Genomic DNA, 57,671 nt, shown 5'->3' on the forward strand with positions numbered 1-57,671 from the left:
GCTCGCCGTCGACCCCGGCGAAGCCCTCGACGCCCGCCACGTCTTCGAGCTCTTCGACACCGCCGCCACCACCGCCAGTCGCGCCGCAGTCGGTGACCGAGACGTCGCAGGCCGGCTCGATCCGGGTCACCTTCACCCCGGTCGGAGCGGGCGTCACGAACTACACGCTGACCGGGCTGCCGACCGGGGTGTCGGTGCCCCCGGTGCCCGCCGGCGGACCCGCGTACTTCACCGTCAGCGGCCTGACCTGCACCGCCACGCCCTACCGGTTCGGGGTCTCGGCCAACTACCCGAACGGGGGCGCCGCCACCCAGGCCACCGCCGGCGCCCTGCCCTGCCTGGCCCCGGGCGCGCCGCAGAACCTGCGGCTGGACACTGGGACCGAGCACCAGATCGGCGTGAGCTGGAGCGCCCCGTCCAGCGACGGCGGGGCACCGGTGACCTACGAGGTCTCCTGGGGTTCGGCCTCCCACACCGGGCTGACCGGCACCTCGGACACCGTCGGCGGCCTGGCGAACTTCCAGAGCTACCTGGTCACCGTGGCCGCGCGGAACCCGGCGGGGCTGAGCCAGCCGCCGGCCAGCGGATCGGTCCGGCTGTCGGCCGGCCCCTGGCCGGGCCACCTCACGAACAACTCGCAGCTTCCGGTCAACGAGCGCAAGACGCCCCACCTCTCGGGCGCCGTGATCACCCAGTACCCGGCGGGCAGCAGCGCCTCCGTCTCCGTGGCCTGCATCGGTCCGGGCGACACCTGGCAGGACCCGGTCGACAAGACCCTGACCGGATCGACCTGGTACCAGCTGGCCGGCTCGAACGGCTGGGTGGCCAGCGGTTACATCAGCACAGCGACAGGAGTGTGGTCATGTACGTGACAGCGGGACCGGACGAGTCCGGGCCGGCGTGGCCCGCAGAGCACCCGGGCTCCTCGGCGGTGTCCCCGATGAGCGGAACCGACTTCGCCCTGCGGTTCACCTCGATGGCCGACAGCGTGGAGCGCGTCATCCGCGGCAAGCGCGAGGTGGTCGAGCGGGCGCTGACCTGCCTGCTGGCCGGCGGCCATCTGCTGGTGGAGGACGTGCCGGGGGTCGGCAAGACGACGCTGGCCCGGTGTCTGGCGGCGGTGATCGGCGGACGGCTCCAGCGCGTCCAGTTCACCCCGGACCTGCTGCCCTCCGATGTGGTCGGGGTGTCCATCTTCCATCCCGGCGAGCGGGTCTTCCAGTTCCATCCGGGGCCGGTGTTCGCGAACATCGTGCTGGGCGACGAGATCAACCGGGCCTCGCCGAAGACCCAGTCGGCGCTGCTGGAGGTGATGGAGGAGCACACGGTGACGGTCGACGGCGTCAGCCGGCCGGTGCCGCGGCCGTTCATGGTGATCGCGACGCAGAACCCGATCGAACTGGCCGGGACGTATCCGCTGCCGGAGGCCCAGCTCGACAGGTTCCTGATGCGCGTCGCCGTCGGCTACCCGGACCACGCGGCCGAGGTGGCGGTGGTGCGGGGCGCGAGCAGCGAGTCGTTGCTGGAGACGCTGAGCTGGCCGGAGACGTCCGCGGCCGATGTCGCCGCGATGACCGCGTACGCCGCGGGGATCCATGTGGCGGATGCTCTCTACGACTACGCCGTCCACCTCGTCTCGGCCACCCGTTCCCGGCCCGAGCTGCGCCTGGGCGCCTCGGCGCGCGCCAGTCTGGCGCTGGTGCGGACCGCGCGGATCCGCGCGGCGGTACGCGGGCGCCAATACGTGGTGCCGGACGATTTCAAGGCGTTGGCCGAGCCGGTGCTGGCACACCGTCTGGTGCTGACTCCCGAGGCCGAGCAGAGCGAGCGGACCGTCGGCGACATCGTGGAATCGGTGTTGAGCAGCGTGCCGGTGCCCCGCACCGCGGCGCCGGTCGGGGTCTGACCATGCCGACCGCACGCGGCTGGGGCGTGGCGGCGGCAGCCGTCCTGAGCAGCGGCGCCGGATGGTGGTTCGGGTATCCGGAACTCGCGGTTCCCGGCGTCGCGGGAATACTCGCGCTGGCCGTCGCGGTGTTCTGGGTCGTCCGCTCGCCGGGCGTCGAGGTGATCCGGGATCTGGCGCCGGAGCGGGTGTCCCGGGGCGAGGCCGCTATCGCGGTGCTGACCTGCTCACAGCGCGGGCGGCGGGGATGGGCCGGTGTGCACGCGGTGGACCGCTTCGGCCGGGCCGAGATCTCGGTGCCGCTGCCGGCGCCACGGCGCGGCGAGTCCGCCACGACCAGCTACCCGGTGCCCACCGCACAGCGCGGAGACGTGGTCGTGGGGCCGCTGCGGCTGGTCACGACGGATCCCTTCGGGCTGCTGAGCCGGTCCCGCACGCATGGCGGGACCCGGACCCTGCGGGTTCTGCCCAGGACGGTGTCCCTGGCGGCCGCGCCGTCGGGGCGTCTGCGCAGCCCGGACGGACCGGGAGCGGATCGTGCCGCCGGATCGGTGGCCTTCCACACGCTGCGCCAGTATGAGTTCGGTGACGATCTGCGCCAGATCCACTGGCGCACCTCGGCGCGCACGGGGACGCTGATGGTGCGCGCCCTGGCCGACACCAGCCTGCCCCGCACGGTGGTCGTGCTGGACGCGCGAGCGAGCGCCTACTGCTGTGCCGACGACTTCGAGCTAGCGGTGGACGTCGCGGCCTCGGTGACGCTGGCCGCCGCGCGGCCCGGATTCCCGCTGGTGCTGGCCTGCGGCGGACAGGTGTCCGGGCGGCTGTTCCTCGATGGGCACGCGGCTCCGGCGGTGGTGCTGGACCGGCTGGCAGCTGTGCGGCTGAGCGCCGACGACGACGAGTCGCCGATGGCCGCGGTCCGGTCGGCGCGCGGACGTGGAGCACTGTCATTCGTGACCGGAGACGTCCACCCGACTGCCCTGGACGGCTTGGAGTTCGACGCAGTGACCGTGGTGAGAGTTGGAGCTGCGGCGCACGAGGCGCCCCATGCGGGACGCGGAACGCAGGTGCTGCACGTGACGGATCTGGACGGGTTCAGATCGGCCTGGCACCGCAGGACAGCACGATGAACCAGGTCCACGAAGCCAGCCGGCAGGCGCACGACGGCCCCGCGATGTCCGCCTCAGCGCAGGGTCGGAACGGCACGGAACCCCGGACGGGACGGCCGGCCCTCGGCCAACCGCTGCCACGGCTTGTGCTCGGCGGCCTGCTGCTCACCGCTGCGGCCGCCGCGTGGGAGCGTGTCTTCCCTGCGGGTCCGCTGTTCCGAACCATCGCAGCCGCGGTCCTGGTGCCGACCGTTCTGGTCGCACTGCGCCGGACAACTCGCGTCCCACTCTGGCCGACCCTGCCGGTCGGTGTCATCGCCTGGCTCCTGCTCATCCCGCTCGCGCTGCCGCGCCTGCCCGGGTCCGCCGGCCCGTCGGCGAATCCTGTCTGGGCCCTGACTTCGTTGCGGAGCTGCTGGTACGGACTGCTCACCACCCCGCCGCCGGTGCCCGCCGATCCCGCGCTGATGATCGGTCTCTACAGCCTCCTGTGGTGCGCGGCATGGGCCGGCGGAGAGGCTCTGACGGGAAGCCGCCGGGTGCTGCCGGTCCTGGCTGCCGGCTTCATCGTCCTGGCTGCCGGTGTGACGCTGGGCACCGGCAGCCGGGGCATCAGCCTGCTCGCCGCCGGTCTGACCACCGGCTGCTCATTGCTCCTGCTCACTGAGGACTCCTCATGGTCCCGCCTCGCCGTCCTCGGTGCCCCGGCGGCGGCGTCGATCGCCGCGAGCGCCGTGCTCCTGGCCCCGGCCACGCTCGGCGGCAGGCAGGCCTTCGACCCCCGCCATCTCGTCCGTCCGCAGGCGCAGCCCGCCGAGGTGGCGGATCCGCTCGACGAGGTGGCGGGGTGGCTGGCGCATCCGGCGACGCCGCTGTTCCAGGTGGCGGCGCCCACGGGGCAGGACTGGCGGCTGGCCGCCCTCGATCGGTTCGACGGCCAAAACTGGTCGAGCACCGGCTTGTACTGGCCGGTCGCCGCGCAGGTGCCGGAATCGGGCACCGCGGCGGGACCGCCGCTCTCCCAGCGTTTCACCATCGACGCCCTGTCCGGACGCTGGCTGCCGGCCGCGTCCACCCCGAGGTCGGTGAGCGCGGTCGGCGGGCCGGGAATCCTCGCCGACGCCGCGACCGGAAGCCTGCTGAGCCGCGAGGCGTTGCAGCCCGGCCGCTCCTACGACGTGGTGTCGCAGACCCCTGACCCGTCCGCCGCGGAGCTCCTGGCCGCCGTCCCGGATCCCGGTGCCCGCGCGGACACGGTCCTGCCTCCCGGTCTGCCGCAGACCGTCCGCGACACCGCCGTGCGGGCGGTGGCCGGGGCGACGTCACCGTTCCTGCAGGCGAACCAGCTCGAACACTTTCTGCGGACGACAGAGCACGACGACCCCGGCGCGCCGCCGGGCCACACCTACGGCCACCTCGCCTACTTCCTCGGGGTCAGCCACCGCGGACAGTCGGAGCAGTTCGCGACGGCCTTCGCGGTGATGGCGCGCAGCGTCGGCCTGCCGTCCCGGGTCGTCGTCGGCTTCCAGCAGGGCAGCCAGACGGCTCCGGGCGTGTGGCAGGTCGGCGGCGCCGACGCCTTCGTGTGGCCGGAGGTCGACTTCGCGGGCATCGGATGGGTTCCGTTCTATCCGACGCCCGGAGCCTCGTCCTCCACCGACACCGTCATGCCCGCCGAGGGGCAGACGCCGGAGCGCGCGAAGCTCGACCAGGCACTGGACGCCGTACCGCCGCCGGCCGCCGACCGGACCGCGTCGGGCGGCAGGCCGCTCCAGGCGGCACGCACGATGCCGCCACCCGCGCGTCACGCCACCTGGCTGGTCTGGTCGGTGGCCGCAGCGTCGATCCCCGTCGGCTATCTGGCCGCCGTACTCGTCGTACCGCGACTCCGTCGTCGCCGGCGCCGACGGCTCGCCTCGACCGCCGCCAGCGTCGGCGCCGCGTGGCAGGAGACCGTCAACCGGCTGCGCTGGGTCGAGGTGACCGGAGTCGAGGCGCTGACCACGGCCGAAGTGGCGGACCGGGCCGGGCGGCTGCTCGGCGCTCCCGCGCTGGCCCACCTGGCGCCACTGGCCGGACTCGCCGACGCGGCGGCCTTCGCGGCCCCGGGCATCGCGGTCGCGAACAGCGAGACCGGCCCGGACGTCCGCGCGTCGGCCTGGACCCACCACGACCACGTGGCCGCCCTGATCCGACGCCGGACGGGGGTGCGCGCGGCCCTGTGGCACACGCTGCGGCCGCGTGCCCTCCGGGATTGAGGAACCTTGATGACGACCTCGGGCTTCGGCCGTCCGGCCGACTCCTGGAAGCCCGCCAACGCCGTCGAGGAGTCGATGGCGCGAGCGGCGGCGGCCGGGGACAGCGCGGCCTACTTCCGGCTGGTGGAGTCGGCGACTCTGTATCTGCCCGGCTCGATCGCCGACCGGCAGGCGGGAATGCAGCGGTTCGCCACCCGGGTGATCTTCGGCCACACCTACGTCCTCGCGTTCACCTCCGTCGACGGCCTCATGGCGCACGTCGCAGAGTTCGCCGACGCCTCCGTCGCCACGAGCTATGAGGAGTTGCGCCGCCACTGGCCGGACCCGGGCTGGCGCCTGGCGGTGAACCCGGGAACGCCGGTGGACGCCTACGTGCGCCTGGAATCCGTGGCGGAGGCAGCGCGCGGCGCGGTGCACGTCACGACGGTGAAGGCGCTGGCCGCACAGGCGGACGCCGACCTCTCCGGCTCCGGCGAGGCTCCGCATGAGCTCGAAGCGGCGCTCGCCGAGGCGATCCGCACGGCCGACGTCGACGCCTACGTGCACCGGCTGCTCGGCGCGCTGGTCCTGGTGCCCACGACGGCTCCGGTCGACGGCCCGGCACGGATCCTGGAGGCGGAGTTCCCGTGGCGGATCACCGGAGGCCCCGAATCGCCGGGCATCGAGGTGTTCACCTCGCGCGCCGCCTTCACCCGGGCCTTCCCGCAGCCGGTCCCGTACGTCGTGGCGGCGTTCCGGTTCGTCCTGACGGCGTGGCCCGAGGGCTGCGGGTTGGCGGTCGACCCGGACAGTCCGTCAGGGATCTCGCTGTCCCCCGAGATCCTGCAAATGCTGCAGCTGTGGCCGACGTCGGGGTGGGCGGCGCAATGAACCGCGCCGTCGCGACCATCGTGGGCGCGGCCGTGGCCACGTTGGGCGTGACCGCGCCGCCGACGGCGCGCGCCGACACGCAGTGCGCGCAACCCGGAACACCGTGGCACGGCACGCCCTGGCAGCAGCAGGTCCTCTCCCCCGAGCGGGTGCGGCCGTTCGCCGACGGATCAGGGGTCGTGGTCGCGGTGCTGAGCACCGGGGTGGATGCCGCGCAGCCGCTGCTGGCCGGTTCCGTGGAACCCGGGTACGACGCGTTGACGGGTCGTGGCCCTGCCGACGACGACTGCGTCGGCACCGGAACGGCCATCGCCGGGACGCTCGCAGCACACGACGACGCGGCCGACCAGAGCACTTCAGACGCCGATCCCGCCGGATCCGCCGGCCCCGCGACCGGTGTCGTCGGGCTCGCTCCGAAGGCCCGCATCCTGCCGGTCCGGATCTCCGACGGCAGCGGACAACCGGACCAGGGCACGGATCCGAAGGTGCTGGCTGCCGGGATCACCTTCGCGATCGGCCACGGCGCCCAGATCGTCGATGTCGCAGAGCCCGCATACTCCTCCAGCCCGGAGCTGTCGGCGGCCCTTGCGCAGGCCGCCGACCGGAACGTCGTCCTCATCGTCGCCGCGGGCGTCCTGTCGGCGCACAGCAGTCCTTCGGCCACGCCGGTGCCGACGGCGACCGCCGGAACCGGCTCCGTCCTGAACGTGGGCGCGCTGGACGCGAACGACAGGCGCTGGACCGGCTCGCCGATCGGCGGCTTCATCGGACTCGTCGCGCCCGGGGTCGCGACGGTCTGCCTGCAGCGCGGTGGCGGAGCGGCGACGGTCGACGGCACCGATGTGGCGTCCGGTTTCGTCGCGGGCACCGCGGCGCTGGTCCGCCAGCAGCTGCCGCTGGCGCCGGCGGCATCGGTGGTGAGCCGGCTGACGGAAACCGCGACTCCGGTCGGCGGCCCGGGCAGTCCCGAATTCGGACACGGCATGGTGAATCCGTACTCTGCGGTCACGGCGACGGCGGTTCCGGCGCGCGCCGGAACCGCCGCGGCGGCCGAGCACCTCGCGCCGCCGCCTCCGACGCCTGCCGATCATCAGGACCCCACGCTGATCGCGGCCGCGATCGCGCTCATCGCCGCGGCGGCAGTCGCCCTGGGGCGCCCGGTGGTGGTGCGCGGACGCCGTGGCGGCTGGCGGCCGTCCACTGCGGCCGTGACTTCGGTGTGGCCTGAGCCCGCTGAGCCCGGTCCACCTCTGGAGCTGTTCGGCGGACGTGATGCAAAGGTCCGACAAAGGCCCTGACGACGGCCGGCTTATGACCCGCCCGCCTGGGCCACCTGCACCGGCTGCACCGCGGCAGTCGGATCGAGGGCGGGCCCGGCGGGAATGAGCGTGAGCAGCTGGGCCGGGACGTCGACAGCGCTCGTCGCGTCGTATCCCAGCGTTTTGAGTACGGCGTCGGACGGTGCGAGGTACCTGACGCCGATGTCGGTGACGATGTAGTACGCGCCGGCGGTGGCGTCGGGCGACGGCAGAGCCCGCACCACGGCCACGTGCCCGGATGGCACCAGGATCCGGTCGGCGACGCCGGTCCCCATTGCGGACGGGCCGGTCGGCACAGCGGCCTCGGCGCCCGCCGGCAGGCTCGCGATCGTGAGGCTCGGCGCGGAGTGCGCGTCCCGCCACAGCGCACAGACGGGGTCTGTGGCCGCGGGCGTCACGAGCGCCGGCGGGTTCTGCGGCGGATCGGTGGGTTCGGCACCGGGACCGGCCGCTACCGACCGGGGCAGGTCGGCGATGTCGGCCAGGCCCACGGCGCTCGGCTGCCCTGGGAGCTGCGCGAGCAGGATGTCCTTCTGCAGCGCGGTGATCGGCTCCAGACCGTCGGAGCGCACCAGGTAGTACTGCGGCCCGGCGGCGGTCGCCGCGACCAGCAGATCACCGATCCGCCGCCCCGGGACCGCCGGTGAATCCGCGCCCTGACCCAAAACCCCGATCGGCGCGATGTCGGTCCCGGCGGGCACCGTGTTGAGCCACGCCGCGCTGACCGGCGTCGCGGTCACGAGCGCGCCGAACAACGCAGGAACGACGACCTGCGGCTTCTGGACGGTGTAGCGATGTCCGTGCCAGAGGAGGAACTCCTGGGCACCGGCCGGATCGGTCACCAGCAGCGCCTGGCCGGCACCGAGGACGGCGCCGGCGGCCGGAGCGGCGCCCACGAACACCGTCAGGATCCGCTGCCCCGCGACCGGATTCGGCGCGCTTGCGGAACCGGAGGTCGGGCCGGCGGCGGTGGTCGACGAGCCGGCGGGAGCCGAGCACGCGGTCCACGGCATCCCGACCGCGCGACCGGCAGCGGGCAGCGACGCCGGCGCGCCGGCGATGCCGATGGTCGAGCCGAGGGGCACCCCGGCCAACGTGGTGCCGCTGACCACCGACACCGAGGGCGTCTCCTTCCCCGCCGCCCCCGCCGCGAGGAGCGCCGAGGCGTAGTTCAGGACCGGGTGCAGGAGCCCGCCCAGGAACACGTAGTCGGCGCCGGTCTCCTTCTCGACGACCACCGTGCCCTCGGTACGGGTGTCGGCGGGGCCGGACTTGGTCAGCAACCCGTAGACCCCGAACCCCGCCGCCGCGAGGACCGCGGCCATCGCCCCGGCGAACATCGCGCCCACGCCCCGGCGCAGCGGGGAGGCGACGGGATCGGTCTGGCGCATGACGAAGGCTGAGATAGTCCGGTGCACCAGGAACTGGTAGGACTGGAGCTGGTCCCGGCGGGATGTCATCGCGGATCCCCCATGAGCTGGTCGGACACGGCCACCGTCAGCCGCCGATGCCGGCGAACACGTCCCGCACGGCCTGGTAGACGCCCAGCACCGCGCACGCCAGCGGCACCAGCGCGATGATCGCCGCAAGGTCGACGAAGTCCGCGACGCGGCCCGCGCGCGGCGAGGGCCGGCGCCGGCTGTACACCAGGCCGGACGCGAAGACCAGCGCCGCCGCCACGGCCACAGCGGCGAACTGCCACATCCGCCCGGTCTGGTCATGGGTCGACCCCGCCATCGCCAGCAGCACCACGGCCAACCCGGCGCCCCCGGCCGCCACCAGCGGGATCCGCTGGACCGGGCTCGGGAAGAACCGGCCACGCAACAGCAGGGCGACACATCCGGCGGCGCACAGCACGCGAGCCGCCGGGCCGGCGTCGACCAGCACGATCATGGCGGCGAGGCTGACGGCCGCCGCCGCGAGCAGCAGGCCCGACAGCAGATCGGTGGACCGCACGACAGCGGCGAAGACGTCCGAGCGAGCCGGCAGCGGCCGGTCCGCGAGAATCGCCTCCGGCCGGTCGGGAAGCTCGGGCATCGGCAGCCGGCCCAACCAGGCGGCGGCCGGCGGGTACCCCGGCAGCAGTCCGATCGCCAGGGCGAGGACGGTCGCGGCGGCGCCGGCCGGAGACACCCCGGCCGCCGCCGACGCGGCACCCCCGGCGGCGAACAGGCCGCCGGCCGCGCCGGCGGTGAACATCCGTGTCCCGGCGGCGACACCGACGAACCCGACGACGCTGAACAACACCATGACGCTCGATCCCAGCAGCAGATCGTGGGCAGTCAGCGGCGGGAACGTGATGAAGCCCTTCCCGGTTCTCTCGGACGCGGGAGCGCCCAGCGCCAACCCGCCGCCGAACGCGTACGGCAGTCCGCAGGCCGCCAGCACCGCCCCCGCGCCGGCGTCCCCGGACGAGCGCGACACCAGGACCCCGGTCAGTTCCGTGGCCAGCGCCACGGCCAACGCCACCGCGCCGGGGGTGCGCCACGCCGGCCCGGACCGGGCGAGCAGGACCGCGCCCAGCATCAGCAGCACCACGGTCACGGCCAACGCGCACAGCCGGGTGGCGGCGCCGTCCCAGGACCTCGCGACCCGGCGGGCGTCGGCGGCGATGAGGTCCACCACGTCGTCGTAGGCGGGCTCGGGCCAGTCCACGCGGCGCGGCACGAGATACAGGACCTCGCCGTCCCGGACCTCCTGCATGGTCAGGGTCCTGTTGTCGTCCAGGAGCGTCCCGGGGCCGCGCCGGAGTGCCCAGCCGCCGTGCGCCTCCCCGGCGTCCGCCGGCTCCCCTCCCGCGTGCCGCAGCAGGTGCGGCAACAGTTCGCCCACGGTCACGTCGCCGGGCACCGCCACGTCGACGCGCCGACCGCCGGCGCCCCGGGCCGCGGGAGCCGACGCGGCCGACGCCGCGGACCCGGTCGCCACAGTGACCCTCGTCAGGCCCAGTCCGGTCGCGGCCACCACCGCCACCACCTCCCGCTCGCGGCCGACGGCCGCTGTCGCGGTCACCGTAACACCGCGCGGACCAGCTCCGAACGGCCCCGCGGTGTCCTGTTTTCTCAGGACCTGCAGCGGGGTGCCGGCGCGGATTAGCGTGAGAATCCTGATCTGGCACGGAGGTGGCCGACCTTGTCCCTGGTCGTCGTGAAACGCCCGCCGCGCCGGCCGGCGCCGCTGCTGCCGACCGGCGAGATCCTGCTGGAGGCGCCGCCGGAGCTGCCCGACGCGGCCGGCAAGAGCTGGGCCCGGTTGCTCAGCATGCTGCCGATGGCCGCCGGTACCGCGGCGATGGGCCTGATGATGAGCCAGGGCCGCGGCGGCCCGATCACCTATGTCGCGGGAAGCATGTACGGGATCTCCACACTCGGCATGATGGCGACGATGGTGGCCGGGAACAGCGGTCCGGGCAAGCGGGAGCTGATCGAGGCCCGCCGGCAGTACATGCGCCGGCTGTCCGCGCAGCGCTCCCAGGCCCGCGACGTCATCCGGCGGCAACGCGAGGCGGTGCACTACCGGCACCCGGACCCCGCATCGCTGTGGTCGACGGTGAACAGCGGCCGGCTGTGGGAACGCCGGCGGGGCGACGCCGACTTCGCCGTGGTCCGGCTGGGCCTGGGGCCGCAGGAGCTGGCGACGCCGCTGATCCCGCCGCAGACCCGGCCGGTCGACGAGCTGGAGCCGTTGTGTGCCAAGGCTCTGCGCACGTTCGTCGCCTCCTACTCGGCCGTCCGGGAGCTGCCAGTGGCGGTGGCGCTCCGTGACTTCTCCCACGTCTATCTGCGCGGCCCCGAGGCCTACCGCCGCGGCCTGGCCCGGGCGGTGCTGGCGCAGCTGGGCGCCTTCCACGCCCCCGACGATCTGCTGGTCGCGGTCTGCGTGTCCGACGAGCGGCGCGCGGACTGGGAGTGGGCCAAGTGGCTGCCGCACGCGCTGCACGCCGCCAAGTCCGACGCCGTGGGGCAGGTGCGGCTGTTCACGCCGTCGGTGACGGCGCTGGAGGCGATGCTCGACGACGTGCTCGCCGGACGCGGCAGGTTCCGGCCGGCCGGCTCGCCGGCGGCGGGTCCGGGCGCCTCCCCGCACCTGGTGGTGGTCGTCGACGGCGGCGGGACCGAAGGCTCGGATCACCTGCTGGCCGACGGCGGCCTCGACGGCGTCACCCTGGTGGATCTCTCGACCCCGCCGCCGCGGCTGCTCGACGGGACATCGGTGATCCTGGATCAGGACCCTGCCGGCGCTCTGGTGGCGACCACGGCCGAGGGGCGCACGGACCTCGGCCGCGCGGACACGCTCGACGGCGGGGCCGCCGAGGTCCTCGCCCGCCAGCTGGCCCCGCTGCGGCTGTCCGCCTCCTCGGCCGCCGACGGGCCCGCGCTCGGCGCGGACCTGGGCCTGGGGCAGCTGCTGGGCCTGGCCGACCCCTACGGTTTCGACCTCGCGGCGCTGCGCGCCGTCCGGCCCGCCCGGGACCGGCTGCGCGTGCCGATCGGGGTGGGCCCGGACGGCCGGCCGCTGGAGCTGGACCTCAAGGAGTCGGCGCAGGACGGGATGGGCCCGCACGGCCTGCTGGTCGGCGCCACCGGCTCCGGCAAGAGCGAGCTGCTGCGCACGCTGGTCCTGGCGCTGGCGGTGACGCACAGCCCGGAGATCCTCAACTTCGTCCTCGTCGACTTCAAGGGCGGCGCGACCTTCGCCGCCCTGGACCGGCTCCCGCACACCAGCGCCGTCATCACCAACCTCGCCGACGAGCTGTCGCTGGTGGACCGGATGCTCGGCGCCATCTCCGGCGAGTTGGTCCGGCGGCAGGAGCTGCTGCGTGACGCCGGCAACCACGCCTCGCAGCGCGACTACGAACGAGCCCGGGCGGCAGGCGTGCCGCTGGAGCCGCTGCCGAGCCTGCTGATCATCTGCGACGAGTTCAGCGAGCTGCTCACCGCGCGCCCGGACTTCATCGACATGTTCGTCCAGATCGGCCGGGTCGGACGCTCGCTCGGCGTGCACCTGCTGCTGGCATCCCAGCGGCTGGAGGAAGGGCGCCTGCGAGGACTGGAGACGCACCTGTCGTATCGGCTGGGGCTGCGGACCTTCTCCTCGATGGAAAGCCGCGCGGTACTGGGGGTTCCCGACGCCTACGAGCTGCCGCGCGCCCCCGGGCACGGGTTCCTGAAGGTCGGGACCGACACGCTGACCCGGTTCAAGGCCGCCTATGTCTCGGGCGTGCACCGCAGTGGCGGCGGACCGGCGGGCGCGCAGCTCGGGGAAGCTCCCGACCTCGTCCTGCCCTACGGCACCCACTATGTGCTCGCGACACAGGACCGGCTCGCCCCGCAAGCGCCTCAAGCCCCTGATGACGACGGCGAGGAGGCGGTCCGCGGCGACACCCTGATGGACGTCCTCGTCAAGCGCCTGGAAGGCCAGGGGCCCGCGGCACACCAGGTGTGGCTGCCGCCTCTGGACGAGCCGCCGACCCTGGACGGGCTGCTGCCGCCGGTCCTGGTCCCGGACCGCGGGCTGACCGTCGGCGACCGGTCGGCGCACGGCGCCCTGCGGGCGGTGACCGGACTCGTGGACCGGCCGTTCGAGCAGCGGCGCGACACCATGACGCTGGACCTGGCCGGGGCCGCGGGCAACGTGCTGCTGGCCGGCGCGCAGCAGAGCGGCAAGAGCACGTTCATACGAACCCTGATAGCAAGCCTGGCGCTGACCCACACTCCCGGCGAGTTCCAGGCCTACTGTCTCGATTTCGGCGGCGGCGCGCTGCGCTCGCTGGCGGGCCTGCCGCATGTCGGCGGGGTCCATACCCGGCGTGCGGGCGACGCGGTCCGGCGGACCGTCGCCGAGGTCCACGGCCTGCTGCAGCAGCGGGAGTCGCAGTTCGCCGAGCACGGGGTGGACGGGATCGCCGCCTATCGGCGCGCCCGGCGCTCGGGGCAGTTCACCGACGATCCGTTCGGCGACGTGTTCCTGGTGGTGGACGGCTGGGCCACGCTGCGCTCGGAGTTCGAGGACCTCGAACCGCTCGTGGTGGAGCTGGCGGCGCGCGGCCTCGGGCTCGGCGTCCACGTGGTCGCGGCGTGCGGACGCTGGCTGGACATCCGTCCGCAGCACCGCGACCTGTTCGGGACCAAGGTCGAGCTGCGGCTCGGCGAGCCCGCGGACTCGATCCTCAACCGCCGGGCCGCGGTCAACGTGCCGGAGCTGAGCCCGGGCCACGGGCTGACTCCGGAGGGGCTGCACTTCCTGACCGCGCTGCCCCGGCTCGACGGCCGGCAGGACGCCGCCGACCTCGCCGACGGCATGGCCGCTCTGGTCGCGCGCGTGCGGGAGGGCTGGGACGGGGATCGGGCGCCGGCGGTGCGGTTGCTCCCGGATGTGCTGCCCTACGAAGCGTTGGCGGTACCGGTGGCCGCTTCTCAGGATCCTGCGCTGGGCAACGCCAACGCCAGCGGCAGCGGTAGCGGCAGCGGCAGCGGCAGCGGCACAGTGCGGCGCGGGCGGCTGCCGGTCGGCATCGCCGAGCTCGACCTGCAGCCGGTGCACCTCGACTTCGACGCCGATCCGCACGCGCTGCTGTTCGGCGACGTCGAGTGCGGCAAGAGCTCGTTCCTGCGCGCTCTGGCGCGCAGCATCACGCAGGCGTACACCCCCGAGCAGGCGCGCGTGATCCTGGTCGACCAGCGGCGCAGCCTGCTGGGCTGCATCGACACCCCGCACCTGGCGGGGTACGGGTCCTCGGCGCAGGTGACGGCCGGGCTGGTCTCGGACGTCGTGACCGTGCTCAGGGAGAGGCTGCCCGGACCGGACGTCACCGCCGAGCAACTGCGCACCCGCAGCTGGTGGAAGGGATCCGAGGTCTACGTGCTCGTCGACGACTACGACCTGGTCGCGGGAGCCGCGTCCAACCCGCTGGCGCCGCTCGTGGAATTCCTGGCGCAGGGACGCGATCTGGGACTGCACCTGGTCCTGACGCGACGGATCGGCGGCGCGAGCCGAGCCATGTACGACCCGGTGATCGCGCGGATCAGGGAGCTGGCAGCCCCGGGGATCATGATGTCCGGTCCCCGGGAAGAGGGAGCGCTGTTCGGGAACCTGAAGCCCCAGCCGCTGCCACCGGGGCGGGCATGGATGGTCACGCGCCGGGACGGCGCGCGGCTGGTACAGCTCGCGTGGTGCCCGCCGGCGCAGTGACCGGGGCGCCGAAGGCCTTCCGCTCGACGGCGGTCGGCGTGAGGTGGACGCGGCGGCTTTCACCTCCCTGGACCAGGACGAGGGTCCCGTCGCGTTCGGGGCACTCGAGGAGCAGGAAGCGGCAGTCGGCGGCCAGCTCGCGGGCGTTGTCGGACAGGGTGCTGAGGACGATGAGCCAGGTCTGCCACATCTGCGACGTCTGCGACGGCCACGGTTGCGGGACCGCGGCCGGAGCCGTGTCGCCCAGGTCGCAGACCACGAGCGCCGGCTGATCGGCCGTGCCGAACGCGGTCACCGGACGACCTTGCGGCAGCACCACGACGCGGTCCTGCTCGCCGGTCGCGGCGTACCCGAATCCGTGCCACGCCGGCGGGTCCGCTGCCGTGATCACGGCAGCGGCGCCCAGCGCCAGGGTGCGCAGAACGACGATCTGCGCCAGGCGGCGGCTCCCGACGACAGCGACGCGCGCCGGGTCCGCGGTGAGCATGGGAACCGCGACGGGATGGCCGGCGCCGTCGCGGCCGAGGATCAGACCGCTGTGCAGCGGGGGCGGCCGCAGGCTGGACCGATCATCGCCCAGCTCGCTGAGCTCTGCTGCGTCGACCGAGCTCCGCATGCGCATGGTGTGCCAGCCGACGCGCAGACGGGGCGGACGCGCACCGCGGGGCCGGTCGTCTTCGGGCGCTCCGATCCGGCGGTCGTTCGACGGCGGACCGGCGCCGGGGCCCGGTGCTAAGGGAGCGGCGGCGGTGGATGCGCAGTGCGTCGCGGCGGCGGCAGGGGATGCGGTCGCGGCGAGGCTTGTCGTCGCGGCCAGCTTTGTCGGGGCCTCGGCGGTGAGGACCGCGGGCTCTATGTCCGGAACCGAGTCGAGCGCGGCCGAATTCGGCGTCGGGACAGTCATCGCGGACCTCCTCCAGTCGGTAGGGACGCGTAAGTCGCGGGCACCTGCTCGCCGTCGAGCGCGACCAGCTCGGCGCCCATGGAGCGGGCGACCGCTTCGAGGTCTGCTGAGGCGTTCGCCAGGTCTCCCGGCTTGGTCGCGATGCGGATCAGGCAGCGGACGTCGACGCTGTCGCTGCTCGCCGGATCGGCGGTGATCGTGAGGGCGAGTCTCGTCAGAACGGCGGGCGTGCAGGCCAAGTCGTCCAGAAGGCCCGTGATGCCCGAGGAATTCGGCCAGTCGCGGAGCCAGAAGGTGCGATGTGCCAGGCCACGGGCTCCGGCACCGTTCGAAACGCGTCCGGGATGCCAGGCGTCCCACTGTTCGTGGGGTGCCGCGCCATCTGCTGAATCCGTTGCCGGCTCAGACATACCAGCGGAGTATGACAAAGCCCTGACCATACCCTCGGCGTCCAGGACCGTCGCCTTCGAACCGTACCGGCTCGCCGCGCGCGCGAGGCGGCGTGCCAGTCCGGCGAGGATCGCCGGAGCCTGGTCGGCCTGCCGCACTCCGGCCCCGGCGAGGCCTGCGACATCGACCCGAACCGCGAGCCACTGCGACCGTTCGGCGGGAACCGTCCCCACCAGCCGGGTCAGTTCGCGGTAGGAGACGGCCGCAGCGCAGTCCGGGTCGAGATTCGGGGCCGGCACAGGCACGGTGTGCGTCACCAGTTGCACCGCGGCTCCGGGGAGGCCGCTGTCGCGGAGTACCGCAACCAAATCAGGGAACAGACGGTCGCGGGCGTCGGCAGCGCCCGGATCCGGATCCACACCGATCTGTTCTGAGCCGCTGAAGGCCGCGACCGCGAACCATCCGTCACCGTCGCAGGCCACGCCCACGTCGGTCTGACCGTTCTCGACCGATCCGACCGTGAGCCCGGGTGCGAGCGCCCTGAGCGCTGTGAGCCGGGGGTCCGGATGCGAACCGGGCCGAGCGGCGCCCCGCCGCCGGAACCCGCGCACCACCGCACGGTGCTCGACCCACCAGCGTCCGTCGCGGCGTGCCACCGTCATCGCGACGAGCAGCAGTGCGACGCCGACGGCGGACCGGGTCCGCCCGGAGGCCGCCAGGCCGCCGGCGATCGCCGCCTCGCAGACCGCCAGACGCAGGAAGGACGAGGTGCTGAAGAAGCCGGGCCGGCGCTTGGGAATCGGCCGGTCGGACATCAGTGCCCGCCCGCCCCGCCGGCCGCCGCAACCGCGCCGCGCACGCAGGCCGGCGTCGACCACACCTCGGTCGGCGGGGTCGAGGCGTCGCCGAAGCGCAGCAGCAGGCCGATCTGGAAGCAATAGCCGGCGGCCGGGTCGAGGCCGGTCGCCGCGTAGGCGCGAGTGGCGCCGGGCAGCGGCACCGGGGCCGGCACCGGGTTCGACGACGACTGGTGTCCCGAGGCCGGCGCCACCTGGACCAGCACGGGATACAGCTCCGAGCCCGGCGGCAGCGTCCAGCGCAGGTTCACGGTCGTGCCGGCATCGAGCACGACGACCCCGGCCGGGGCTGCGACGGACGGCGGCGCGGTCTGGGCTGGTGCGCCTGCCGCGACCTGGCCGCCGGGCGCGGCGGACGTGGCAGACGTCGAGGAAGTGTTCGGTGCGGGATGGGAGCCAGGACCCGCCGATCGGCTGAACAACAACGGCGCCCCCACCGCTGCCACCGCGACCGCGCTTGCTCCCACGGCTGTCGGCCAGCGCCACCGACCACCGGTCCGTGCGGCGCCGCGGCCCGGCACGGCGCCGATTGCCGGGTCGGGAGCAGCCGAACCCACGAGTCCTGCCACCGTCTCGGCGCCGCCGAGTGACTCTGGCTCGTGTGCCGCCCCGGCCACGGCCGCCGTCTGCGGTTCCGGCAGCATCCACACCGGCCGGCCTGCGTCGACGGTGCCGCCGGGCACCGGCCCGGTGACGTCCAGGCCCAGCTCCGCCTGTACCGACCGCAGTGCGGCGGCCACCAGATGAGCGTCCTGGTACCGCTCCCCCGGCTCCCCGGCCATGGCGCGCGCCACCACCGCCGCCAGCGCCGGCGGCACGTCGGCGCGTACCAGCAGCGGCGGTTCCTCGTTCAGCATCCGCAGCAGCAGGCTCGCGACGCCGCCGTTCGGCCGATACGGCGGCCGCGCCGCGAGAAGCTGGAACAGCGTCGAGCCCAGCGAATAGACGTCCGCCGCGACACTCGGCGGCCGCCCCTGCAGCCATTCCGGCGCGCAGTGCACCGGAGCCTCGATCTGCGTGGGAGCCGGCGCCAACGCCGGGATCGCGAAGTCCGCCAGAGCGATGTCGCCAGCCGCCACCCGCATGATGTTCTGGGGCTTGACGCCCTGATGCAGGAAACCGAGTGCATGCGCCGAACCCAACGCTTCAGCTGCCAGGACGCCGATGTGAAGGACGTCCGTGAGCGGCAACGGCCCAGCGGTCTGCAGGAGGTCCGAGAGCGATCCGTCCTCGAAGTACTCCCGCGCCGTATAGGGCTGTCCGCGGTCGGTCACTCCCGCGTCGACCAGTGCGGCGACATTCGCGCACTGCGCCAGCCGCCCCAGAGCCTCCGCTTCCCGAAGGAACCGTCGTGCCACGGCTGCGGAGGCAGGCGCCTCCGCCACTCTCAGCGCGACCCGAAGCCCCAGGCGTTCGCTGTACGCGCTGAACAAGGTTCCGGTCACACTGCTCCGGACCGGCCCAAGGTCGTGGTAGCCGGTCGGTGCCTCGTCGCCGGGGGTCGGCGCGATGGCCGCACGCCGGGTGCCAAGCCTTTGCGTCATGGGAGTCCTCACCGAGCCGCGCCGGAACGCCTGCCGCTCCGCTTCCACGGTGCCCCTTCTACGGTAGGCGCGCGAACGACGTCGTGAACGCTCGCGGTTGTCCTGTATTTACGTCTCACGCCGTACCCCGCAGGCCACGCATGATGGATGCGACATCTGCCCACGAGATCCGGCGGAGCCATGACCCAGACCTTGACCGTCTCCCAGGAACCCGGCGCCTATCCGACGATCCAGGACGCGCTGGAGGTGGCGCCGGACGGCGCCGTGGTCTCGATCGCGCCCGGGGTCTACGCCGAAGGCCTGCACCTGGTCCGGCGGCGGATCACCGTGGCGGCGGCCGGGGACCCGGGCTCCGTGACCATCGACGCCGGCGCCGCCGGAGGCTCGGCGGTAAGCTGCGTCGGCGGCGTCGTCGTACTCAGGGGGCTGATCCTGCGCTCGGCCGGATATCCGGCGGTGAGCGCCCGGGGCGCCCGGATGTCGCTCGAAGACTGCGAGGTCGGCGCCGAGGACCACGCCGGGGTGTGGGCCGGCGACGGGTCGCAGTTGACCGCCCAGCGGGTGAAGGCGCTCGGCGGGCAGTCGGGGTTCGTGATCGAGGACGCGGGCGGCCTGCTGACCGGGTGCGAGGCGCGGAACAGCGCCGGGGACGGGATCATCGTGCGGCTCGGTGCCGATCCGGTGCTGCGCGACACGACCGTGGCTGGCTGCGGCGGCCGCGGCGTCTACGTCTACCAGGGGGGCCGGCCGACCATCGAGCACTGCGAGGTGTCCGGGACCGGGGACGTCGGCATCGCGGTGGCGCACCGGAGCGCGCCCGCCGTCACCGGCACCTGGGTCCACGAGACCGCGGGGGTCGGGATCCACTTCGGCCGCGGCTGCTCGGGCCTGGTCGAGGGCTGCCGCGTCGAGCGCTGCGCGGAGCCGGCGATCCTGCTGGACGAGGGCGCGACCCCGACAGTGCGCGAGGCGCCTGACGACGACGCGGCGACCGGCGACGGCGCAGCGGCCGCCGGAGTCCGCAACTCCGGCTCAGCTCAGGACACCGACTCGGTCGACCGGCTCCTGGCCGACCTCGACGCGATGATCGGCCTGGCGGCCATCAAGGCGGAGGTGCGCGCGCTCATCGACGAGATCCACGTCGACCAGTGGCGCCGCGAAGCCGGCCTCTCGGTCGGCGCGGTGAGCCACCACCTGGTCTTCACCGGAGCCCCCGGAACCGGGAAGACCACCGTCGCGCGGTTGTACGGGCAGCTTCTCAAAGCCCTGGGAATCCTGCCGCACGGCGAGTTCAAGGAGGTGGCACGCCGCGACCTGGTGGGCCAGTACGTCGGGCACACCGCCGAGAAGACCACGACGGTGTTCACCGCGGCGCTCGGCGGCGTCCTGTTCATCGACGAGGCCTACACCCTGTCACGCTCCGGCGGAGGCGGCGCGGACTTCGGCCAGGAGGCGATCGACACCCTGGTGAAGCTGATGGAGGACCACCGCGACGAGGTGGCGGTCATCGTCGCCGGCTACACCGCCGACATGCAGGACTTCCTGGACGCCAACGCCGGCCTGGCCTCCCGCTTCGCCAAGAGCATGGAATTCGAGAGCTACTCACCCACCGAACTCGTGTCGATCACCAACCGCATGGCCGCCACCGGCGACTACGAACTCACCGCAGGCCTGGACGACGCCCTCCTGCAATGGTTCGGCCACCTCAAGCGCGACGAAGGCACCTTCGGCAACGCCCGCGAGGCACGCAAGCTCCTGGAGGGCATGCGCAAGGCCCAGTCCGGCCGCCTGCGCACCCTCGGACGCGCCCCCTCGATCCGCGAACTGCGCGGACTGACACTGGCGGACCTGCTGGCCGCCACCCGGTCGCACGAGGCACGGACGCGGGAGTGGTAGTGCGAGCGAGCCAGGCGCAGCACTTGCCAGGCAGCGATCGGCAGGGCTGGATCAGCCTGAACCGGCGGGCGTCGATCAGCACCGGCGAGCCGCACCGATGAGGCGTGAACCGCCCGCAGCGTCGGCCCGGGCCTGCGGTGCGCGAGGAACCGGCCGACAGCACCAGCCCGGCAGCGAGCGGAGCGCGCCGATCAGGCCTGAGCCGCCCGCAGCGTCGGCTCGGGCTCGTCACCGTCGGCACCGGTGGCCTGCGCGCCGAGTACGCCGCCGCCGGGTGTGGCGACCGTCCACGCTTCCTCACCGGGCGCCACCGTCTCCGTGTCCTGGTCGGCCGCGCGGCGCCTGGTCCGGGCCGGAGCCGGAGCATCGACTGCCGCCGAACCGGTAGTCCGCAGGCCGACAGAGGTCTCCTCGCTCACCACTGTCTCCGATGCGGCGTTGAGTACCGGCTCCGCCACACCGTCCAGCGCCTCCTGCATGCCGAGCCATTCCGTCCCCGGCTCGGCCGGCGCCGTCGGGCGCTTCGTGCGTCGGCGTTGCGGGGTCGTGGCGGCCTCGGTGGCGGCGGCCCGCACGGCCGGGGGCTCGCCGAAGCCGCTGCCGAGCCCGGTTCTCCCCGAGGAGCCACCGAGCTGCGGGCCGGAAAGCACGCCCGGGACCTTCCCCCCGGGCGGAGGCGCGAACGCCTCCTCCGTCCCCTGCGTCGGCTCCCACACCCGCCGCCGCCCCTGCTCGGGCGTGCTCTGTCCGCGGCCCGGTGGCGGCTCCTCCATCCCCGAGCCGGTGCCGGACAAGGGGCGCCCACCCGCTCCCGTCGCCGACGGAGAACGCAGCGCAGCCAATGGTTCCGTCGTCGTTTCAGGAGTCGCGAACGGCCCGCGAAGGGCGTTGGCATCAGGCACCTGCGAACGTCCCGACCCCAGCCCTCCAGGCCGGACGAGCCCCTCAGGCGCGGACACCGGTGGCAGCACTCCGCCTATCAGGCCTCTGGGACCGTCGGCCCCGCGCACGTTCAGGCCGTCCAGCGCCGGTGCCTGCGGCCCTCGTCCCCCGCTCCGCAAGCCGGGCACCAACCCGGGTACCGGCCCCGGCACCGCTCCGGGCACCACCCCGGGCATCGAACCCGGGGCGCGCAAAGCCGAAAGCCCGGCCGGCACCACCGGAGGCGGCACGACCGGAGGCTGCGGGGCAACCGGAGCCGCACCAGGCGTCGGCGGCGCCGTGATCTGCGGCCGAGGTGGCACAGCAGGCGACGCAGGAAGCGGTGGCACCGAACCCGCCCCGGGAGGAGGCGACATCCCGATGGCCGACAGCCGCGCGTTCATCGGCTTGAAGGAAGGTCCGATCCCCTGCCCCGACGACCCGACCCCGTAGTGGTTCACGATCTCGAAATACGCCTCCGCGACCTGGTAGACCAGCACCCGTGCCCGCTGGCTGTAATCGTCGTGGACGGCATTCACCTTCTGCTTCTCATAGTCCGGCAGCGCGGTGTAGTAGCCGACTATCCCCTCCGGAAGCGACCACACCCAGTGCAGGAAGTCCCCGAAATCGGAGCGCACATGGAGGTACTTCGCGCGGTCGACATCGTTCAGATACTGCGACCACAGCGTGTCCATATCGCTGCGCGCCTTCGTCGCCATCCCCACCAGCGCCCGCAGCGCGTCCCGGTTCGCGGCCGCTGCGGCCTTCCACTGGTCCAGCGCCGCCAGCGTGGCACCCGGACCCCGCTTCAGGAACTCGGCCGCCGCCTGCGGCGACTTCCACGTCTCGTCGTGCAGCGTCTGGCTCTTGGCACGGATCTGGTCGCCGATCCCGGAGATGAAGTCGTGCAGGTTCTGCCACTGGTCCGCCGCCGCCGACATCTGCTCAGGGTGTTGATTCATGATCTGCTGGCGGATGTCCTCGATGTACGCGGTGTTGTTGTTCTCCGGCCGTGGCGTGTACGCCTTCAACGAGGACGGAAACGCGAAGTAGCCCGCCGTCGGGCACACCGGCAGCTGCGGCACCGGCGCACCCCAGTAGTCCGGCGTCCCCATGGTCACTCCGCCGTGTAGTCGGAGTTGATCGGCATGTGCTCAAGCTGGTAGTTGTCCTTGTCGATCTGCTGGTCGGCGTCGGCGACCGTACTGTCCCTGCCACCCGGGGCGCTCGCGGTCGGCGCGCCGGTGGCGACCTCGCTGAGCAGCGTCCCGTCGGCGCCGTAGGTCGCGATGTCGGTCGACGGGCCCTCCGGCCCGGTGTACGTCGTCACCACCGTCCGACCCACCTCCTTGCCGCCGGAGTCCAGCTTCGTGGTGGTGACGACGTGCAACACCCCGTCGCCGCCGGGCGCCCGGCGGTCCGCCGTCACCACGGTCGTGCTGCCGGTGATCTCGCCGTTCTCCCGGGTGACCGTGGTCTGCGTGTTCCCCACCGTCTGCACCTGCGACGTCGTGGTCGTCGTCTTCCCGTCGATGCCGGTGAAGACCATGACGCTGCTGCCGTCAGGGTTCGTGGTGACTTTGACGGTCTGCGTGTGTCCGAGCTTGTCCGTGCTGACGGTGATCGTGGTGTTCCCGGACTTCGTCGTCGTCTGGGAGACCCAGACCGGCGGCGCCGTGCCCTGGTCGCCTTGGTGGTTCGCCGCCTGCACCTGCAGCCAGGTCTTGTCGTCCCCGGCGAACCAGCCCGCGGGCCTGGTCACGTTGTCGCCGAACGCGTAGTCGACGGCGTTGACATCGGCCGCCGACCAGCCGTCCGTGCCGCTGTAGCAGTCGGCGATGGACTGCGCGGCGAAGCCGATGTTGTAGACCGCGTTGTACAGGTTCTGCAAGTACTGCGTGAACTCCTCGACGTTGTGCTCGAACTGTTCGCACGCCCACATCGCCTCGGGCAGCACGGGACCCGCCGGCCACGCCTTGGTGATCCCGTCCATCAGCAGCTGCATCTGCATGTGATCGTGCTCGAAGTCGGCGATGTTCTTCATGTCGACCGCGTAGTCGCCCAGCCCGTGGATGTCGACGCTCAGCGGCTGGGAGCCGCCGCCCCAGCCGAACTGCGTGTTCACCGTGGTCTGCGTCGCGTACGGATTCGGTGTGCCGGCCCCGCCCTCCGGCGCGTACGTCACCGGCTGCGGCTTGGTCGGCACCGCTGTCGGGCCCGGAACCGGTGTCGGTTGCGGATAAGGGCCGCCCATGATGTGGTCCCTTCCGGCGGTATCGCAGGTTTCACGCCTCTGTCCGATCACCACGGTAGCCGCGTCATCGGCGGCAAAGCAGGTAGGAACGGCCCGGAGCCCTGTCCTGTATTTACGGGAGTCGTGGCGCCGCGGACCCGTGGCTAGCGTCGAAGTGTCCCGCTCGGACGGGACCGCCGCGACCTGGCGATGCCGGCGGCGACGACGTGGATCGGGGTGAGAACCTTGGCATACCTCTCCGGGCTGAGCGCGTCCCAACAGGCGCTCGACGCCACCGCGCGCAAGTGCGAGACCACCGGGCAGAGCCTGGCGCAGGGCATGGCGCAGCTCATCGGCAAGATCGAGGATCTGGGCGGCGGCGGCATGGCCGGCTCCACCTACGGCGCGCTGTCCAGCGTCTCCGGCCAGCTCGACGACGGCCTGAAGACCATCCTGCAGGCGCTCAACGAACTCGCCGGCAAGATGAGCGACGCCTCGCTCAAGTACGGCTCGCACGACAGCGACGCCGCCCAGGAGATCAACTCCGTGGCCGCAGGCGCCGGCGGCAACATCGCCGGCCTGCTGCGCGGCTGAGATCCCGCACCGGCCATCAGGCTTCGGACACCTTCAAGGCGGAGAAACCATGAGCGGACCCAGCTACGGCAGCGACGGCCAGATCACCTACGACTTCGGGCAGATCACCGACGTCGCGCACGCGATCATCACCTACGAGGGCGCCATGGACGGCTCGCTCGCAGACCTCTACAACTCCTTCAAGATCCTCTTCCACGCCCCCACCGACGGCAGCGCTTGGGCCGGCAAGGCGGCCGACGCCTGCGACGCCGCGCAGCAGCAGTGGCAGAAGGGCGTCGACGAGATCAAGCAGGCCCTGGGCACGCTGGGCCAGAAGCTGCACGCGTCCGTGGACAGCATGCAGCAGCTCGAAGCCCAGATCGCCGCCAACATGTGAGTCGGCGCGCGAGCCCGGTCAAAAGGAGAACCACCGATGGACCGTCCGGACTGGAGCCTCGTCACCACCCTGTTCGACGAGCTCAAGCGCGTCTCCGCAGGGCTCGACGACACTCAACGCCGGATGGCGGCCGTCACCGGCGCCGCACGGTCACCGGACCGCCTGATCTCGGTGACCGTCGGCCCCCGCGGCCAGTTGCTGGGCCTCGACATCGACCCGCGCGCGCTGCGCAACCCCGACTCCAAGGCGCTGGCCTCCGCGATCCTGGCCACGGCGCGCGCCGCCGTCCAGGAGGCGGCCGGCAAGAGCCGCGCCGTCCTCGACGCCGCGGTGCCCAGCGACCTGCGGATCAGCGGCAGCCCGATGGGGGACGCTCTGCTGCACGTGCACGACACAGACCTGATGCGGGAAGGAGAGCGGACCGATGGGTGAGTCGATCGGCGTCGGCGACGTGCCGCAGGCCATCGCGGACGGCGCCAAGCTCGTGCTGCGGGCCGAGCAGTTCAAGGCGGATCTGGCCGCCAAGGTCACGGAGATCAGCGCGAAAGAGCTCCAGCCGGACCTGTTCCCCAAGCCCGGCGACGAGTTCTCGCAGAACTTCGCCCCCGACTACACCAAGAACGCGCACACGCTCAAGGACGCTCTCGTCAATCCGTCCGGCGGCACCGCCTCCGACGCCGGCGAGGCGATGGTCGGCGTCGGGAACTTCCTCACCGACACGTTCGCGGCGGTCTGGACCACCGACCAGCAGAACAGCCAGAACCTCGGCTCGGTCTGACGGCCGGCGCGGGGCGGGGCGGCGGCGATGAGCGAGGGCGACCACGTCCTGGCACAGATCCTGGAGTACGTCTCAGAGCTCGAAGCCGACATTCCGGGCGTGCGCAGCCGGGTCGGCGAGATCCTCATCGGCACCATCCCGCTCACGGACGAGGTCACCGTCTACGAGCTCGCGGATCTGTGGGGGGACGTCCAGGGCATCGTCGACGGGGCGTCCACAGACGCGCAGAACCTGGTCGCTCCGCTGCTGGAATCGTGGAGCGGCGACGCGGCGATGTCGTTCAGCCTCTGGTGGGAGAGCTATCTTCAGGGCCTGAACGGCCTGCTCCAGAACGCCGCCCAGACCCAGCAGGGCGTGCAGAACTTCGGGCTGCAGATCGAGACCATGAAGTTCATGGCGGTCCTCGGGCTGATCATGATGCTGATCACCATCGTGCAGCTGATCATGATGGCCTGGGGCACCCTCGGCATCTCGGCGGTCGGCATCTGGCCGACCATCAAGGCCACCGGCGTGGCGCTCGCCGAGGTCGCCAAGAACGTGCTGGCGAGCATCGCGGCGATCTCCTGGGAGTCGGTCGGCACGATGCTGGCGGACCTGGTGCGGCTCGCGCCCCGGCAGATCGTGGCCCGCTCGGTCGCCGACTCGCTGCTGGCCGGAGCCGGTGAGTTCCTTCCGGACGAGCTGCTCAGTGTTCTGATGAAAGAAGCGCCGGAGGGAGTCGGCGACCTGATGGCGCCGGCCATGGCGCAGGTCCGGACCGAACTGCGGGACGCCCTGGTCCAGGCGCAGCTGCGGGCCTGGCAGGACGCCGGCACCTCGCTGACCACCGCCGCCGGCGAGGACGTGCTCGGACAGTGGGCCGGCCGGCAGATCGGCGAGCAGACGTTCGCGAAGGCGATGTGGATGTACCTGCGGCCGCGGATCATCAACGGCATCGAGTTCATGGGCGGCGGCAACCTGCTGGCGCAGATGTTCGAGATCGCCGGCGGCGAACGCAAGAACCTGGACCTCGGCGAGTTGGCCACCGACACGGCGCAGGGCGCGGTGTTCGGCGCGGCCATGTGGGGCAGCCCGCTCGGACACGTGGTGGGCAGCACCGCGGCCAGTGCCGCGTTCGCACTCGTCGGCGACGCCCTCAAGGGCGGCGTGGACGAGCACGGCAACCCGGTCGACTGGTGGGGTGACACCTTGAGCGCCGCACGCTCGGGCTTCGAGGCCGGCGTGGTGTTCGGGATCCACGCGAAGCTGCCCGATCTGATCCTCGGATCCGAGACGGTGATGCCGGAAGGCGGTCGCCTGACCGGTATCGGCGAACTCGACGGGGTGCTGACGTTCGGAGTGGAGCGCGACGGGATCCAAGTGCTGGCCCGCCCGGACCAGGCGGTGGTACGGGACAGCACGTCCGGCGCGCAGCTGACGGTGCGCAGCGACGGGAGCTTCGACAAACAGGGCGAGTTCACCCAGCCTGAACAGGTCCGCGGGACGGCGGTGGAGGCAGATCCGCCGGGGACGGTGTACGAGCGGCCGATCGGGCCGGAGCCGGTGGTTCAGGAAACCGGGTCGCCGGTTGAGGCACCGGTCGAGACACCGGGATCGGAGCCCGGCACGCAGGCCGAGCCGTTCGTGGTCGAGTCGGACGCCCAACCCAAGCAGGTCGTGGTCGAATCCGATGCCCAACCCAAGCAGGTCGTAGTCGAATCCGACGCCCAGGCCAAGCAGGTCGTGACCGAATCCGAGCCCCAGGTCGAGCCCACCCGATTCGACCCCTCGAAGCTGACCAGCCAGTCCCGGGCCCCGGTGATCGAGTCCCGAACCGATCCGCCGCGCGTCCTGAACCAGGCCGAGCCCATCCGCGGCGAGAACCGAGCCGAGCCGGCTCCGGTCGTGAACGAGCCCGAGCTCACGGCGTCCGGGCATGGGCCGCTGAAGATCCCGCTCGATCCGGAGACCGTCGCACACCTGGAGAAGGTGCTGGGAGGCCTCTCCCAAGAGCCGCCGCCCACCGACGCGGGCCAGGCGCCGCCCTCCGAACTGGAGATCAGATCCGAGGGCCCGATGATCAGCTTCGGCCCGAAGAGCGGCGCCAACCGCTGGCACATCGTCCTACCGACAGACCCCGACAAGCCGGCCCGGATCCTGGAGACCGGTGCCGGCACCGACGACGTCTGGCTTGGCTTGCCGAGCGACTTCGCCCAGCTCGGTCCAGCCGTGGACCGGGCGGCTCCCGACCCCGATCTGGTGGCCCTGACCCGCTCGGACGTCAACGGCCAGCCCAACCGGGTGCGGCTGAACGCGGAGGAGAAGATCCCCGACAAGCTGCGGGGGACTCAGGACGCGATCATCGTCAACAACAACCGCGGCTACAAGATCCAGGTCGACGTGCTCGGCGAAGCGCTGCGGCCCGACGGAGGACTGCTCATCTTCCAGAGCCGGGCGGCCGAACCCGGCAGCCGCGCGAACCCCGACTACCGGTTCTTCTACGACGCGATGCTGCGCGAGCAGGCCAACCCGGGATCGGAGCTGCCGCCGGGCTACCGGCTGGTCGACATCAGCTCCTGGCCGACCCACCCCGTCAAGATCAAGGGCCAGATGGTACCGCCCGAGATCAGCATCGGACCGCGCCCGGAGGATGTCCTCGGTAGCGGGTTCCACACCGCCGACAAGAACGATCCCCGGCCGCTGGGCTGGCCGAACTCGCGCATCGTCATCGAGAAGGTGGACCTGGGCCCCTCGCCCGCCGAGGCCGGCGCCACCCTGCTCGACCACGGATACTCAGCCGACCAGATCTCCGACATCCGCACCAGGTACGGCGCCCAGGGTCTGGCGACGGCCGCGACGATGAGCACGCACGACGTCCCGCAGAAGATCCTCCTGTCGATTCTCGACCGGGCTCACAACGCGGACGTGGCACTGCGCGAGTACGTCGAGCAGGGCGTCGCCGCGGGCACGCTCGGACCGGTTCACATCGACCTGGACCGCGAGAGCTTCACCAACCTCGTGCAGCGGGCGTTCAAGAGCGGGAACATCGTCAACTTCGACCCCCAGAAGGTCCAGGGGCTGGCCCGGAATTTCGTCGACCGGGTGGACGGCAAGCCGACGGCCCAGAATCTCGGACACCACGCGGAACTCCTGCGTGCCGTCGAACTGGCGGAGCAGGGCAAGGTCGTGGGCATAGCGGGAGTCGAGCCGCGCGGCTACGACATCAACGGCGTCAAGGCGAAGCTGGCTCCGGGCAAGGCGGACGTGACCGTCTACGACACGCACACCAGTGGAGAGGCGATCCAGCGCAAGACACTGCCGACGGGCGATTCGGAGAGCGTGGTCGAGGTCCTGAAAAAGGGCATCTTGCAGGCTCGAGGCGACATCAAGGAACAAGCTCCGGACGGCTTCCGACGCGTCGTCGAGCTGGAGATACAGAACCCCAAGAACCCCTTGTACAGCGTCGGCCCCGAAAGCTTCGTCCACCGGGTCGCACAGGTGGAGTCGGCGAAGATCACCAGCGAGCTGCTGACCAAGGACGGCAAGCCGGTCACCATCCGGGTCTTCAACGGCCACGGCACGTTCGAGCTCGGACCCGCCGATTTCGGCCCGCGAACGGCGGATCCGGTGAGCGAGGTCTTCGCCCGCATCGTGGATATCGAGACCGCCCTACTCAAAGCCCCGAACCCCGGCGACATCGCCCCGCAGCTGATCGATCGGCTCCGGGACGCGGTGGACGCCACCTTGACCGCCGGGCACGGCCTGGGGCAGGAGCAGATCAGAAGGCTGGAGGGCTTCAAAGGCGACCTGGAGGCCATCAAAGGCGAGGTCACGGCCGTCACGGGAGAAGTGCGCCCGCTGGACACGCTGGAGCGGAACCTCCTGTCCGGCACGATGGTCAAGATCGCCCACACCCTGGCCGGCGGCGTCCCGGAGGCCGCCGATCCACCCGCGTCGCCGCAGCAGATCTCCTCGATCACACCGGGCACCGACCAGATCGTGAACCAGGTCCACGACTTCGAGCACGGAGGCGGACTGTCCAGCCAGGACGCCGATCGCCAGGTCGAGCTCATCTTCAAGATCGACGCCGCGCGCCAGCAGGCCGTTCAGGCCGATCAGTCCTGGCAGGCCGAACAGGCCCGGATCGCCAACCAGGCGGCGGCCGAGACGGCCCGGGCCCAGCAGGCCATGCAGAACGTGCTCGACCAGGCGAAGAACAACCTCCCGGCCATGCAGGCCGCGCTCGACAAAAGCAACGTGCAGCTCCAACAGCTACGGCTGCACATGTTCGGCGAGGCGGTCGCGCCGGCGCCGGAGGTGCTTGCCGCCGAGTTGCAGGGTCAGCACAGCGCACTGCAACGGCTGGAGACGCAGCACGCTGCTTCTCTGCTCGCGTCCACGACCCTCAAGGAGGCCGGCGGCGCTCTCACCTTCATGACGCAACTGACCGACGCGCACCAGGCACGGATGGATACCGCACGCCAGTACCTGGCGCAGTACGACGCCGAGGCCGCCGTGAAGCCCACCATCAGGCTGCTCGACAAGTCCGAACCGCGGTTACACCAGATCCTGCTGGACCACTTCGCCGACAAGGCCACGCAGGCCGTTCGAGAAGCTCGCGATCTACAGACCCTGATAGAGAACCTGCTGAATCAGGGTTCTGCCCGGGACACGCGGCTTCCCGACCTGTTCTCGGAGTTCACCACAGACTCCCAGAACCAAGCGGTCGCAGCAGTTCAGGACGCGCTCCGAGTCCAACAGCACTTCACGGACAACGGACTCACCCCGCTCCTGGAAGGCGACTCCGATCACCTGACCGCCGTCTGGACCGAGCAGCGCGACGCCCTCGCGCAGGACGTCCGCCGACTCCGCGCCCAGCTCATCGATCTGGAGAGTCGCCCCGAGCCGGCAGACGGACCCGCCAAGATCGCGCAGGTCGCCGCCGATCTGAACCAGGCGACACAGGCCTTGCAGACCAAGGAAGCCGCGCTGCGCGACCAGTGGTTGAAGGACCCTGAGTCACTGCCGGCACACAAGGCCACACTGGAAAGCCAGATCTCTGATCTGCGCCTCGCCCTGCCCGAAGCGTGGCGACGCGGCGACCAGGCCGCCGTCTGGTCGATCAGCGACGACCTCAACCGCGCCGACGCACACATCGCGTCGATCGACCAGCAGCTCGCGCAAGCGCCGCCGAGAGTCCACGCCACCGATCTGACACCCGTACGTCAGGCCCTCGACGCAGCGCTCCCCGCCTTCCACCAGCGCTACTCCGACCTCACAGCGCAAGCCTGGCGCAGGCACCTGGACGACCAGCTGTCGGCGAACGGCCTGCACGAGACGTGGAGCACCTGGGAGCAGCGCCGCCGCGAAGCCTACGTCACCAGCATCACAGACCTCACCGATGCCCAGGCGAAGCTTCACGCCCTGCAGAACGCTCCGACGGCGCGGCCCGCCGACCTCCAAGCCCAGCAAGCCCTCGTCGACCGCCTGGCCGCACAGCACGCCGCGTGGCACACCGACAATCCCGGAGGCGTGCCCGAGCACCGAGTGGGCGCCGAATTCCGTGATGTCGCACTGCCGGGACAGGTGAACGACCTCACCGCGTTGGGCAACCCGAAAGACTGGCCGGTGGCGGTCAGCGTGGAGAACGTCGAGACGCCCCACCTGAACCACTACCACGCACATCGCAATGCCCTGAAAGACTTCCTCACCGCGAACACCATCGCCCCGGACGTGATCGGCGGCCGCCTCCCGATCGAGCTGAACCCGGAGAACGGCCACTGGCGCGTCGAACTCAGCGACGGGACAGTCCTCGACGTCCGGTCGCACAAGCCGGTCTCGCTCGTCATCGACAGCGGACCGGCCTGGCGCGGCGGCCTGTCCATGCTGCGCCTGGACAGCCGGCTCGGCGACGTCGGGCCCTGGTGGCACACCCCGCCGCTGGTCGCGAAGGTCGGCCCGCTCGCTCTGGTGGCCCGCTTGAGCGGCGGCGTGCCGAGCGTCGACCTGCAGTACAACCCCGTCCTGCGGCGCGACTTCTACACCTACGAGCACGTCGGCGCGCAGACTCTTGATATCAAAGTGCTGTCCGACCCGAACAACAGGTTCCCCGATACCTGGCAGATCCAGACTCCGAGCCAGGGCACGGTCCTGACCGGCGTCGAGAAAACCATGCAGTTCTACACGAAGTGGGGCGTGCAGGCGATCGCAGTGCCGATGCTGCAGATCGCCTGGGGCGACCCCGCACACGGGTTGGATTCCCTCGTCCCGTTCCTGCAGGTCGGCGGCGTGGGCGTCGCGCAGATCACCGGGGAGGTCGTGAACGTGCGCGACGCGACCACGTTGCGGCACCTGCGCACCGAGTGGTCGGTCGGCGCCGAATGGCTCGTCGGCGACTTCATCAGCCTTCCCAGCCACATCGGCGGCGTCCGGCTGCACCCGGACGTGAGCGGGCTGGCCGGATGGGATCCGGGTCCGGGCACCGTGATGACCAACTATGTGAAGGGCGTCGACCTCACACCGTTCGTCAAGCAGCACGGCGCGCGGATCCTGGCCAAGACGCCCTGGATCGGCGACGTCGTCCGACGGCGCGTGGCCGCCCGGCACCAGGCCGAAGAAGCTCGGCTCGCCGTGCTTGCACAGCACGACGACGAGGTACGTCAGCAGGTGATGGCACTGAAACGGCCGGACTTGGGGGAACAGAGGTGACGAGTTCAGACAGCATCGCGGGCACCGCGGTCGCCTCCGGGCCGGCCTCGGCGCCGACCGCCGCCGCCCGCACGGAGACCACCCTGGCCTGGGCCTGGGCCGGATTCCGGGTCGGGGCCGCCATCGCTTTGCTCGCGACGGTGGCCACGACGGTCCCGCACGGCGCACAGGTGGCACCGGAGACCGTACTGACACTGGTCGCTGTCGCCGACTGCGCTCTGCTCAGCGCGGTCTGCCTGCGGCAGGGGCGCATACCGCCGGCCTGGGCCGCATTCGATCTGGTCTGCGTCATCGCGGTCGTCACGCTGTCGACATGGCCCGCCGTCCTCCCCGGGCCGGCCGGGCAGAGCTACCTCTACGACTTCACCGTGATCGCGGCGCCGACGATCGGGCTGCCCGCGTGGCGCCCGCTGGTCACCATGACCGGCGGAGCAGGTCTGGCCTTCGTGGACTTCTCGCCATCGCTGCACCCCGGATCCTCCTACCCGCGCTGGAACGCGTTGCCGGACGCCGTGACCATCGTCGGCGTGGCAGCGCTCGCCGCCGTGCTCGCCCGGCTGCTCCGCGACTCGGCCGCCGCGCTGGACCGGAACCGGCGGGCCGCGGTGGAACGGGCGTCGCTGCTCGCCCGGCAACGGGAGCGGCTCCGTCAGCAGGCTGATCTGGGCACCTACCTGCTGACCACCGTCGAAGTTCTCGTCGCGGACGACGCCCTGCGCGATCCGGCCATCACCGAACGGCTCCGCGCGGAAGCTGCCGAACTGCGGTCGCTCATCGCTGCGGAGCAGGCGCCGCACGGCGCCGGCTTGCTCGCCGAGCTGCACTCGCTGGTCCTGGAGAAGGCCGCAACCGGCCTGCACGTCGACTTCGTCGACTCCGCCGACGGCGCACCGGGCGGCGACGCCGCGACACTCGCGGACGCCCTCGCGCCCGCGGCGGCCGACGCGCTGGTCGCCGCGGCTCGCGAGGCGTTGACCAACGTGCGCAAACACTCCGGCACGGATCGCGCGGAACTCATCCTCGCGGTCGCCGACGGCGGCGTGCTCCTGACGATCGCCGATCGCGGCCGCGGCTACGACGCCTCAGCCATCGCTGAGGGCTTCGGTCAGAGCCGCTCACTGCGGCAGCGGATCACCGGGGTCGGCGGACGTGTCGAGATCGAGTCGGCTCCGGGCTCCGGAACGCAGGTCCGACTGTGGGTCCCCTCTTCCGATAAGGAAGGCGCGACACCGTGATGAGTCTCCGCCTGCTGAGACTGTGGTGGCTCCATCGCGTCCCGCCGCCGCACGCCCGGCTCGTCCTGCTGCTGGGCCTGGCGGTCCGCGCCTCCGGCATCCTGATGGTCGCCTTCACCCTCCCGGCGATCTGGGGCCACATGGCGCACCCCTGGTGGAGCGCGCTGCTGGCCCTGGCCCTGGCCGCCGAGAACGCCGCGGTCGCCGTGTGGTGGCTGGCCCGCCGACAGCCCGATCCCCGCGTGCTGTGGTGGGATCTGCCGACCGGCGTGGCCGCGATCCTGATCGGCATCTGGCTCGCGCCGCGGCACGGCGCCCAGGGCTGGTCGCTGTTCGTGTACCCGAACACGGTGCTTCTGAGCTTCGTGTCCGGCCTGCTCTGCCGCGACGCACTCCCGGCCTTCGCCTGCGGCGCACTGTGGGCCGGGGCGAGCATCGCGGCGACCCTCACGTTCCGCGACACCGCCGTCGGCGCGACGCTCCAGCCGGCGCTGGCCTACCTCATCAACCCGCTGGTCGGCTGGCGCGGCGGCAGCATGCTGCGCCGCAACGAGGAGCAACTGGCGGCCTCTGTGGCCGCCGAGGTCCAACAGAGCGCGGAACTCGCCGCCACGACACAGAAGTGGCGCCTGGCCACTGCCCTCCACGACGGTGTGTTACAGACGCTGGAGACACTACGACGCAGCCCCGACATCACCGACCCTGCCGTTCGGACCGAAGTAGCGGACCGTGCGACCTGGCTCCGCCGCTACATCGAGACCGGCCGCGGCGTCCAGGTCGACGACCTCGGCGTCGACCTGGACGCGGTGGTCACCGCGGCGCGGCAGGCGGGTATCGCCGTCGAGATGAACACGGCCCGGCTCCTGGAGACGGAGGACGTCTTCGATCCGTCCTCCGCCCCCGCCACGGACCGCGCAAGCACCGCGGCCACTACCACGACCACGACCGACCCGCTTCTCGCCGCGCCCCAACGCGAAGCCATCATCGAGGCACTCTTCCAAACGATCAGCGCCTTCGGTCCTCACCCCGACGGCATGATCATGGTGCGCGCGGTCCCCGACCACGGCGGCGTGTTCGTGACGGTGCTGTCCACCGGCGACACCATCCCCGGCGCCCCGGACATCGCCGACGCCGGCACCCGGCTGGCCTCCGCCGGCGGCTGGCTGAGGCTGGCGCCGGTGCCGTGCGTCGAGTTGTGGGTTCCGGGTCCGGATCAAGCAGCGGTTCGGGACTCGCCGTGAGCCCGACTCCTGATGCCCCGAGCCTGCTCAAGGGTTCGGAACGACCAGGCCCAGCTCGGTAGGCGGCGAATGCCGAGCCGGGCGAACCACGGGCACCGAGTTCGGTGGAGAAACGGCTGACGTGGGTCTTCGCGGTAGCAAGCTCAGATACATTGTTCCGCCAGTTCGCTGATGGACAGCCTGCGTGCAGACGGAGCAGCAAGGCTTCGCGCTCGTACAGGGTGAGGCTGTCCAGACGCCTGGCGGGGAGGCTGGCCGGCGCGGCCCGGTCGGCTGTCGAAGCACGGTCGATCACTGCATCTCGGAGTCAGGTGCGCCACACCTCGGACAACGCCAGCGGCGCCGACCTCGGATCAGGCATGGCGTCGGCACATGCCCGGTTCGAGATCGACCACGGTCGAACCCGCACGCCGGCTGGCACCCAGCCAACGAGCCCGGCACATTGGACATCGACCAGTGGCGTTCGTATGGCTGGGGCCAAGCCAACCATCCGCACAGCGCTGTCGTCTTGAGCGGGTGTCCGGTCAAGACGACAGCGCGTAAGGGCAGCCCCGGTGATACATGCAGAAGCCCGGTACAGTGCCCGGACGCCGGACAGACGGCAAGCGTGCCAGTGCGGCCGGTTGTCGCGTGATCCCGGCTGGTGCGGATGCCGTCGGGTTGTCGTATCGCGGATGTCGAGTCAATTGCCCGAGGGCGGTCCGTTGCCGGTCACTGTCGGGGCGCGCCGGGCTGGTGTGTGGGTGCGGGTTCATCTGTCGGCATGATCGCAATTCCGACGGTCGACTGTTGGTGCTTCTTCGGCTTGGTCGACGCGCATCCTCGGATCCGGATCAGGTTTGCGACGGTCGGCTGGCTCCGGGCACTGATCGCCACCAGAGACTGCGAACACTACTGGCGCTGCCACGTCACGCAAGAACACCAGCTCGATCACGCCCGCTACCAGCAGAGACAACAAAATCGCAGCACGGCCGGCGAAGTCACTCGGCTTCATCTGCACTCCGCCGCCCAGCGCGGTCAGTCCTCGTCGTCCAGGCGTGCCAGCCAGGTCGCGAGCCGGTCGACCGAGGCCTCGAACTCCGGGTTGAGGTCGACGAAGTGCCGCATCCGGTCGGCGAGGACGGCCAGGGTCACGGTCTCCTCGCCTCTGCGTTTCTCGAGTTCCTCGATACCGCGGTCGGTGAAGTACACGGAAGTCGCTCCTCCCTGCCGGGGCAGTCCAGCCCGCAGCCGTGAATCGTTGTGGATGGTTACGGAAGCGGATCGGCAGGGGCAGGGTCCCAACGGCGGATCTGCATGCCGGGCCGGCGCTGGTGGACGGTCAGGTAGGACAGCCCGTCCTCACCGGCCGCGAGGCTTCGGCTGCAACCGTGAGGCAGCCACAACAGCAGGCCAGGCGTCAGGGTGCGCGGACCGTCAATGCCTTCGAGGATGCCGCCGCCCGCAACGACCAGCAGCAACACGTCCAGAGCCGGTTCGGCGTGGACACCCACCCGCCGGTCCGGCGGCAGGTGGACCAGGTTGGCGTCGAGCTGACGGCCGGATTCAGTCATCTTCCACAGGACTCCGGCGGATGCGTGAGAGGCTCCGCCCAGGGCCAGGGTGTCGCAGAGCACCGATGGAACGGGTGCATTCACGGGGTGAGGGCCGAGCGGGTCGGCCGAAACCGGGATGGTGTCCGCGTCGACAGCGCCGCCCTCAGGCATCGACGGGTGCCCGTCCGACGCGGATCCGCCATTGCTCGGGACCCGACTCGAGGTAGTCCCAGGTGAACGCACCGGGGTGGGTTGCGTCGAATTCGCGGCGCAGGGGCTTGGGGTCGTGATTGTTGACCAGGACGAAGTCCTGGCCGGGGGCCAGGCGTGCAAAGCGGGCGAAGATGCGCGGGTGGCGCTGGCCGTGCGGGATCTCGCGGACGTCGATGACGGCGGACGACTCCAGCCGGCCGCCCTCCAGCAGGGTTCCCAGGTCTGCCGCCAAGGCGGCCAGGTCGGCGCCCGGCAGGTCGGCCAGGGCGGGTAGAAGCACGGACTGCTCCACCGCGAAATGGACGGCCAGAACCGTATCCAGACTGCGGGCAGCCCCTGCGGCGCGGTCCGCGTCCGACGCGGTGGACAGGGCCGTGATGAGCGGGTCGAACGCTGCTGCCGCGGTGCGCAGCGCGCGCACCAGCAGACGGGTCTGCGCCGCGCCCGCAGCGGGTGCGTACAGGGCTTCGTCGGTGGCGGTGAGGTGCAGGCGCACCCGCCTCGCGCACAGCTCCGGCCCGGCCTGCACCGGCTCGCCGCGCGTCACGTGGACGGATGCTTCGGTCAGCTCGGCCAGCCGGCTCCGCAAACGCTCGTGGATGAGACCGATCGCGGTTTGAGCATGGATGTTCGGGTCGGTCTGGGTGGCCTGGATATAGACCCTGGCGGGCGACGACATGGCGCGGTGTATCCCTTCTCACGTACGGCCCCCGTGCGTCGACCATTATTACATGTATCATTTGGAGAAACACCGGAAGCCCGTCCCGGCGTCGACGAAGGGACCTCACCATGACCTATGTGATCGCGCTGCCGTGCGTGGATGTGAAGGACAGGGCCTGCATCGAGGAGTGCCCTGTCGATTGCATCTACGAGGGCGAGCGCATGCTCTACATCCACCCGGACGAGTGCGTCGACTGCGGCGCCTGCGAGCCGGTGTGCCCCGTCGAGGCGATCTTCTACGAGGACGACACCCCGGAGCAGTGGAAGGACTACTACACAGCCAACGTGGAGTTCTTCAACGACCTCGGGTCGCCGGGTGGCGCCTCGAAGACGGGCGTGATCCCGAAGGACCACCCACTGATCGCCGCCCTGCCGCTCCCGGTCGCGGAGTGACGGCCGCCGTGGCCGGAGTGCCTGGACGCCCCCGACGAGCCGAAGTGCTGGACGTGCTCAGGAACGCGCCGGCGCCGCTCAGCGTGGCCGACATGGCCGAACAGCTCGGCGTCCACGTCAATACGGCGCGCTTCCACCTGGACGCCCTTGTGGAAACGGGCGAGGTCATCGGGAGCGTCGAACAGCCGTCGGGGCCGGGGCGTCCGCGCACCGTATACGTCCCGCGGCCGGGCATGGACCGCGCAGGCACCCGGAACTACCGGCTGTTGGCCAGGATCCTGCTCGGCCAACTCGCCTCCACCGGACCCGACGCCGGCCAGGCCGCCCAAGACGCCGGCCGAGCCTGGGGCCGCTTCCTGGTCGACCGCCCCGAGCCCTTCCAGAGTCTCACCATGGAGCAGGCTGTCGTAAGGCTGACGACTCTGCTGGACGATCTGGGCTTCGCGCCGCGGTCCGAGGCAGAACCCGGCATGCCGGGGGTGATCCGTTTGCGGCACTGTCCGTTTCTGGAATTGGCCGAGGAACACGGACCACTGGTGTGCCGCATCCACCTGGGTCTGATGCAGGGGGCGTTGACAGAACTGGGCGCCCCGCTGGCCGCCACCGAACTGGAGCCGTTCGCGGAACCAGACGCCTGTCTGGTCCACCTCCGGCATTCCGACGCCGGTTGAGACCTCGCTACGCGGCCACTCAAGGCCTCAGAAAGGATACTCATGCTCATCACCGAGATCGACACGGTACCGCGCCGCCGCGCCCCCGTTCCCGGCGGACCGACAGCCGTGACGCTGACGGCCCCCGACACGTCCGCCCAGGTGGCCGTCGTCCATCTGGAGATCCCCGCCGACGGCGGCATGCCCGAACACGACCACGGCGTGTCCGAAGTCGTGCTGATCCCACTGTCCGGATCCCTTGAGCTGTGGCACGACGGGAGGCCTCGGACCCTCGCGCCGGGCATGACCGCCCATATCGCCGCCGGCGAACGGGTCAGTCTGGCAAACTCCGGCTCGGAACCGGCCTGTCTGATGGCCGTGGTCTCACCGCCGCAGTTCGCCGAAAGGCTGGCGGCATGGCCGCTGGCCTGACCGGAAGATCTGCGACCTTCCACGCCCCGTTCTCGCGCTCCGGCGACGACACCCTCACATTTCGGGAAGGCAGTGCCGAGCTATGAACGCGACTCCGGCCGGGACGGCTGCCGCAGCCACCTTCACCTGGCTGGGAATGGTCCTGGCGATATCCTTCCTGGAGACTCCACTGAAGTTTCGTGCCCCAGGAGTGACCATCCCCATCGGCGTCGGCATCGGCCGCCTGGTGTTCAGGGCGCTGAACTTCGCCGAAGCCGCATTCGCGCTCGTCGTCATCATCGGCATAGCGATCGCGGGCCCCCCGGCCGCTGTCGCGGTACTCACCACGGCGGCGGGGGTGCTCCTGACCGTGCAGGTGGCTGTCGTCCGTCCCGCGCTCAACCGGCGCTCGGACCGCGTTCTAAGAGGGGAAGACCTGCCGCGATCACGCGGGCATCTCTGGTACGTGGCGCTGGAGATCGCCAAGGTCCTCATCCTCGTCGCTCTTGGTATCAGCGTCCTCGGCGCCTCGTCGCACTGACGGACGAGCTGCGCGTCAGCTCACCACACCGCACCGCACCGCCCGGACGGCCCGACCGCCGAAGGCCGTGCTGCGACCAAAGCCAGGCACTCGTGTCCTCACGGATACGCCGCTTCCACTACCCCTTCTGAACCTACCGACCCGCGTACGCACCAGCCCGAGGAGCTCACAGTGACACCACAGACCGCTGCCGATCCCAGCACCGTCGAAGGAGCCGGGCGATGAAAGTCGAAGTCAGGATGTTCGGCTTCGTCGGAGCCTTCTTCCTCGTCATGGGCCCCACATACTGGTGGCTGTCGAAAGACCCGGTCGGGACGACGGCACTGACGATGGCCTTCGGTTTGAATGCGCTGATCTGGTTCTACCTGTTCTTCACGTCTATCCGGATCGGCCCCCGCCCCGAGGACCGCGACGACGCCGAGATCTCGGAGGCGGCCGGGGACCTCGGGTTCTTCTCGCCGTACTCCTGGTGGCCGCTGTTCGCCGCCGCATCCGCAGCACTGGCGGTCACTGGCGTCATCTTCGGCTGGTGGCTGCTGATCATCGCGATGCCGTTCCTGGCGTACTCGGTCATCGGGATGGTTTTCGAGTACTACCGCCGAGAGAACGACCGGTACGGCGAGATGGCCGACGGGCATGGCCCGCGCTCGACTTGACGATCGGCGGCATCGACCGGTGCAGCCAGGTCGCCCGCGGTTCGCGCCGCGTGCCGGCGCCCCGGCACGGATCGCTCAGAGCTCCTGTCTCGCGGCAGCATCACCTGCGGACGGTGTCTCAGCTCTCGCGCCCGGGGCGCGATCGACGGCGATGAACGGCGACCACTGCATCGGATGCAACGCGGGATCCTGCGTGGCACGCCATCTGTGCAGGCGCCGCCGGAACAGCGTGGCGAGCGCTGCGGGGTAGCGCATCGTATCGATCAGGCCGAGCAGTTCGCGCGCGGCGCTCCACATGCCGACGGTGTTGAGGAGCGGCGAGAGGGTGGCGACGAGCCGGTCGGTACCTGCGGCAAGCGCAGCGGTGGGCAAGCCGAGGGGCTCTATTGCGCCCGAGCCCGCGGCGCTGCAGGCGATGAGCACCAGTTCTTCTGCCGCTGGGAAGCGGTCTGGATCTTGAAGCCACTCGGCGGCTGTGATCTTCGCGCCGTCCAATACGAACGCGCCGGCACCAGGGGATACTGCGTCAGGGGCCTCGACATGGCCCGCATAGATAAGGCGCCGGACAGGTCTGGCGGAAAGAGCTGCCGTTATCGTGGAAGGATCGGCGGAGCGAGGCGTGGACCCGACGGCTCTGCTCGCCCATCCTGGAAGGTCGGGGCGGGCGAAGACCTGCTCCACACGGCCGTCGAGCGGCAGGTCGAAGGACTGAGAACCGCAGAGCCGCCGGCCTGCGGGATCCAGGATCAGCGCGGTTCCGGTTCCTGGCCTGACCGTCGACCCGCGGCGTTCGAACAGGGCGGGGTGCGGGCAGTAGTCCAGATCCGCGACGTCGACCAGTCGTAGGTCACTCCCGGGCAGCCGGAGAAGAGCGAGCGGGATCTCGGCAGCGAAAGCGGACGGCTGAACGATGATCGTCGGGCGATGACCCGGCGGGAGTTCGCGAAGGTGATCGGCGAGCGTGACGGGTAGAAGCACGTGGCCCAACTCCGTGGACCTATGCCACTCCGCCTCGGGTGGTTCGATGAGCCTGCGTTCAATGTCCCGCCGGAGCGTATCGGGTGCCTCGTCCGCACCGGCGCCGGCGCGGAGAACCGGATGTGCGCTGATGTAACCGGTGACGGCATCCCGGACGACTGCGTAGTCCACGGATTCGTGCCAGCAGTCGCCCCTGCTCGACACGAAGCCGTGATACAGCGCGGCACCATCGGTCCACTGGCTCCACCACAGCCAGTGCGGGTAGCCGAGTCCTTCGGCGACGGCGCGGATGTCGAGCTCGCGCAGGTGCGAGTCGTCAAAAGGACGTGTCCGCCGGCTGGCGCCGATGGTGATGCGTGCCGGTTGCGTCACCGGTATCGCATGGATCGAAGGGTCGTGAACCACGACGGAGTCAGAGTCACCGAGGATCTCCGCGATACGCTCGTCGGTTTCTGGGGAGGCCAACTGCCCGTGCATGCGGTCGGCTGCAAGCAGAGTTGCTTCCGGCACCTTCTGCGGCGGCGGTTTGGGCGGGCTCTGGCTTGCGCCCTCCACGATCAGCGCGACTGCCTCCGCCGGATCGGCGCCTGCCGCGACGGACGACCTGATCGCCATGCTCCGCAGCTTGGTTTCCTTGGCCAGCAAGCCCGCGCGCCAAGTGGTCAGCGTGTGGAAGGACCGCCAGCGCGCGTACAGATCGAGAGCAGTGTTCATCATTTCGTGCACCCGCCCCGGGCGCCGTTCAACGGCGAGCTCTGCGTATTGGAGCATCAGCGTGGTGAACAGCACGACGTCGCTGTCGTCCAGCGCCACGTTCAGTAGCCGCTCGAATGTGTCGTCATCGCAACGTCCCAGCAGGTAAAGACACCGGCCATAGTCAAAGGCGGCGATACGGCCCATGTGCAGAGCGCCGGCACCGAGCGACGTGAAGAGCCCCAGGCTCTTGCCCAACGCAGCAGCAGCCGCCTCGACCAGGCCTCGAGCCAGCCAAAAATCGCCGAGAAAAGACAGCGCCCTGGCCTGATCGGACCTGGCACCGACTCTCCGGAATCCCTCCACGGCAAGCATCATCAAGCGCTCCGCGGCACGGTCATCATCGTAGAGCCGAATGCGGGCAAACAGCAGGTCGGCTTCCGCAATGCGCCGAGCGTCCCGACGGCTGACCGCAGCCTCACGGGTAGTCCTGATGCCCTCAAGGCTGGTGGGGCTGAACCCGAGATGAACCTGGAGATCCGCTACCGCCCATGCCAGGTCACGCTCGCTGACGTGGTCTTCATCGGGATCGATACGTTGCAGCCAGGATAGGGCAGCCTCGTAAAAGCCGATCTGGTGCAAGCTGAAGTATGTGGACCACATCAGCCACTGGCTGATTCCGTCGCCTATACGGTCTCCATCGGCGTCAAGACGGCGTCGGGCGACCTCCACGGATTGCAGCAGGTCATCGAAGCGAGTGCCAAGGCTCAGGAAATGCGCGTATAACGCGTCCGCCTGGCGTTTGGCGTCGTCTCCGGGAACAAGTCTGGTTAAACGGCGCGCGAGAGCAGTCGCTTCAGCCAAATCCCCTGCGCCCGAAACATCTCGCGCGATCTCATACAGCGTGCGCATGGCGTACGTAGGTCTGCCGAGGGCGATGAGCGAATGTACGAGGTCGCGAGATTCACGATAGGCCACAGAGGCATCCGCGGCACCCGCGATATCCCTGATGAATTCCGCGAACAGCTCCTCGGAGGTCGCAGATCCTTCTACGTTGCGCGCGAGAACTACCGCGATCTTGCGATGACCACCGGTATTGAGACCCGCTTTACTACGCCCGTCCGGGACCGATCGCATCTCCTCCGGATAGCCGGCGAGGGTTGCGGCCGCGCTGATCCAGAGCTTGTGTTCGAGTACGATACCCGTGACAGAAGCCATCGCCATCAGGGCACTGGCCACCGTGGCCTTAATATCAGGCATTTGATGGTTGAATCCCGCTGGATCGCCTTCATCTCCAGCGGTCCGGGTGCGATACTCAATCAGCCAGCCGAGCGCCTCGGCTGCGGTACGGCAGTCTTCATGGCCGGGATCGGTCTCGAACGCGCGGCCCGACAACTCGGCAAGTGCCTTCGCCAGCGCAGGGTCGAGCAGGGCCAAGCCGTAGCCGGCTTCAGCCAGTGCGTGCGCCGCAGTATGGTGTCTGTTCGCCTTCCAGGCAAGAACGGCATAGCCAAGCAGGATGTGCGCGATCTGTATGGGGTCCTCGTAGGCTGCAACGAGCTGCTCGCGCGGCGCGTAACCGCCGAAGAACTCCGGCTTCTTGGCCGTGAACAACCGAGAAGGATCCCGGAACACTGCCCGGGTCAGGCCATCGACGCCGCGAGCTGCGAACTGGTCCGCAACGATCGACCCCAGCCTCTGAGACAGCCCCCGGACCAGCCTCGTCCGCCACTGAGCCCGTTCCGCGCCCGGCGGTCTGGTCATCCGGTCATCCGGTCGGCCATCGCTTCCATATCCTGGAGCTTGGCTTGCGGAAACGCTTGAAGCAGCGCCGCCAGGACGATCAGTCGTTGCCGCTTCGCCTCGTCGCCGACGAGCGCCGCGATGCCGATCAAGCCACTGATACGCTCAGCGCGTTCGGCGTTGGCCGTCAGACTCTTGCGGGCAGCCGCCGCGGCTTGCGCGGCGCTCTTCGACTGGGAGAAGAGAAGCTTGCCGAAAGCCGCCGGCAACAGGCTCGCGACGCCGCTGACCGCGGCCAGCTGCGCCTTCCCGCTGAAGGCGAGTTCCACTCCGAAGATGATGAAACCCATACAAACCAGGCCCGCGACGAGACTCGCCCAGAACGTCGCACTCTCATTGCGGCCAGCATTGCTCAAGCTTCTTACGTAAAGTTCATCCTGCTGTTTTCGCAGCGCTTTCCCGCGTTCCGCCCACGCAATCAACCGCGCGGCCGATTCAGCGGATGCGTCTACGTCGCTCAAACCATCAGAGCCCGAATCGCCGAGCAGCAATGCAGCATCGTCAGGCAGCTGGACGGCCGCCTCGACGGTGGCGAACTCTGGCTTGTCCCGCCGTTCCGACTTCGTGGCCGACCACGTACGCAATGCGACCAACGCGGGCCCGGCGGTCACCGCCGCCGCCGCGCCAACGATCGCGTTCACCTGTAGCAGATCATCCACCGATGAGCCCCCAACGCAGCCAGCCCGAATATGGCCGCGGCGCCCGCCAAACTCCGCGACGCTCGCCGAGTGACGAGCCTGGCCGTGTTTCAAAGTGACCGAATACCGGCTCTGGTCTTCTCGGGCGTTTGAGCGGATATTACAGCACGACCAGTAGTAGTTGCGAGCGGTGCCGACTGGTCCGCTGAATGCGTAACCGCACAATCACTGCACTGAAACGGATGCCGAAGGAAGCGTTGTATTTGTCAACAACAGAATCAAGCCTTGATCGCGGTCCTGGACATCGAGGTGCAAGGCATCGCCGACTCAAAACGCGACAGTTGATACACCCCTATTCCTCCTCAAATGGCTCTGCAGAGTATCGGGAGGCGCCTACGCCCGGTGATCCGGTTGCCCTCAAGATGGGTGCGGCAACGGAGCCTCGTAACGGTATACGCAGGGCGGTGGGCTCACCGCTAACGAGTGAGTACGGCGGGACGCGGTACGGATGCAGGCTGCGGAACCGTTCGCGGTGAACGTCGCGCGGGCCGAGATCGGCAAGCTGCTGCGACTCTAGCCGAGGTCCGTCTATCAGCGACGTCAGGCCTGCGTAGCCGAGGCGCTGGTTAACGAAGGAGCACTGTGGAAGCGGCCTGCCCACCTGTCGGCAAGCTCGCAAGCCAGGCTCGCAGTGATGCAAAGCCCTGGCGTGCCCGGATCGCCGGGATCCTCGCCTGGCGGCAGGGGTGCGCCCAGTAGTTCTATCGACTACAGGTGTACCAGCCCCGGGGGGTAAGGAGGAATGACGCAGCCCGTCGAGCTCGCCTGCATCGCCCTGCTCAACGACGTTCACCGGCAGCTGTGGTCCCATCTCAAGGGAAACCTGGCCGACCTCGCCGCCTGCGGCGCCGGCCGGCTCGTGGAGGATGCGGGCGGTTCCTTCGAGCTCGTGTATCTCCAAGTGGACGAGGCGACTCAGCGCCCACCAGCCGGCGACGACATCGCACGAAACGTTTCTATGACAAAGCATGATTTGGCTGGTGCGAGGGCGTTTTCAGGAACCCGATGCCGCAGATTTCCCCGACCCCAAAGGGCGGCGACCCGCCAGCGGGATGAACGGCCTGGACGCAGTCGGCGGTGGACCGATGGCCGTCGTTCGGAGACCAATGACTGCCAGGCACGGAGGTGGCAAGAGCAGCCCTGAGCCACAGACCCCTGTTGATTGGATCATGGTCAAAGTGACCCAAGCCGAGAGACTTCAGCAAGCCGACATTTATCGAAGTCCGGGTCCTTGTCGCATCAAACTTCCGCCATCATTCGGCCGGTCGCACCGGGCCGGGCAGCGATCTGCCGGCCCCGGGTGGTGTTCACGGCCGCCAACAACCGTCCGCCGTCGCGGCGGCTGCCAGCGCGCGTAGACAGACAGATGCGTATCGCGGCCGCAGCGGCGGCAGTCCGCGCGGCAACGAGCATGCCGACGCGTGCGCAGTTCGGTAACCCACACGGACCAAGCGTCGGTTGACCAGAGGCGTACAGAACCAGATCAACGATCATGTGGCGTGTGGACGGAAACGACACAGTGCCATGTTGATCCTCCCGTCCTGGGATTGTCCAGGTATGACCCGCGGCCGCAACGCACAACGGCACGTATCGGCTCGTGTGGTGTAGGCCATGGCCACCCCGCAGATCGTTAAGATCACCGGCGTGAAAGTCCTGGCCGGACAGCTGCGCGTGGATTTCCCCGACCATTCCTCGCTCACCCCTGTCAGCTTCGCTGAGAAAACCGGCCCTACTCCAGGTCGGCAAAGCAATCAACGCCGACTCGCTCAAAATCGACAGGCCCGATGCCACCGCTAAGCGCGTGCACGCAACCTGCAGCGACGACGAACTCATATTGGTGCACTGACGGCCGGCACGCCGGGTGCATTCAACGCGTCGCTCGGTCGATCCGGTGTCAGGACCGGACCGATCCGAGTCCCCGGCTGGGCTGATGCCGTAGTCATCGTCAACGACGTCCATGCCACGGCGCGCGGCAACAATGTGAGAAAGATGTTCGCCTGTCCGATCGCGTCGTCCAGCTGCTGGATGACGGGCATGGCGACGTCGTAGTGGTTTATGGCCTCGTTCAGCCGCCCCGCCAGTTTGGCTACGGCGCCACAGGCCAGGTGCATGATGGCGACGGCTCGTTCGTCGTCACAACGTTCGGCGGCGGCCAGGCCGATGGTGCTGATCGCGGTGGCCTCTGTATGGCTAGGACGGTCTGAAAATGGACCACGAAGTCGGCCTGAGCGTGAACCATGCGGCGGTTGATGCTCCATGCGGTCGCCGCCGGGACATTCGATGTCGGCTTGAATCTGACCCGCCTACGAGCTGCGGGCGGATCGCGGCCGACACGAAGGTGGGTCAGATTCAAGCCGACAGGTGGGTCCGGTTGGAGACGTCAGATCAGGCTCTGAATGGTCCAGGTTCGGGCCGACTTCGCGGTCCATTTTCAGGGGTTCTGGCCCACATTCAGTGATCGAACTGGTCACGGGCTGAGCAGGACTCGCTTGCGGAGTAGGTCGAAGTTCGCACGGCCGTACATTTGCCGCTTGTAGACCTTCAGTCGGTTCACGGCGCCCTCGACAGCGCCGGAATTGTGTTCGAGGGTGAGGCCGTTGAGGACTGCGTCGTGGTCGTGGCGGATGCCGTTGGCGAACGTCTTCAGGTGTGGCAGGTCGCTGCTGTCGACGTCGTTCAGCCAGGCTTCGAGCTTGTTGCCTTCCAGCTCGGTGAGCATGTGGGCGAACCGTCCGACGAACTCTGCTGTCGCTTCCAGGTGCGGGCAGGCGGCCTTGACCTGCTTGAGTTTTATGGCCTCGTCCTCGTCGAGGTTGTCGGGGTGTGTCAGCAGCCACGTGGTGGCCTGGCCGACCTTCGGCGCCGCGGGTCTGGCCGGCGGGGCGACGCCGACCTGGCGGAACGGCTTCATGTAGTCCCGCAGCGTGCCGTAGGCGGCCGGGCAGCCCATCTCGTGGATCTCGGTCCAGATCTGCTTGATGTTGGTGACGCCCGCGTTGAAGCGCTCGTGGATGTAGGGCTTGTATTCGTCCAGCACGCTCGACTTGCCGGTGCGTGTGGTGACGAGCAGTTCCTCGACGGTCTGGGCGTGGTAGTAGCGGGCGACGGTGGCCTTGGCCAGCCCGGTCGCGCGCTTGATCCGCCGGATGCCCAGCCCGGCGGCCTTCAGCTCATGGACCTCGGTGAAGGTGCGTCTGATCCGCTGGGCGATCACGGTATCGTCGACGCGCCGAGCCGCGGCGGCCGCGGCCAGGTCCTCCGCCTCGGGCCGCTGCTCCCACGTCTGTTGCGCCTCCCGCATCGCGTCGTCGGCGGCCTGGCGCAGGCAGCCGTGGTGCGCGGTAACGGTCTTCTTCACGTGCTCGCCGAGGTTCTTCCACAAGTGGAACCGGTCGGCGACCTGGATCGCCTCCGGAGCGCCGCGCCGGGCGCCGTCGGCGTAGGCGCCCCCTCGGTCGCGACACACGACTTCAACGCCGGTGTGGGCCCGCAGCCAGGCGGCCAGGTCGTCCGCCTCACGTCCTTCGAACAGGTCGATCGGCCGGTGGTCGGCCATGTCCAGCAAGATCGTGCCGTAGACCCTGCCGCGTCGTACCGCGAAGTCGTCGACGCCGAGCACCTCCACGGCGCCGATCGGCGGGTCCGGCAGCGACCGCACCGTGCGGATCAGCGTGTTCCGCCCGACCGGCAGCCCGAACACGGCGGCCAGGCGAGCCGCCGGCCGACCGGCCAGCATCAGCCCGAGCTGCATCACCACCTCGGCCGCCGGGACGCTGCGGCGGGCGTAGCGAGACGTCAGACCCTCGACCTGCTCGGCGAACGTGCGCGTCGGGCACGGCCCTTCGCAGAAGAACCGGCGCACGGTCAGCTCCACGATCACCGGCTGTGCGCCGATCGGCAAATCACCCAGACGCCGCTCGTAGCGGCTGTGGACCCGCTCCGACGTCGCCCCGCACCTCGGACACATCGCCGACGAGCTCACCACATGCGCAGCGAACGTCACGACCCCGAAGCGACGCTCGATGCGCTCTATCTGCACGAATGCCAGGTGAGGCAGAAGCAAATCAATAGTCTGTGATGTCCACCGGCGTCATGGTGGCAGACGAGCACCCACTGGGGCCAGTTCGATCACTGAATGTGGGCCAGATCCTTTTCAGGCCGTCCTAGCCACTGTAAGGGCGCCCTCAGCAATCAGTGGGTCGTGACAACGGGCTGCGAGCTGCCAACACTGCGAAACGAATCCGATGTCGGCGGCGAGCGTGACCACAGCCGGCGGCATCCGGACGCCAGCACGGAACCAGGCAGCGACTCCGCCCCGATCGGGACCGAGGACTCCGGCGCCGGCGGCGATCCAACCGGTAGCGAAGTCGATGGCAGCCGGGGTATCCGGGTCGTTTTCGGCGAGCACAATGAGAGCCGGCTGCCCCAGATCCGGGCCGACCGTCTCCGCGCAGGCACGAGCCGCCGCGTCGGCGGCGGTGAGGGCTCGGTAGACCACGGCTGCGACGAACAGCCTGAACAGCTGGTCGTCACCTATACCGGTTTGATCCCGGGTGTGAGGGTCGAGTGCGACCCGGACACGCGCGGCGGTACGAACCTGCGCCGGCGTGAAGGAAGCAACCATCAAGAATCTCCTGTGCGGTGGACAGCCGTCGAGGAAGTACGGCCGGCCTGGCTGTGCGGAGAACCAGGCCGGCCGCGACGGGCCCGGCGGCAGGAGGGTGTGCCGGCTTGGTCCGGCGCCGCTTCCGCTCTCACAGGCGCCTGAAGCGGGCGTCGCATGGGCGGTAGCTGATCGCTTCTGGCGGCCGATGCCGAGTCAGAAGCGCTGAAGGCGCTCGACGGGTTCTGCTTCGAGCGGTATCGGCTTACGCAGCAGCAGCGTCGAGCAACTGCTGCGCGGCCTGCTTGGCAGGGCTGTACAGCGGCTCACCAGCGTCAGCCCAAGCGAGCAGTTCCGCGCACTTGAGCAGGCGCATCGTGCGGCCGGTGGGCGATTCCAGATCGGATCGACGGTGCTTCAGGACGGTCTCTGCGAGGCCGGGCGCGGCAAGGGAGCTGAACCACAGGTTCGCGGCGTCGAGGCCGCGGGGTGCGCGTCCCCAGTCCTCCCAGTCCAAGATCCACAACTGGCCGCCGGGGATGTTCGCCCAGTTCAGATCTGCGTGTGCTGTCGTCCACTCCTCGATGGTTGCGGCGGCTTCGGGAAAGACGTCGGCGATCGCGGCATGGACACGCCTGTGGCTGATCGGTGCCAGGTCTGGGGTCGCCAGCCTGGTTGTGTTCGTCGTGGCCAGCTTGTCTAGCGCGGTATCGAGCTTGTCCCACCAGCTGTCCGGCAGCGCGGTTGCGTAGGCCGCTCGACCGATCGGTTTCTGCTCGATCAGCTGGGTCTCGTCGGCGCGCCACATGACGCGCCGGTCCTGGTCATGCCAGGAGATGCCAGCGTACCACCGCGGGATCGGGATGCCAGGGAGGGCGAAAGCAGCGGTCTCCAGGCCCCAGCCTTGACCGTCAAGACGCTCAAGCCCACGACACTCGATGCGCACCCACGTACCGCGGTCGCTCGGGAATCCCATCGAGCGGCGCTTGATCACCCTGGCCGCGCGGTCGAGGTAGATCTGCAGCGACTTCTCGACGGTGTCCACGACGTCGTCGATGTCGCCGAGAACGCGTCGTAGGTCGAGTCGGACTGCAGCGAGCGGGTCACTCGCCGGGTCGCTGGCGGTCATTCAACTCCTCCGTTGTGCAGGGCGCTTCTGTGGCATCGGCCGCTGGGGATGCCGCCGTTCACGGCGACCTTGCCGTGACTGTCGGCCCTGGTACAGGCACGGCGGGCGTGGTCTGGGGATGGGCGAGGAACATCAACACCAGTATCGCGATCGCGGCGATGAAGGCGAGCGCTTCCTTCATCACGCCAGTCCCACCGCGGTTAGTCCGTACAGTCGGGTCAGGTCGATTTTGCGGACGGGACCGCTCAATCCGGGCCGGTACATTCGCAAGCTGTCGCTGTCGTAGTTCAGTCCGCGGGTCTGGGCCACGGCGCAGGCCGCATAGTTCGGTTCGGGCGCGTCGAAGGTGATGGTGACCGCGTCGGCCTGGCGGGCGAGATCGCATAGTCCGTCGAAGATCGCGGCTGCGTGGTAGTGCTCTTGGGCGTACAGCGGCCCGATGCGCAGCGCCTTGCGGCCGGGGCGAAGGACTCCGTAGCCGTAGATGCGGCCGACGGCGTTGGCATAGACCAGCGTGTGCCGCTCCCGAGCGGTGGCGAAGTCGGTGACGAAACGTGGCCGGTCGGCCGGGAAGCACGCTGCGTCCAACGCGGCCATTTGCGCGTGATGTTGCTCGGTGGCGGCGATGACGTGCGGGTCGGTGCTGGCGCGCGCGGCCGGGATGGGGCCGGCGAAATGGATGATGCGCCAGGCCGCCGCGAACCCTATCTCCTGTAGCCGATCCTGCATTCTCGTGGGGGCGTCCACGGCCAACGTGCGGTTCGCGGCGTGGCCGATCGCGGCGGCGAAGGTGTCCATGCCCAGTCCGATGCCGCGGAGTGCTGGGTCCACCAGGAGCATCCCGGCGAAGGCAAGTCTGTCGTCCCAGTTGACGACGCCGATCGCTGAGGCTTGACGCTCGCCGACGAACCCTGTGCTGAAGGCGTCGGGGTCGGTGCGCATCAGGATGGAGGTATCGCCGTGGCCGGGATTCCACCCTTCCGTAGCTGCCCAACCCTGGACCTGCGACCAGTTGGCCGGCGTGGCTCGGACCAGGTGGAAATCACGGTTGCGCAGGCCAGGAGCCGCGACTTGCGGCGGTGCTGTTGGACTCGTGGGTGTGCCGGAGTCCGGCGGGCCGGCGCTGGCCGCCGCGGTTGGTGGCTGCAGTGTGTTCATGGTGGTTTCTTTCGTGCCCTCAGCCCAGCTCGGCGCTGGCCACGGCGAACACGCCGGGGTGATGGATGGGCTTGATCGGGCCGGGCGTGTACATGGTGACCATCTCGAATTCGGGGGTGAGGCCGAGTTCGGCGGCCATGGGCTCGATCGCCCGGTTCGTCTCCGGTGCGTCCAGGGCCACCGTGGAGGCGCGTGCGGCGGCGGCTAGCGCGCGCAGCAGCGCGCGGGCGGTGCCGGTGTTGCGGGCGTACAGCGGGCCGATGCGGGCATGAGCCGCGGTGGGACGGATGACACCGAACCCGATGATCCCGTCGTGGTCGACCGCGACCCTGGCGATGTGCCCGGGCGCGGATATCCACGCTTGCAGGAACGCCGGCCTGGTGGCACGGAAGTGCCGGGCGTCGTACTCGACCAGCGCGGCGAGGCCGACCTGCTCGATACTGACGATCCAGCCTGCGGGCGCTGCCGCTCCGGGGGTCAGCGTGCCGGAGTAGCGCCAGGTGCTGTAGGTGGGGCTGAAGCCTGACCGCTTGTAGTTCTGGACCTGGTCGGTGACCGCGTGCAGCCCGACCGCTCGGGCGCCGGCGTGCTTCAAAGCCATCTCGAAGATGGCCCGGCCGTAGCCGCGTCTGCGGTGCTGCGGCAGCACCATGTACGCGCCCAGGTGCGCGAAGTCCGCGTCGTGATTGACGACCAGCACCGCGGACACCGGTTCAGACCCGAGGTAGCCGATGTGTAGGCATTCGGGGTCGGCAGCCAGGTAGCACTCGAAGTCTCGAGCGCCCGGGGACCACGAGTTCGCCGCAGCCCATTCGGTCAGCATCGGGCAGGCATCCGCGCTGGCGACTGCGACACGCAGCTCGCCGGCCGTGCCGACGCCGGGATCCGAGCTGGTGCCGGGGCGCCGTTTGGGCAGCGGGGCGGGGGTGGCGGTGCTCATATCGCTGCGGCTTCCTGTGCTTCGGCCATGGCCTCGGCCCCGCCGTATACCGTCGGGCTGTAGCTCTTGCGGGCCGATATCAGCCACCAGGCGGTCGCGATGAACAGCACCACGCCCAGGTCGACGCCTGCGTAGTTGAAGTTCTGGACGGTGATCGGGCTCGCGGTTGGCAGAACAAACAGCACACAGCACACGGCGACCCAGGCCACCGCGATGCGGGCGTTCAGCAGCGGGTAACGCAGCTGGTACGGTCCAGGGGCGAAACGTCTCCCCTGGCGTAGCCGTAGCCAGATCGCAATCCCGTATGCCGAATACATACCCACCACGTTCACCGACAGGATCGCCGGCAGCGCCGTGGTGTTCCACAGCGACGGCACGCCGAGGACGAAGGCGGAGCCGGCTGCGAGCCACACCGCGTTTACAGGCGTCTGGGTACGCCGGGAGACCCGACGCCACCAGGTCGCGCCGGGGATCGCACCGTCGCGGGAGAACGCGAAGATCTGCCGACTGTTCGAGGTCAGATTCGCCAGGCCACAGAACAGCATCGCGCCGATGATGATGACCATGATGAGCTTGGCGCCGGTCGGGCTGCCGGCGTCCAGCAGGATCTGCAGCGGCGGGTTCGATGCAGAGGCCTGCGTGTCGTAGTGCGTCATCGAGAACGCCAGGGCGACAACGAGAACCTGGCCGATGACCAGGCAGTATTTGATGGAGCGAACGATGCCGTGCGGGGCGGCCAAAGCCGCGCCGGTGGTCTCCTCCGACAGGTGTGGGGAGGCGTCGTAGCCGGTGAAGGTGCCCATCGGCAGCAGCAGCCCGACTGCCGCGGCGTACCAACTCCAGCGGAAGCCGGTTGAGTTGACGAAGTGGCCGAACGCGAACGAGGCGCTGGCGTGCTCCGGCGCCGCCGCCAGGTAGCCGGCGATCACCAGGATCCCCACGCCCAACCAGACGACAGCAACCTTGTTCAGCACGGCCACGGTACGCACCGCCAGGGTGTTTGCTGCGGCATGGACCAGCAGGATCACCCCGAAGATCGCCAGGGTGCTGCCAGGCGTCGGGTTGTAGGAGGGCCACTGCAGCGCGATCAAGGCTTGGATGAAAACCGCCGCGGCGTAGTCGGCGCCGGCGGTGCCGCCGATCTGGCCGCAGAAGTTGAGCCATCCGGTGAACCAACTCCAGCCCTTCTTGTGCCGCTTGGCCAGGGCCGAGGACCAGTAGTACAGCGCCGCCGACGTCGGGTACTTGGAGTTGATCTCAGCCATAGAACGGCCGACGACCAGCACCAGCAGCCCCGCAGCCAGCCACCCCCACACCATCACCGCCGGGCCGCCGGCCATCATCACCAGCGACACCGAGTAGAAGATCCCGGTGATCGGGCTGATGATCGCGGCCGAGATCGCCATGTTGCCCAGGGCGTTGACCCGGCGGGCCAGGACGGACTTGTAGCCCAGCTGCTCCAGCAGCTGCTCATCCCCAGTGCCGGACGACGTGGAGGCGCCGTGGCGGCGCGACGTGGACGATGACGATCTGGGTTTCATGGTGATCTCCGTAGGGATAGTCGAGTTAGGGGTGAGCTTGCGGTGGGCGCAGTCCGAATCGGGCAGTGACGGCCCGGCGACGGCGCAGGAGGGGGTGCTGCGGCGCCTCGGTCGTATGGAAGGAGAGATCAGCCAGCGCGAGGCTGCCCCAGGCAGCGGTCCCGGGCCCGTTTGAAGAAGGTGGCGCCATCGCCGTGCGCCGACCACGGCACCGGGTAGGCCCACGGGCCAATCTCGGTCAGGACCTCGGCGGCCTCGGCGAACATGCTCGCCTTCCACAAAGCGTGCGCGAGCAGATGCAGGTCCGGCAGCAGCACCTCGTCGGGGTCGCGCGCGGGCGCGGCGAACCAGTTCTGATACGCGTCGTCAATTTCACCCCTGGCCTGCGCCGTGGACCACTCCCGATCAGCGAACAACACCTGGTCGTTAAAGGAGGAGGCCGCGTTTCGCTGGAACGACTTCAGATGCGCCAACAACGGCAACAGGTGCAGCGGGGAACCGGCTGGCGCCACGGATGCCGCAACACGTGCGGCATCGATCATCGCAATCATCGAACCGCCTGCATCCGGGCCGACAGCCGCCAGCAGCCGGTGGTAACCCTCGCGGCTGAAAGGATGCCGCCGCGAGAGATCTTCGATCAGTCGATATGGATCATCCATGGCATCTGAACCCCCGCGGAACTGCGGCACGCAGGCAAGCTGCAACCGTGCGACCCAGGGAACCGGATCCCACCAGAAACGCTCGGCCGCACCGATACAGACACGCCGCGCGACCTCGGCCAGCGCACCCGACGCCGGCTGCTGTTCTCGATACGCCCGAACGGCCCGATACACGGCGACACGCGCATGCAATGCCCAGGCATCACACTCATCCGGCCGCTCAGCCAGCCAACGCTCAGCCGCGCGGCTCACAGCGGCCGGCGGCGCCATCAGCATCAGCCGATGACAACGTAGATCGGAGCCGATATCGCCACCAGCGGCCAGCAGATCACCAGCGGCGATAAACCGCCCGGCGGCCAGATCTTGCAACGCCGAGGCCAGCTCGGTATCCGGGCCAGTCGCCGACCAGATCAGTTCTCTGGGCAGCGACCGGCCGCTACGCGCGCGGCTCACGGAGCTCCCTCCAAGCACGGGAGCAGAACGTCGCCGCGGGCAACGGCCTGAAGGGCGTCCGGGGATACCGTCGACGGTGCGCTCGACACGCCTGAATGGCTGCATCCTCTCCTGAAGCGCCGTCGTGCCAGTGGTCCAGGGCCGACCGGCAGACCAACTGCTGGCAGCTCTGGTGTCTGCGGCGGTCTGAGCCAGGATCAGCATGCGGTGACAGCGAAGGTCCCACCTCATGTCCGTGCCGGCCAGCAGCTCGCGGGCGGTCACATGCCGGCTCGGCGGCGATGTCCTGACACGCCACAGCCAGCGCACGATCCGGCCCGGCCGTATCCCAAATCAGACGACCGGATCGCGTCTTCGCTGCAGAGGGAGTCATAGCTCACTCATCGCAGCCACCGCGAGCACGAACGGCTGACACGGCCACCGATGCCCACAGCGGCACATCCCGAGGGAAAGCGCAGGACTGTGGACGCTCAACACTCGCGCAGGAAGATCGTACAAAGGACCGGACAGCCCCTCGACTGTGTCGCGACGTTGGGTCAGCGGGGCCACCGCCGCGGGAGTCATAGCCGGGCCTGCCTGTCACCGAAGTCCAGCGGACCGGGATCTCCACCGTCGCGGAACCCCTCCGGCGCCGGGTCGTCCACCGGCAAGCCCAACGCGCGGGCCGCAGCCCGAACCGCGCTACGTTCGCACTGACAACTGCGATCCCCGAGAAGTTCTACCGCCCGATCGATGTCGGTCATGAAGCGTCGGAAGGTGCGACCTTGAGGATCGTCGGGGTCTGGCCCGATCGGCTCGTACAGGCTGATCGGGGCGAGGAACCGCGCCTTGGCATGAGCGCCAGGACGTCTCGGATGCCCCGTTACGATCTGGTAGCCAAGAAGCACTGCAGCCTTCGGGTCGATTTCGACCTGCGACTCCTCCGCGGCTTCCCGCGCTAGCGTCACGGCGAGGTCGTCACCGTCGGCCTCCTCGATTCGGCCACCGGGCAGACTAAACCTACGGTCAGCCTCCTCGTCGGCCTCGCACCGCACAAGTACGCGTCCGTCGAAGCGGTCCACGAGCCACCCGGCGGCCCCGGCTACCGGGATCGAAGGTGGCAGAGAGTCGGACCATGTGACCGAACCGCCCGAAGCCAGCCTGTAGTTCCGAACCAGCGACGGTCGACGTTCCTCCCCAAGCACTGACACAGTGATCGCGACCATCGGGGTACTGCTACCGGCGATGCCCGGGTACATCTCGTCCAGGAGCGCCATCAGATCTTCGCGATCAGCACCGGGAACCACGCACTCGGGATCGACACTCTCAATGAGCGACGACGGCGTCGGCGCCTTGGCAACCGCAATGGCCCGCGCCAGCAGACTCCGCCCATCCTCCGACTCGAAACGAAGGGCATGAGCCGGACGAACCCTCGACCGCTTGAAGTCCAGCCGTCGGACCTCCACGGTCTTAGTGCCGGCCAGCATGGCGTCGAAGAACTCCGACCTCAGTCGCATCGTCACCGGCGCCTCAGCGAACGACACCGGCTTTCCGAGGCTCAGTGCATAAACGATCTCGTCGTAGCCAAACTCGACAAGGTAGCCGTCGGGATTGACTACGACTATCTCGTCCGCCAGGTCGATCTTGGCGGGATGCAGGCCGTCCAGCACGGCGCGTTCCTTCTGGCCAATCGCGGCACGCGCCAGGTGCGCGAGCGCGAACGGCGCCAGCACGATCTTCCCAGCCAGGGAGAGGTCCATCTCGGCTTGCTGTATCGCCTCGGCAGAGCGAGAGCCGCATAGCGCCACGATCTCCGTGTGGAAAGCGCTCCAACGGACGCCGTCCGTCTCAGCCATCACCCTGCACCTCGCCGTCGCGCCCGCGGAAGTCCACGACCAAAACACCGGGGCTGTCCCAGGCTGGCCGCCAACATGCTGCCCAGCCCCAACTGCCTCGCAAGCGGACATTCGTGCGATCTGCTGGCACGTCGAATGCGCATCCAGTTCACGCGCTGCCGTTGTAGTGTTCCGAGCCGCGATACGGGCTGCACCCACGCTGATTGCCACGAACGTCCCCTCCCTTCCCATGGCCACTCCTCGATTTCGAATCCGCGCACGCTGCGGTACGTGGAGATGGTGCTTCGCGCCGGTTGCATTGGCTATCGAACCCGCCTTCTTCCCTCGGAAGGAAGACCTCGGAATCGGACAGTCGTCCTGTCCGCATTGCAGTTCTTTCGACCCGGACCGCTTGCGGTCACTCTGGAAGACAGACCGATCGCAATGAATTCCCTGGATTGGAGGTGCGCAATGACGGCGGTATTGGACTCTTGAGGACAGGGTGCTACGACGTAGCTCGCTGGCATCCCGAGCAGACCAGGGCGGCGCCTTCCTCTGCCTCAGCTCCCACGGCTTGCCATCGCTGAATCAGCTCTCCGTCAGCGCCGAGCGCCCTATCGAGAGCCTCCGCCAAGTGAGCAGAAGGCCGACGCTCCGCCTTCTCGACCCTGCCGAGGAGATCGCCGCTGTAGTTGATCTTTCCGCCGAGGCCGGCCAACGAAAGCCCTTGCGCAAGCCGTATTCTTCGCAGTTCAAACCCAAAGCGGTGACGAGGCGAGAGTTCCGGAGTCAAGGGTCGAAGCCGCTGCGCCATCGCCATCCCCATCAGTTTCGGTGCTCACGGACCGCCCACGAGCCGGTGATGAAAGGATCACGCTTGGTGAAGCCGTGATGTTTCACAGCTGTGCCACATCGACGCGATGTTGGTAAAGAAACGGTCAAGCGATGCCGTCTCCGCTCAAGGCGAAACGCCGAGCCACAGCGCGAAGCCACGAGCGGCATCAGACGGTCGCCGAGATCGCCTGGTCACGGCAGTGACTACTTCTCTGGCGCCAGGGTGGGACCGGGTGTGTTGAGGAGCGCGAACTCGCGCGAGTTGCAGGCAGGACAGAGCTTGGTCGAACTCATTGCGCCAGACGTGGGCTCGAGCGAGGTCGATGTAGTGATGACTTGCCTTTTCCGCTGGAAGGTCGTCGGGCGGCGACCAGCTGCGGCTACGCCGCAGTGCTTCATCTGGGTCCGAAAGCTCAACCGCTACGGCGACCTCATGAACCTTCATCGTCGCCGGCCCGAAGCTAGTCTGGAAGTACTTCACATCCTTTCCGATCAAGGTTGCCATGCCATCGGCGATCTCCAGATGTGTCCAAGCTGCCGAAGCTTTACCTCCAAAGGCCGCGAGCACCGCCGCTCGTGCGTGCAAGGAGCCGTAGACCGCTGCGGCCTTCCTGTCCGTGATGGTTTGCCGCGAGATCCGCTCTCCAGCGGTCGCGAGCAAGCGAAGTCCAGTCTCAACCGAACCCGCGATGAAGAAGGACTCTGCTCGAACGTAGGCTGCAGTAGCTTCCATCCGTTCGTCGCCGGAGTGTTCGGCTGCCCATCGGATCCGGTCAATCGCGACCGTGGAAAGGTCGTGGTGGCCGAACTTGTGCGCGACAGCATCCGCACTGCGGTAACCGAGTGCCAGAAGGCCGAAGGCACGTTCCCGTTCGGTGCCCGAGTACGTGTGTACTGCGACGGTCAGTTCCTCCAGCAGGGATGGAAGCATCAGCCC

43 protein-coding genes (1 of these 43 running past the window's edge) are annotated in these 57,671 nt (G+C 69.8%); 20 read left to right on the forward strand and 23 right to left on the reverse strand.

Annotation, left to right across the window (positions count from 1 at the left end; translation table 11 throughout):
* From GWK61_RS03070 to GWK61_RS03095, 6 genes are all read left to right on the forward strand, one after another.
* On the forward strand, positions 1–872 hold an 872-nt coding region (locus GWK61_RS03070), incomplete at its 5' end, for a fibronectin type III domain-containing protein (protein WP_228561666.1).
* A 68-nt stretch (positions 873–940) separates the two neighbouring features.
* Positions 941–1,906: an AAA family ATPase gene (locus GWK61_RS03075; RefSeq protein WP_194904830.1), complete on the forward strand. Its 966-nt coding sequence runs from the start codon at positions 941–943 to the stop codon at positions 1,904–1,906.
* A 2-nt stretch (positions 1,907–1,908) separates the two neighbouring features.
* Positions 1,909–3,039, forward strand: coding sequence for a DUF58 domain-containing protein (locus GWK61_RS03080; RefSeq protein WP_194904665.1), 1,131 nt, complete (start codon positions 1,909–1,911; stop codon positions 3,037–3,039).
* Positions 3,036–5,276 carry a transglutaminase TgpA family protein gene (locus tag GWK61_RS03085; protein WP_194904667.1) on the forward strand — a complete coding sequence of 747 codons (2,241 nt, stop codon included), beginning with the start codon at positions 3,036–3,038 and terminating at the stop codon, positions 5,274–5,276. Before GWK61_RS03080 ends, GWK61_RS03085 begins: the two co-directional genes overlap by 4 nt.
* Before the next feature lie 9 nt (positions 5,277–5,285).
* Positions 5,286–6,146: an SseB family protein gene (locus GWK61_RS03090; protein WP_194904668.1), complete on the forward strand. Its 861-nt coding sequence runs from the start codon at positions 5,286–5,288 to the stop codon at positions 6,144–6,146.
* Positions 6,143–7,444: a S8 family serine peptidase gene (locus tag GWK61_RS03095; RefSeq protein ID WP_194904670.1), complete on the forward strand. Its 1,302-nt coding sequence runs from the start codon at positions 6,143–6,145 to the stop codon at positions 7,442–7,444. The genes GWK61_RS03090 and GWK61_RS03095 overlap by 4 nt, the downstream gene beginning before the upstream one ends.
* A gap of 11 nt (positions 7,445–7,455) precedes the next feature.
* Here GWK61_RS03095 and eccB read toward each other — a convergent pair whose 3' ends face one another.
* Positions 7,456–8,925 carry a type VII secretion protein EccB gene (gene eccB / locus GWK61_RS03100; protein WP_194904671.1) on the reverse strand — a complete coding sequence of 490 codons (1,470 nt, stop codon included), beginning with the start codon at positions 8,923–8,925 and terminating at the stop codon, positions 7,456–7,458.
* A gap of 37 nt (positions 8,926–8,962) precedes the next feature.
* Positions 8,963–10,477: a type VII secretion integral membrane protein EccD gene (gene eccD / locus GWK61_RS03105; protein ID WP_323747391.1), complete on the reverse strand. Its 1,515-nt coding sequence runs from the start codon at positions 10,475–10,477 to the stop codon at positions 8,963–8,965.
* A 120-nt stretch (positions 10,478–10,597) separates the two neighbouring features.
* Between eccD and eccCa the strand changes: the two genes are divergently transcribed.
* Complete coding sequence (gene eccCa / locus GWK61_RS03110) at positions 10,598–14,656, forward strand: type VII secretion protein EccCa (RefSeq protein ID WP_194904673.1); 4,059 nt, start codon at positions 10,598–10,600, stop codon at positions 14,654–14,656.
* On the opposite strand, the gene GWK61_RS03115 is transcribed toward eccCa, so the two are convergent.
* Genes GWK61_RS03115 through GWK61_RS03125 form a run of 3 tightly spaced genes read right to left on the reverse strand, consistent with a single transcriptional unit; the run spans position 14,598 to position 18,351 of the window.
* Positions 14,598–15,560 (reverse strand): hypothetical protein, encoded by a 963-nt coding sequence (locus tag GWK61_RS03115; RefSeq protein ID WP_194904675.1) that lies wholly within the window; start codon positions 15,558–15,560, stop codon positions 14,598–14,600. The two genes, eccCa and GWK61_RS03115, sit on opposite strands and share 59 nt — an antisense overlap.
* Positions 15,557–16,765 carry a type VII secretion protein EccE gene (locus tag GWK61_RS03120; RefSeq protein WP_194904677.1) on the reverse strand — a complete coding sequence of 403 codons (1,209 nt, stop codon included), beginning with the start codon at positions 16,763–16,765 and terminating at the stop codon, positions 15,557–15,559. The genes GWK61_RS03115 and GWK61_RS03120 overlap by 4 nt, the downstream gene beginning before the upstream one ends.
* Positions 16,765–18,351 (reverse strand): serine/threonine protein kinase, encoded by a 1,587-nt coding sequence (locus GWK61_RS03125; RefSeq protein WP_194904679.1) that lies wholly within the window; start codon positions 18,349–18,351, stop codon positions 16,765–16,767. Before GWK61_RS03125 ends, GWK61_RS03120 begins: the two co-directional genes overlap by 1 nt.
* A 180-nt stretch (positions 18,352–18,531) precedes the next feature.
* Between GWK61_RS03125 and GWK61_RS03130 the strand changes: the two genes are divergently transcribed.
* Positions 18,532–20,247, forward strand: coding sequence for a right-handed parallel beta-helix repeat-containing protein (locus GWK61_RS03130; protein ID WP_194904681.1), 1,716 nt, complete (start codon positions 18,532–18,534; stop codon positions 20,245–20,247).
* 191 nt (positions 20,248–20,438) lie between these two features.
* Here GWK61_RS03130 and GWK61_RS03135 read toward each other — a convergent pair whose 3' ends face one another.
* Positions 20,439–22,283, reverse strand: a complete 1,845-nt coding sequence (locus tag GWK61_RS03135) for a hypothetical protein (protein ID WP_194904682.1) — start codon at positions 22,281–22,283, stop codon at positions 20,439–20,441.
* A 2-nt stretch (positions 22,284–22,285) separates the two neighbouring features.
* Positions 22,286–23,422 (reverse strand): hypothetical protein, encoded by a 1,137-nt coding sequence (locus GWK61_RS03140; RefSeq protein ID WP_194904685.1) that lies wholly within the window; start codon positions 23,420–23,422, stop codon positions 22,286–22,288.
* 225 nt (positions 23,423–23,647) lie between these two features.
* Between GWK61_RS03140 and GWK61_RS03145 the strand changes: the two genes are divergently transcribed.
* From GWK61_RS03145 to GWK61_RS03175, 7 genes are read left to right on the forward strand one after another with little or no spacing between them, the layout of a single operon-like run.
* Entirely contained in the window at positions 23,648–23,995 is a 348-nt protein-coding gene (locus tag GWK61_RS03145) for a WXG100 family type VII secretion target (protein WP_228561668.1), read from the forward strand.
* A gap of 49 nt (positions 23,996–24,044) precedes the next feature.
* The gene (locus GWK61_RS03150) at positions 24,045–24,371 is read left to right on the forward strand and encodes a WXG100 family type VII secretion target (protein WP_194904688.1); all 327 of its coding nucleotides are present in this window, start codon (positions 24,045–24,047) and stop codon (positions 24,369–24,371) included.
* A 36-nt stretch (positions 24,372–24,407) separates the two neighbouring features.
* Positions 24,408–24,803, forward strand: coding sequence for a YbaB/EbfC family nucleoid-associated protein (locus tag GWK61_RS03155; RefSeq protein ID WP_194904691.1), 396 nt, complete (start codon positions 24,408–24,410; stop codon positions 24,801–24,803).
* Positions 24,796–25,149, forward strand: coding sequence for a hypothetical protein (locus tag GWK61_RS03160; protein ID WP_194904693.1), 354 nt, complete (start codon positions 24,796–24,798; stop codon positions 25,147–25,149). The genes GWK61_RS03155 and GWK61_RS03160 overlap by 8 nt, the downstream gene beginning before the upstream one ends.
* A gap of 27 nt (positions 25,150–25,176) precedes the next feature.
* Positions 25,177–31,836 (forward strand): WXG100-like domain-containing protein, encoded by a 6,660-nt coding sequence (locus GWK61_RS03165; protein WP_194904694.1) that lies wholly within the window; start codon positions 25,177–25,179, stop codon positions 31,834–31,836.
* Positions 31,833–33,071: a sensor histidine kinase gene (locus tag GWK61_RS03170; protein ID WP_194904697.1), complete on the forward strand. Its 1,239-nt coding sequence runs from the start codon at positions 31,833–31,835 to the stop codon at positions 33,069–33,071. The genes GWK61_RS03165 and GWK61_RS03170 overlap by 4 nt, the downstream gene beginning before the upstream one ends.
* Positions 33,068–34,312 carry a sensor histidine kinase gene (locus tag GWK61_RS03175; protein WP_194904699.1) on the forward strand — a complete coding sequence of 415 codons (1,245 nt, stop codon included), beginning with the start codon at positions 33,068–33,070 and terminating at the stop codon, positions 34,310–34,312. The genes GWK61_RS03170 and GWK61_RS03175 overlap by 4 nt, the downstream gene beginning before the upstream one ends.
* 751 nt (positions 34,313–35,063) lie before the next feature.
* Here the strand turns inward: GWK61_RS03175 and GWK61_RS03180 are convergent.
* From GWK61_RS03180 to GWK61_RS03195, 4 genes are read right to left on the reverse strand one after another with little or no spacing between them, the layout of a single operon-like run.
* Positions 35,064–35,306, reverse strand: a complete 243-nt coding sequence (locus GWK61_RS03180) for a hypothetical protein (RefSeq protein WP_194904701.1) — start codon at positions 35,304–35,306, stop codon at positions 35,064–35,066.
* Positions 35,307–35,329: 23 nt separating this feature from the next.
* A complete protein-coding gene (locus GWK61_RS03185) occupies positions 35,330–35,503 on the reverse strand; it encodes a DUF6104 family protein (protein ID WP_194904703.1) in 174 nt (57 codons plus the stop codon).
* A 59-nt stretch (positions 35,504–35,562) separates the two neighbouring features.
* Entirely contained in the window at positions 35,563–36,018 is a 456-nt protein-coding gene (locus GWK61_RS03190) for a hypothetical protein (protein WP_228561669.1), read from the reverse strand.
* Positions 36,011–36,739 carry a DUF2249 domain-containing protein gene (locus GWK61_RS03195; protein ID WP_194904705.1) on the reverse strand — a complete coding sequence of 243 codons (729 nt, stop codon included), beginning with the start codon at positions 36,737–36,739 and terminating at the stop codon, positions 36,011–36,013. Before GWK61_RS03195 ends, GWK61_RS03190 begins: the two co-directional genes overlap by 8 nt.
* A gap of 110 nt (positions 36,740–36,849) precedes the next feature.
* On the opposite strand from GWK61_RS03195, the gene fdxA reads away from it, so the two are divergent.
* The 5 genes from fdxA (at position 36,850) to GWK61_RS03220 (ending at position 39,431) form a co-directional block, all read left to right on the forward strand.
* Positions 36,850–37,173 carry a ferredoxin gene (gene fdxA, locus GWK61_RS03200; RefSeq protein ID WP_194904708.1) on the forward strand — a complete coding sequence of 108 codons (324 nt, stop codon included), beginning with the start codon at positions 36,850–36,852 and terminating at the stop codon, positions 37,171–37,173.
* Positions 37,174–37,181: 8 nt separating this feature from the next.
* Positions 37,182–37,844, forward strand: a complete 663-nt coding sequence (locus GWK61_RS03205) for a helix-turn-helix transcriptional regulator (protein WP_194904710.1) — start codon at positions 37,182–37,184, stop codon at positions 37,842–37,844.
* Between the two features lie 42 nt (positions 37,845–37,886).
* Positions 37,887–38,255, forward strand: a complete 369-nt coding sequence (locus GWK61_RS03210) for a cupin domain-containing protein (RefSeq protein WP_194904711.1) — start codon at positions 37,887–37,889, stop codon at positions 38,253–38,255.
* A gap of 82 nt (positions 38,256–38,337) precedes the next feature.
* Positions 38,338–38,775: a hypothetical protein gene (locus GWK61_RS03215; protein ID WP_194904713.1), complete on the forward strand. Its 438-nt coding sequence runs from the start codon at positions 38,338–38,340 to the stop codon at positions 38,773–38,775.
* A gap of 221 nt (positions 38,776–38,996) precedes the next feature.
* On the forward strand, positions 38,997–39,431 hold the full coding sequence (locus tag GWK61_RS03220; protein WP_194904715.1) for a cytochrome c oxidase subunit 4: 435 nt from the start codon (positions 38,997–38,999) through the stop codon (positions 39,429–39,431).
* Between the two features lie 75 nt (positions 39,432–39,506).
* On the opposite strand, the gene GWK61_RS03225 is transcribed toward GWK61_RS03220, so the two are convergent.
* The 12 genes from GWK61_RS03225 to GWK61_RS03280 form a co-directional block, all read right to left on the reverse strand.
* A complete protein-coding gene (locus tag GWK61_RS03225) occupies positions 39,507–42,716 on the reverse strand; it encodes a CHAT domain-containing protein (RefSeq protein ID WP_194904717.1) in 3,210 nt (1,069 codons plus the stop codon).
* Between the two features lie 146 nt (positions 42,717–42,862).
* The gene (locus GWK61_RS03230) at positions 42,863–43,564 is read right to left on the reverse strand and encodes a TRADD-N-associated membrane domain-containing protein (RefSeq protein ID WP_194904719.1); all 702 of its coding nucleotides are present in this window, start codon (positions 43,562–43,564) and stop codon (positions 42,863–42,865) included.
* 1,868 nt (positions 43,565–45,432) lie between these two features.
* Positions 45,433–45,861 (reverse strand): hypothetical protein, encoded by a 429-nt coding sequence (locus GWK61_RS03235; protein ID WP_194904721.1) that lies wholly within the window; start codon positions 45,859–45,861, stop codon positions 45,433–45,435.
* 209 nt (positions 45,862–46,070) lie between these two features.
* On the reverse strand, positions 46,071–47,666 hold the full coding sequence (locus GWK61_RS03240; RefSeq protein ID WP_228561670.1) for an ISL3 family transposase: 1,596 nt from the start codon (positions 47,664–47,666) through the stop codon (positions 46,071–46,073).
* A gap of 805 nt (positions 47,667–48,471) precedes the next feature.
* The gene (locus tag GWK61_RS03245; protein WP_194904723.1) at positions 48,472–49,335 is read right to left on the reverse strand and encodes a hypothetical protein; all 864 of its coding nucleotides are present in this window, start codon (positions 49,333–49,335) and stop codon (positions 48,472–48,474) included.
* 180 nt (positions 49,336–49,515) lie between these two features.
* Positions 49,516–50,493 carry a GNAT family N-acetyltransferase gene (locus GWK61_RS03250; RefSeq protein ID WP_194904725.1) on the reverse strand — a complete coding sequence of 326 codons (978 nt, stop codon included), beginning with the start codon at positions 50,491–50,493 and terminating at the stop codon, positions 49,516–49,518.
* A gap of 19 nt (positions 50,494–50,512) precedes the next feature.
* Entirely contained in the window at positions 50,513–51,433 is a 921-nt protein-coding gene (locus GWK61_RS03255; RefSeq protein WP_194904727.1) for a GNAT family N-acetyltransferase, read from the reverse strand.
* The gene (locus GWK61_RS03260) at positions 51,430–52,974 is read right to left on the reverse strand and encodes an amino acid permease (protein WP_194904729.1); all 1,545 of its coding nucleotides are present in this window, start codon (positions 52,972–52,974) and stop codon (positions 51,430–51,432) included. Before GWK61_RS03260 ends, GWK61_RS03255 begins: the two co-directional genes overlap by 4 nt.
* 128 nt (positions 52,975–53,102) lie before the next feature.
* Positions 53,103–54,086, reverse strand: a complete 984-nt coding sequence (locus GWK61_RS03265) for a hypothetical protein (protein ID WP_194904731.1) — start codon at positions 54,084–54,086, stop codon at positions 53,103–53,105.
* A 560-nt stretch (positions 54,087–54,646) separates the two neighbouring features.
* Entirely contained in the window at positions 54,647–55,921 is a 1,275-nt protein-coding gene (locus tag GWK61_RS03270) for an NUDIX domain-containing protein (protein ID WP_194904733.1), read from the reverse strand.
* A 484-nt stretch (positions 55,922–56,405) separates the two neighbouring features.
* Entirely contained in the window at positions 56,406–56,726 is a 321-nt protein-coding gene (locus GWK61_RS60545) for a helix-turn-helix domain-containing protein (RefSeq protein ID WP_369125545.1), read from the reverse strand.
* A gap of 132 nt (positions 56,727–56,858) precedes the next feature.
* On the reverse strand, positions 56,859–57,671 hold the 3' portion of the coding sequence (locus GWK61_RS03280; protein ID WP_194904737.1) for a helix-turn-helix domain-containing protein. The gene runs 384 nt beyond the window's last position; only the last 813 of its 1,197 coding nucleotides appear in the window; its start codon lies beyond the right edge, outside the window; the stop codon is at positions 56,859–56,861.

Origin of the sequence: Catenulispora rubra, assembly GCF_015356825.1 — a bacterium.
In the GTDB taxonomy this organism is placed as follows: Bacteria; Actinomycetota; Actinomycetes; order Streptomycetales; family Catenulisporaceae; genus Catenulispora; species Catenulispora rubra.

Bases quoted from the DNA above. Each gene is read 5' to 3' on its own strand.
- GWK61_RS03190 (WP_228561669.1), bottom strand. From the start codon at position 36,018: ATGCCTGAGGGCGGCGCTGTCGACGCGGACACCATCCCGGTTTCGGCC.
- GWK61_RS03255 (WP_194904727.1), bottom strand. From the start codon at position 51,433: ATGAGCACCGCCACCCCCGCCCCGCTGCCCAAACGGCGCCCCGGCACC.
- GWK61_RS03125 (WP_194904679.1), bottom strand. From the start codon at position 18,351: ATGACGCAAAGGCTTGGCACCCGGCGTGCGGCCATCGCGCCGACCCCC.
- GWK61_RS03115 (WP_194904675.1), bottom strand. From the start codon at position 15,560: ATGACTGTCCCGACGCCGAATTCGGCCGCGCTCGACTCGGTTCCGGAC.
- GWK61_RS03195 (WP_194904705.1), bottom strand. From the start codon at position 36,739: ATGTCGTCGCCCGCCAGGGTCTATATCCAGGCCACCCAGACCGACCCG.
- GWK61_RS03210 (WP_194904711.1), top strand. From the start codon at position 37,887: ATGCTCATCACCGAGATCGACACGGTACCGCGCCGCCGCGCCCCCGTT.
- GWK61_RS03165 (WP_194904694.1), top strand. From the start codon at position 25,177: ATGAGCGAGGGCGACCACGTCCTGGCACAGATCCTGGAGTACGTCTCA.
- GWK61_RS03250 (WP_194904725.1), bottom strand. From the start codon at position 50,493: ATGAACACACTGCAGCCACCAACCGCGGCGGCCAGCGCCGGCCCGCCG.
- GWK61_RS60545 (WP_369125545.1), bottom strand. From the start codon at position 56,726: ATGGGGATGGCGATGGCGCAGCGGCTTCGACCCTTGACTCCGGAACTC.
- GWK61_RS03180 (WP_194904701.1), bottom strand. From the start codon at position 35,306: ATGAAGCCGAGTGACTTCGCCGGCCGTGCTGCGATTTTGTTGTCTCTG.
- GWK61_RS03080 (WP_194904665.1), top strand. From the start codon at position 1,909: ATGCCGACCGCACGCGGCTGGGGCGTGGCGGCGGCAGCCGTCCTGAGC.
- GWK61_RS03160 (WP_194904693.1), top strand. From the start codon at position 24,796: ATGGGTGAGTCGATCGGCGTCGGCGACGTGCCGCAGGCCATCGCGGAC.
- GWK61_RS03085 (WP_194904667.1), top strand. From the start codon at position 3,036: ATGAACCAGGTCCACGAAGCCAGCCGGCAGGCGCACGACGGCCCCGCG.
- GWK61_RS03155 (WP_194904691.1), top strand. From the start codon at position 24,408: ATGGACCGTCCGGACTGGAGCCTCGTCACCACCCTGTTCGACGAGCTC.
- GWK61_RS03090 (WP_194904668.1), top strand. From the start codon at position 5,286: ATGACGACCTCGGGCTTCGGCCGTCCGGCCGACTCCTGGAAGCCCGCC.
- GWK61_RS03270 (WP_194904733.1), bottom strand. From the start codon at position 55,921: ATGGCTGAGACGGACGGCGTCCGTTGGAGCGCTTTCCACACGGAGATC.
- GWK61_RS03130 (WP_194904681.1), top strand. From the start codon at position 18,532: ATGACCCAGACCTTGACCGTCTCCCAGGAACCCGGCGCCTATCCGACG.
- GWK61_RS03150 (WP_194904688.1), top strand. From the start codon at position 24,045: ATGAGCGGACCCAGCTACGGCAGCGACGGCCAGATCACCTACGACTTC.
- GWK61_RS03075 (WP_194904830.1), top strand. From the start codon at position 941: ATGAGCGGAACCGACTTCGCCCTGCGGTTCACCTCGATGGCCGACAGC.
- GWK61_RS03235 (WP_194904721.1), bottom strand. From the start codon at position 45,861: ATGGAGCATCAACCGCCGCATGGTTCACGCTCAGGCCGACTTCGTGGT.
- GWK61_RS03215 (WP_194904713.1), top strand. From the start codon at position 38,338: ATGAACGCGACTCCGGCCGGGACGGCTGCCGCAGCCACCTTCACCTGG.
- GWK61_RS03140 (WP_194904685.1), bottom strand. From the start codon at position 23,422: ATGGGCGGCCCTTATCCGCAACCGACACCGGTTCCGGGCCCGACAGCG.
- GWK61_RS03135 (WP_194904682.1), bottom strand. From the start codon at position 22,283: ATGGGGACGCCGGACTACTGGGGTGCGCCGGTGCCGCAGCTGCCGGTG.
- GWK61_RS03120 (WP_194904677.1), bottom strand. From the start codon at position 16,765: ATGTCCGACCGGCCGATTCCCAAGCGCCGGCCCGGCTTCTTCAGCACC.
- GWK61_RS03220 (WP_194904715.1), top strand. From the start codon at position 38,997: ATGAAAGTCGAAGTCAGGATGTTCGGCTTCGTCGGAGCCTTCTTCCTC.
- fdxA (WP_194904708.1), top strand. From the start codon at position 36,850: ATGACCTATGTGATCGCGCTGCCGTGCGTGGATGTGAAGGACAGGGCC.
- GWK61_RS03245 (WP_194904723.1), bottom strand. From the start codon at position 49,335: ATGACCGCCAGCGACCCGGCGAGTGACCCGCTCGCTGCAGTCCGACTC.
- eccB (WP_194904671.1), bottom strand. From the start codon at position 8,925: ATGACATCCCGCCGGGACCAGCTCCAGTCCTACCAGTTCCTGGTGCAC.
- GWK61_RS03260 (WP_194904729.1), bottom strand. From the start codon at position 52,974: ATGAAACCCAGATCGTCATCGTCCACGTCGCGCCGCCACGGCGCCTCC.
- GWK61_RS03095 (WP_194904670.1), top strand. From the start codon at position 6,143: ATGAACCGCGCCGTCGCGACCATCGTGGGCGCGGCCGTGGCCACGTTG.